Origin of the sequence: Nocardioides hankookensis (assembly GCF_042658885.1) — a bacterium.
GTDB classification, from domain to species: domain Bacteria; phylum Actinomycetota; class Actinomycetes; order Propionibacteriales; family Nocardioidaceae; genus Nocardioides; species Nocardioides hankookensis.
In genome coordinates this window covers 397,257-452,723 of record NZ_JBHSRJ010000001.1, presented here as the reverse complement: position 1 = coordinate 452,723, position 55,467 = coordinate 397,257, and the positions used below count along the sequence as shown (strand labels likewise).

General features: G+C 72.1%; 55 protein-coding genes and 3 tRNA genes (2 of these 58 running past the window's edge). 29 read left to right on the top strand and 29 right to left on the bottom strand.

Annotation, left to right across the window (positions count from 1 at the left end):
• On the bottom strand, positions 1-502 hold the 5' portion of the coding sequence (locus ACFPYL_RS02075) for a hypothetical protein (protein ID WP_379149835.1). The gene continues 80 nt to the left of window position 1, outside the view; 502 of the gene's 582 nt are visible here — the first part of the coding sequence; the start codon lies at positions 500-502; its stop codon lies off the left edge, out of view.
• 152 nt (positions 503-654) lie between these two features.
• Between ACFPYL_RS02075 and ACFPYL_RS02070 the strand changes: the two genes are divergently transcribed.
• The 4 genes from ACFPYL_RS02070 to aqpZ all read left to right on the top strand — a co-directional run bounded on the left by ACFPYL_RS02070 (position 655) and on the right by aqpZ (position 5,596).
• Positions 655-3,426, top strand: coding sequence for an alpha-amylase family glycosyl hydrolase (locus tag ACFPYL_RS02070; RefSeq protein WP_379149833.1), 2,772 nt, complete (start codon positions 655-657; stop codon positions 3,424-3,426).
• 88 nt (positions 3,427-3,514) lie between these two features.
• Positions 3,515-3,721, top strand: a complete 207-nt coding sequence (locus tag ACFPYL_RS02065) for a hypothetical protein (protein ID WP_379149831.1) — start codon at positions 3,515-3,517, stop codon at positions 3,719-3,721.
• Positions 3,722-3,759: 38 nt separating this feature from the next.
• On the top strand, positions 3,760-4,770 hold the full coding sequence (locus tag ACFPYL_RS02060; protein WP_379149829.1) for a LacI family DNA-binding transcriptional regulator: 1,011 nt from the start codon (positions 3,760-3,762) through the stop codon (positions 4,768-4,770).
• A 79-nt stretch (positions 4,771-4,849) separates the two neighbouring features.
• Positions 4,850-5,596: an aquaporin Z gene (gene aqpZ, locus ACFPYL_RS02055; protein ID WP_379149827.1), complete on the top strand. Its 747-nt coding sequence runs from the start codon at positions 4,850-4,852 to the stop codon at positions 5,594-5,596.
• A gap of 6 nt (positions 5,597-5,602) precedes the next feature.
• Here the strand turns inward: aqpZ and ACFPYL_RS02050 are convergent, their stop codons facing one another.
• The gene (locus tag ACFPYL_RS02050) at positions 5,603-5,749 is read right to left on the bottom strand and encodes a hypothetical protein (RefSeq protein WP_379149825.1); all 147 of its coding nucleotides are present in this window, start codon (positions 5,747-5,749) and stop codon (positions 5,603-5,605) included.
• On the bottom strand, positions 5,746-6,318 hold the full coding sequence (locus ACFPYL_RS02045) for a TetR/AcrR family transcriptional regulator (protein ID WP_379149823.1): 573 nt from the start codon (positions 6,316-6,318) through the stop codon (positions 5,746-5,748). The genes ACFPYL_RS02050 and ACFPYL_RS02045 overlap by 4 nt, the downstream gene beginning before the upstream one ends.
• A 91-nt stretch (positions 6,319-6,409) precedes the next feature.
• Here ACFPYL_RS02045 and ACFPYL_RS02040 point away from each other — a divergent pair, with 91 nt between their 5' ends.
• Together ACFPYL_RS02040 and ACFPYL_RS02035 are read left to right on the top strand one after the other, a co-directional pair.
• The gene (locus tag ACFPYL_RS02040; RefSeq protein WP_379149821.1) at positions 6,410-7,204 is read left to right on the top strand and encodes a phosphatase PAP2 family protein; all 795 of its coding nucleotides are present in this window, start codon (positions 6,410-6,412) and stop codon (positions 7,202-7,204) included.
• Entirely contained in the window at positions 7,135-7,524 is a 390-nt protein-coding gene (locus tag ACFPYL_RS02035) for a DUF4267 domain-containing protein (RefSeq protein WP_379149819.1), read from the top strand. The genes ACFPYL_RS02040 and ACFPYL_RS02035 overlap by 70 nt, the downstream gene beginning before the upstream one ends.
• Before the next feature lie 77 nt (positions 7,525-7,601).
• Here the strand turns inward: ACFPYL_RS02035 and ACFPYL_RS02030 are convergent, their stop codons facing one another.
• Positions 7,602-9,434 carry a phosphoenolpyruvate carboxykinase (GTP) gene (locus ACFPYL_RS02030; protein ID WP_379149817.1) on the bottom strand — a complete coding sequence of 611 codons (1,833 nt, stop codon included), beginning with the start codon at positions 9,432-9,434 and terminating at the stop codon, positions 7,602-7,604.
• Positions 9,435-9,581: 147 nt separating this feature from the next.
• Complete coding sequence (locus ACFPYL_RS02025) at positions 9,582-14,990, bottom strand: beta strand repeat-containing protein (RefSeq protein ID WP_379149815.1); 5,409 nt, start codon at positions 14,988-14,990, stop codon at positions 9,582-9,584.
• A 130-nt stretch (positions 14,991-15,120) separates the two neighbouring features.
• Between ACFPYL_RS02025 and ACFPYL_RS02020 the strand changes: the two genes are divergently transcribed.
• Genes ACFPYL_RS02020 through dhaL form a run of 3 tightly spaced genes read left to right on the top strand, consistent with a single transcriptional unit; the run spans position 15,121 to position 19,766 of the window.
• Positions 15,121-18,087 carry a TIGR03032 family protein gene (locus ACFPYL_RS02020; protein ID WP_379149813.1) on the top strand — a complete coding sequence of 989 codons (2,967 nt, stop codon included), beginning with the start codon at positions 15,121-15,123 and terminating at the stop codon, positions 18,085-18,087.
• A gap of 46 nt (positions 18,088-18,133) precedes the next feature.
• Positions 18,134-19,141 carry a dihydroxyacetone kinase subunit DhaK gene (locus ACFPYL_RS02015; protein ID WP_379149811.1) on the top strand — a complete coding sequence of 336 codons (1,008 nt, stop codon included), beginning with the start codon at positions 18,134-18,136 and terminating at the stop codon, positions 19,139-19,141.
• A 7-nt stretch (positions 19,142-19,148) separates the two neighbouring features.
• On the top strand, positions 19,149-19,766 hold the full coding sequence (gene dhaL, locus ACFPYL_RS02010; RefSeq protein ID WP_379149809.1) for a dihydroxyacetone kinase subunit DhaL: 618 nt from the start codon (positions 19,149-19,151) through the stop codon (positions 19,764-19,766).
• 3 nt (positions 19,767-19,769) lie between these two features.
• Here dhaL and ACFPYL_RS02005 read toward each other — a convergent pair whose 3' ends face one another.
• On the bottom strand, positions 19,770-20,738 hold the full coding sequence (locus ACFPYL_RS02005; protein ID WP_379149807.1) for an endonuclease/exonuclease/phosphatase family protein: 969 nt from the start codon (positions 20,736-20,738) through the stop codon (positions 19,770-19,772).
• Between the two features lie 104 nt (positions 20,739-20,842).
• A tRNA-Arg gene (locus ACFPYL_RS02000) sits at positions 20,843-20,915 on the bottom strand.
• Between the two features lie 100 nt (positions 20,916-21,015).
• Between ACFPYL_RS02000 and ACFPYL_RS01995 the strand changes: the two genes are divergently transcribed.
• The 3 genes from ACFPYL_RS01995 to ACFPYL_RS01985 all read left to right on the top strand — a co-directional run bounded on the left by ACFPYL_RS01995 (position 21,016) and on the right by ACFPYL_RS01985 (position 24,671).
• Entirely contained in the window at positions 21,016-21,447 is a 432-nt protein-coding gene (locus tag ACFPYL_RS01995) for a hypothetical protein (protein ID WP_379149805.1), read from the top strand.
• Between the two features lie 253 nt (positions 21,448-21,700).
• On the top strand, positions 21,701-23,518 hold the full coding sequence (locus tag ACFPYL_RS01990; RefSeq protein WP_379149803.1) for a phosphoenolpyruvate carboxykinase (GTP): 1,818 nt from the start codon (positions 21,701-21,703) through the stop codon (positions 23,516-23,518).
• 133 nt (positions 23,519-23,651) lie between these two features.
• On the top strand, positions 23,652-24,671 hold the full coding sequence (locus ACFPYL_RS01985) for a LuxR family transcriptional regulator (RefSeq protein WP_379149801.1): 1,020 nt from the start codon (positions 23,652-23,654) through the stop codon (positions 24,669-24,671).
• Positions 24,672-25,122: 451 nt separating this feature from the next.
• On the opposite strand, the gene ACFPYL_RS01980 is transcribed toward ACFPYL_RS01985, so the two are convergent.
• Positions 25,123-25,216: transfer RNA gene (locus tag ACFPYL_RS01980), tRNA-Ser, on the bottom strand.
• A gap of 66 nt (positions 25,217-25,282) precedes the next feature.
• Complete coding sequence (locus tag ACFPYL_RS01975) at positions 25,283-25,753, bottom strand: hypothetical protein (RefSeq protein ID WP_379149799.1); 471 nt, start codon at positions 25,751-25,753, stop codon at positions 25,283-25,285.
• Positions 25,754-25,863: 110 nt separating this feature from the next.
• Between ACFPYL_RS01975 and ACFPYL_RS01970 the strand changes: the two genes are divergently transcribed.
• Both ACFPYL_RS01970 and ACFPYL_RS01965 read left to right on the top strand, forming a co-directional pair.
• The gene (locus ACFPYL_RS01970) at positions 25,864-26,247 is read left to right on the top strand and encodes a hypothetical protein (protein WP_379149797.1); all 384 of its coding nucleotides are present in this window, start codon (positions 25,864-25,866) and stop codon (positions 26,245-26,247) included.
• A gap of 53 nt (positions 26,248-26,300) precedes the next feature.
• A tRNA-Ser gene (locus tag ACFPYL_RS01965) sits at positions 26,301-26,385 on the top strand.
• Between the two features lie 123 nt (positions 26,386-26,508).
• Here the strand turns inward: ACFPYL_RS01965 and ACFPYL_RS01960 are convergent.
• A complete protein-coding gene (locus ACFPYL_RS01960; RefSeq protein WP_379149795.1) occupies positions 26,509-26,742 on the bottom strand; it encodes a biotin/lipoyl-binding carrier protein in 234 nt (77 codons plus the stop codon).
• 68 nt (positions 26,743-26,810) lie between these two features.
• On the opposite strand from ACFPYL_RS01960, the gene ACFPYL_RS01955 reads away from it, so the two are divergent.
• Entirely contained in the window at positions 26,811-27,452 is a 642-nt protein-coding gene (locus tag ACFPYL_RS01955; RefSeq protein ID WP_379149794.1) for a hypothetical protein, read from the top strand.
• Here ACFPYL_RS01955 and ACFPYL_RS01950 read toward each other — a convergent pair.
• Positions 27,364-28,560 carry a hypothetical protein gene (locus tag ACFPYL_RS01950; RefSeq protein ID WP_379149792.1) on the bottom strand — a complete coding sequence of 399 codons (1,197 nt, stop codon included), beginning with the start codon at positions 28,558-28,560 and terminating at the stop codon, positions 27,364-27,366. The genes ACFPYL_RS01955 and ACFPYL_RS01950 overlap by 89 nt on opposite strands.
• Positions 28,561-28,571: 11 nt before the next feature.
• Complete coding sequence (locus ACFPYL_RS01945; RefSeq protein WP_379149790.1) at positions 28,572-29,336, bottom strand: carbon-nitrogen hydrolase family protein; 765 nt, start codon at positions 29,334-29,336, stop codon at positions 28,572-28,574.
• Between the two features lie 18 nt (positions 29,337-29,354).
• On the opposite strand from ACFPYL_RS01945, the gene mobA reads away from it, so the two are divergent.
• The 4 genes from mobA to ACFPYL_RS01925 are packed head-to-tail and all read left to right on the top strand — an operon-like array spanning position 29,355 to position 31,882.
• Positions 29,355-29,915 (top strand): molybdenum cofactor guanylyltransferase, encoded by a 561-nt coding sequence (gene mobA, locus ACFPYL_RS01940; RefSeq protein WP_379149788.1) that lies wholly within the window; start codon positions 29,355-29,357, stop codon positions 29,913-29,915.
• 19 nt (positions 29,916-29,934) lie between these two features.
• Positions 29,935-30,288, top strand: coding sequence for a DUF6457 domain-containing protein (locus tag ACFPYL_RS01935; RefSeq protein ID WP_379149786.1), 354 nt, complete (start codon positions 29,935-29,937; stop codon positions 30,286-30,288).
• Between the two features lie 24 nt (positions 30,289-30,312).
• Positions 30,313-31,287: an NAD(P)H-quinone oxidoreductase gene (locus ACFPYL_RS01930; RefSeq protein WP_379149784.1), complete on the top strand. Its 975-nt coding sequence runs from the start codon at positions 30,313-30,315 to the stop codon at positions 31,285-31,287.
• 22 nt (positions 31,288-31,309) lie between these two features.
• Positions 31,310-31,882, top strand: coding sequence for a bacterial proteasome activator family protein (locus ACFPYL_RS01925; protein ID WP_379149782.1), 573 nt, complete (start codon positions 31,310-31,312; stop codon positions 31,880-31,882).
• Between the two features lie 18 nt (positions 31,883-31,900).
• Here the strand turns inward: ACFPYL_RS01925 and ACFPYL_RS01920 are convergent, their stop codons facing one another.
• Genes ACFPYL_RS01920 through serS form a run of 5 tightly spaced genes read right to left on the bottom strand, consistent with a single transcriptional unit; the run spans position 31,901 to position 35,851 of the window.
• Positions 31,901-32,476: a hypothetical protein gene (locus ACFPYL_RS01920; RefSeq protein ID WP_379149780.1), complete on the bottom strand. Its 576-nt coding sequence runs from the start codon at positions 32,474-32,476 to the stop codon at positions 31,901-31,903.
• A gap of 4 nt (positions 32,477-32,480) precedes the next feature.
• Complete coding sequence (locus ACFPYL_RS01915) at positions 32,481-33,287, bottom strand: HAD family hydrolase (protein ID WP_379149778.1); 807 nt, start codon at positions 33,285-33,287, stop codon at positions 32,481-32,483.
• A complete protein-coding gene (locus ACFPYL_RS01910) occupies positions 33,284-33,769 on the bottom strand; it encodes a GNAT family N-acetyltransferase (RefSeq protein WP_379149776.1) in 486 nt (161 codons plus the stop codon). Before ACFPYL_RS01910 ends, ACFPYL_RS01915 begins: the two co-directional genes overlap by 4 nt.
• Complete coding sequence (locus tag ACFPYL_RS01905; RefSeq protein WP_379149773.1) at positions 33,766-34,593, bottom strand: HAD family hydrolase; 828 nt, start codon at positions 34,591-34,593, stop codon at positions 33,766-33,768. Before ACFPYL_RS01905 ends, ACFPYL_RS01910 begins: the two co-directional genes overlap by 4 nt.
• On the bottom strand, positions 34,586-35,851 hold the full coding sequence (gene serS / locus ACFPYL_RS01900; RefSeq protein WP_379149771.1) for a serine--tRNA ligase: 1,266 nt from the start codon (positions 35,849-35,851) through the stop codon (positions 34,586-34,588). Before serS ends, ACFPYL_RS01905 begins: the two co-directional genes overlap by 8 nt.
• Before the next feature lie 74 nt (positions 35,852-35,925).
• Between serS and ACFPYL_RS01895 the strand changes: the two genes are divergently transcribed.
• A complete protein-coding gene (locus ACFPYL_RS01895; RefSeq protein WP_379149769.1) occupies positions 35,926-37,497 on the top strand; it encodes a diacylglycerol kinase family protein in 1,572 nt (523 codons plus the stop codon).
• A 96-nt stretch (positions 37,498-37,593) separates the two neighbouring features.
• Here ACFPYL_RS01895 and ACFPYL_RS01890 read toward each other — a convergent pair whose 3' ends face one another.
• Positions 37,594-38,061, bottom strand: coding sequence for a nitroreductase family deazaflavin-dependent oxidoreductase (locus tag ACFPYL_RS01890; protein ID WP_379149767.1), 468 nt, complete (start codon positions 38,059-38,061; stop codon positions 37,594-37,596).
• 21 nt (positions 38,062-38,082) lie between these two features.
• Entirely contained in the window at positions 38,083-39,666 is a 1,584-nt protein-coding gene (locus tag ACFPYL_RS01885; protein WP_379149765.1) for an MFS transporter, read from the bottom strand.
• Positions 39,667-39,772: 106 nt separating this feature from the next.
• Between ACFPYL_RS01885 and ACFPYL_RS01880 the strand changes: the two genes are divergently transcribed.
• On the top strand, positions 39,773-40,666 hold the full coding sequence (locus ACFPYL_RS01880) for a MarR family winged helix-turn-helix transcriptional regulator (protein ID WP_379149763.1): 894 nt from the start codon (positions 39,773-39,775) through the stop codon (positions 40,664-40,666).
• A gap of 11 nt (positions 40,667-40,677) precedes the next feature.
• On the opposite strand, the gene ACFPYL_RS01875 is transcribed toward ACFPYL_RS01880, so the two are convergent.
• Entirely contained in the window at positions 40,678-41,064 is a 387-nt protein-coding gene (locus ACFPYL_RS01875; protein ID WP_379149761.1) for a DUF4446 family protein, read from the bottom strand.
• Between the two features lie 65 nt (positions 41,065-41,129).
• On the opposite strand from ACFPYL_RS01875, the gene ACFPYL_RS01870 reads away from it, so the two are divergent.
• Positions 41,130-41,975: a prephenate dehydratase gene (locus ACFPYL_RS01870; protein WP_379149759.1), complete on the top strand. Its 846-nt coding sequence runs from the start codon at positions 41,130-41,132 to the stop codon at positions 41,973-41,975.
• Here the strand turns inward: ACFPYL_RS01870 and ACFPYL_RS01865 are convergent.
• Positions 41,972-42,754: a VOC family protein gene (locus ACFPYL_RS01865; protein WP_379149757.1), complete on the bottom strand. Its 783-nt coding sequence runs from the start codon at positions 42,752-42,754 to the stop codon at positions 41,972-41,974. The two genes, ACFPYL_RS01870 and ACFPYL_RS01865, sit on opposite strands and share 4 nt — an antisense overlap.
• Positions 42,755-42,855: 101 nt before the next feature.
• Between ACFPYL_RS01865 and larB the strand changes: the two genes are divergently transcribed.
• Genes larB through ACFPYL_RS01845 form a run of 4 tightly spaced genes read left to right on the top strand, consistent with a single transcriptional unit; the run spans position 42,856 to position 46,506 of the window.
• Complete coding sequence (larB, locus tag ACFPYL_RS01860; protein ID WP_379149755.1) at positions 42,856-43,542, top strand: nickel pincer cofactor biosynthesis protein LarB; 687 nt, start codon at positions 42,856-42,858, stop codon at positions 43,540-43,542.
• The gene (gene larC / locus ACFPYL_RS01855; protein ID WP_379149753.1) at positions 43,539-44,699 is read left to right on the top strand and encodes a nickel pincer cofactor biosynthesis protein LarC; all 1,161 of its coding nucleotides are present in this window, start codon (positions 43,539-43,541) and stop codon (positions 44,697-44,699) included. The genes larB and larC overlap by 4 nt, the downstream gene beginning before the upstream one ends.
• On the top strand, positions 44,700-45,290 hold the full coding sequence (locus tag ACFPYL_RS01850; RefSeq protein ID WP_379149751.1) for a TMEM165/GDT1 family protein: 591 nt from the start codon (positions 44,700-44,702) through the stop codon (positions 45,288-45,290).
• A gap of 10 nt (positions 45,291-45,300) precedes the next feature.
• Positions 45,301-46,506 (top strand): arginine deiminase, encoded by a 1,206-nt coding sequence (locus ACFPYL_RS01845; RefSeq protein WP_379149749.1) that lies wholly within the window; start codon positions 45,301-45,303, stop codon positions 46,504-46,506.
• A gap of 177 nt (positions 46,507-46,683) precedes the next feature.
• Here the strand turns inward: ACFPYL_RS01845 and ACFPYL_RS01840 are convergent, their stop codons facing one another.
• From ACFPYL_RS01840 to abc-f, 3 genes are read right to left on the bottom strand one after another with little or no spacing between them, the layout of a single operon-like run.
• A complete protein-coding gene (locus ACFPYL_RS01840; RefSeq protein ID WP_379149748.1) occupies positions 46,684-47,628 on the bottom strand; it encodes a DUF5926 family protein in 945 nt (314 codons plus the stop codon).
• Between the two features lie 10 nt (positions 47,629-47,638).
• Positions 47,639-48,445, bottom strand: a complete 807-nt coding sequence (locus ACFPYL_RS01835; RefSeq protein WP_379149746.1) for a glycerophosphodiester phosphodiesterase family protein — start codon at positions 48,443-48,445, stop codon at positions 47,639-47,641.
• A gap of 4 nt (positions 48,446-48,449) precedes the next feature.
• Positions 48,450-50,087: a ribosomal protection-like ABC-F family protein gene (abc-f, locus tag ACFPYL_RS01830; protein WP_379149745.1), complete on the bottom strand. Its 1,638-nt coding sequence runs from the start codon at positions 50,085-50,087 to the stop codon at positions 48,450-48,452.
• A gap of 37 nt (positions 50,088-50,124) precedes the next feature.
• Between abc-f and ACFPYL_RS01825 the strand changes: the two genes are divergently transcribed.
• On the top strand, positions 50,125-50,427 hold the full coding sequence (locus ACFPYL_RS01825; RefSeq protein WP_379149743.1) for a dihydrofolate reductase family protein: 303 nt from the start codon (positions 50,125-50,127) through the stop codon (positions 50,425-50,427).
• On the opposite strand, the gene ACFPYL_RS01820 is transcribed toward ACFPYL_RS01825, so the two are convergent.
• A complete protein-coding gene (locus ACFPYL_RS01820; RefSeq protein ID WP_379149741.1) occupies positions 50,384-51,586 on the bottom strand; it encodes an ATP-binding protein in 1,203 nt (400 codons plus the stop codon). The two genes, ACFPYL_RS01825 and ACFPYL_RS01820, sit on opposite strands and share 44 nt — an antisense overlap.
• A gap of 56 nt (positions 51,587-51,642) precedes the next feature.
• A complete protein-coding gene (locus ACFPYL_RS01815; protein WP_379149740.1) occupies positions 51,643-51,897 on the bottom strand; it encodes a hypothetical protein in 255 nt (84 codons plus the stop codon).
• Positions 51,898-51,955: 58 nt separating this feature from the next.
• Here ACFPYL_RS01815 and ACFPYL_RS01810 point away from each other — a divergent pair, with 58 nt between their 5' ends.
• The gene (locus tag ACFPYL_RS01810) at positions 51,956-52,822 is read left to right on the top strand and encodes an Fpg/Nei family DNA glycosylase (RefSeq protein WP_379149738.1); all 867 of its coding nucleotides are present in this window, start codon (positions 51,956-51,958) and stop codon (positions 52,820-52,822) included.
• Between the two features lie 4 nt (positions 52,823-52,826).
• On the opposite strand, the gene ACFPYL_RS01805 is transcribed toward ACFPYL_RS01810, so the two are convergent.
• Complete coding sequence (locus ACFPYL_RS01805; RefSeq protein ID WP_379149736.1) at positions 52,827-54,065, bottom strand: hypothetical protein; 1,239 nt, start codon at positions 54,063-54,065, stop codon at positions 52,827-52,829.
• Positions 54,066-54,143: 78 nt separating this feature from the next.
• Here ACFPYL_RS01805 and ACFPYL_RS01800 point away from each other — a divergent pair, with 78 nt between their 5' ends.
• Positions 54,144-54,479: a rhodanese-like domain-containing protein gene (locus ACFPYL_RS01800; protein ID WP_379149734.1), complete on the top strand. Its 336-nt coding sequence runs from the start codon at positions 54,144-54,146 to the stop codon at positions 54,477-54,479.
• On the opposite strand, the gene ACFPYL_RS01795 is transcribed toward ACFPYL_RS01800, so the two are convergent.
• Positions 54,476-54,946 (bottom strand): hypothetical protein, encoded by a 471-nt coding sequence (locus ACFPYL_RS01795; RefSeq protein WP_379149732.1) that lies wholly within the window; start codon positions 54,944-54,946, stop codon positions 54,476-54,478. The genes ACFPYL_RS01800 and ACFPYL_RS01795 overlap by 4 nt on opposite strands.
• A gap of 36 nt (positions 54,947-54,982) precedes the next feature.
• Positions 54,983-55,467 carry the 3' portion of a leucyl/phenylalanyl-tRNA--protein transferase gene (aat, locus tag ACFPYL_RS01790; RefSeq protein WP_379149730.1) on the bottom strand. 199 nt of this gene lie beyond the right edge of the window, so only the last 485 of its 684 coding nucleotides appear in the window; its start codon lies beyond the right edge, outside the window — the gene reads right to left on this strand; its stop codon occupies positions 54,983-54,985.

Here is a 55,467-nt window from a genome sequence, read left to right as displayed (position 1 = left end):
CGCCCGCGGCGGTGAGCACGAGCCGGCCGTGCGAGTCGCCGCCGCCGCGACGCGCGTGCTGCCGGTCGTGGCCGGCGAAGCGCAGGATCGCGGCCCGGTCGCCCCCGGAGAGCACGGCCGTCACGAGGCCCCTCTCGGAGCTCATCCGCAGCTGGGTCCAGGTCACGTCGGGCCCGGCGCCGGTGAACGCCACGCCGCCGGCGAGTGCCCACACGCCCGAGCCGTCCGTACGCCGTGCGTCACCACGCACCGGGAAGCTGAGCACGATGCTGCCGTGGGACGCCCACGCGTCGGCCTTGCCGGTCGCCACGACGTGGTTGGCACCGTCGCGCAGCTCGTCGCTGACCTTCTCGGTCAGCGGGACGGTGACGTCGTACCCGTCGTGGTCACCGTGGTGGTCCCCGTGGTCACCGCCTGCGGAGGCGGGGCCGGTACCGAGCGCACCGACGGCCAGGACCGAGACTGCGGCGACGGCGAGCGGACGAACGACGGACTTCAACATGGGGTACTCCTCAACATCGGAAGTGCCCCCTCCCACAGGTCGCCTGCCCGCTCCGTCGGGGCCCAAACGCGGCACAGGTTGTCGCCGTCGGTGGCGGCGTCTAGGTTGCTGGTCTCGTCACGTTGGTGACCTGGATCACTCGGGAGCTCCAGATGCGTCTGCTTCGTGCCCTGCCCGTCCTGCTCGTCGGCCTGCTCGTGCCGCTCGCCCCGGCCTCCGCCGGGGCAGCCGAGGGCAACCGCCCTCAGAAGCCGGATGGCGGCTACGCCCGGCACGCCCTCCGTGCGGGGCTGACCGACCAGGACTTCTACTTCGTGATGGGCGACCGCTTCGCCAACGGGAGCACGGCCAACGACACGGGCGGGCTCGGCACCGACCCGCTGGTGAGCGGGTTCGACCCGACCAGCAAGGGCTTCTACAACGGCGGCGACCTGGCCGGGCTGCGCTCGCGGCTCGACTACATCAAGGGCCTCGGCACCGACGCGATCTGGCTGACGCCGATCTTCAAGAACAAGGCGGTGCAGCTCGAGGACGGCCCGTCCGCCGGCTACCACGGCTACTGGATCACCGACTTCACCCAGGTCGACCCGCACCTCGGCACCAACGCCGAGCTGGGCCGGCTGGTCCGCGCCGCCCACGCCAAGGGGATGAAGGTCTTCTTCGACATCATCACCAACCACACGGCCGACGTGATCGGCTACCAGCAGGGCGACCGGACGGCGTACGTCTCGAAGGACGCCTCGCCCTACCGGACGGCCTCGGGCCAGGCCTTCGACGACCGCGACTACGCCGGCACGTCCGGCTTCCCGAAGCTCGATGCGTCGAGCTCGTTCCCCTACACGCCGGTGCTCGACCCGGCCGAGCAGCACCTCAAGGTCCCGGCCTGGCTCAACGACCCGAGGATGTACCACAACCGCGGCAACACGACCTTCACCGGCGAGGACAGCCAGTACGGCGACTTCTTCGGCCTCGACGACCTCTTCACCGAGCGGCCCGAGGTCGTCGACGGGATGAGCGACATCTACCGCACCTGGATCGGCGACTTCGGCATCGACGGCTTCCGCATCGACACCATGAAGCACGTCAACGACGAGTTCTGGCAGCAGTTCGGGCCCGGGATCCTGAGCTACGCGCACCGGCACGGCAAGCCGGACTTCTTCATGTTCGGCGAGGTCGCCCTCGACGGCAGCGACGCCGCCGCGAAGAGCTTCACCTCCCATTACACGACCCACGACCGGATGCAGGCGATCCTCGACTTCCCCTTCCAGGACGCCGCCCGGGGCTTCGCCTCCAAGCGGCTGCCGACGCAGCGGCTCGCGCGCTTCTTCGAGAACGACGACTGGTACACCGACGCCGACTCGAACGCCTACTCCCTGCCGACCTTCCTGGGCAACCACGACATGGGGCGCTTCGGCTACTTCGTCACGGCGGACAACACGACCGGCGGCGAGACGGCCGACGCCGGCGAGCTGCTCGCCCGTGACCGGCTCGGGCACGAGCTGATGTACCTCTCGCGCGGCAACCCGGTCGTCTACTACGGCGACGAGCAGGGCTTCACCGGCACCGGCGGCGACCAGCTGGCGCGGCAGACGATGTTCGCGAGCCAGGTGCCGGACTACCAGGACGACACCCAGATCGGCACCACCCGCACCGGTGCCGACGACAACTTCGTCACCAGCCACCCGCTCTACCGCACGATCGCCCGCCTCTCCGCCCTCACCCACCGGCACCCCGCGCTGCGCGACGGCGCCCAGCAGGTGCGGTTGTCGTCCGCGTCGACCGGTCTCTTCGCGTTCTCCCGGATCGACCGGCAGCGGCAGCGCGAGTACGTCGTCGTGCTCAACAACAGCGAGCAGCGTGCGTCGGGCGCGGTCCCGACCTACCTGCCCAGGACCGGCTTCAAGCGGCTCTACGGCAGTGGACCGGCGCACCCGAAGGCCGATCGCCGCGGCCGGCTCTCCGTCGCACTGCCCGGGCTCTCGAGCGCGGTCTACGTCGGGCAGGCGCGGATCCCCCGGTCGCAGCGGGCGCCCGGCATCCACCTGCGGGCGCCGAGGCCGAGCGCCGTGTCGCGCGGGCGGATGCACGTCTCGGCGCGGGTGGGGGGCTCGTCGTTCTACGAGGTGACCTTCCAGCGTCAGGTCGGCGACCGCGGCTGGCGGACGATCGGCACGGACGACTCCGCGCCCTACCAGGTCTTCGACGACGTCAGCTCGATGCGACCCGGCACGAAGGTCAGTTACCGAGCCGCGGTCCTCGACAACGCCGGCCACCGGCGGGGCACCCCGGCGCGGACGGCCCGGGTCCCGTCGCCCACGGTGCGGATCGCCTCGCCCGCCGGCTCGACGGTCACCGCGATCGACCCGGTCCAGCTGGAGGCGGCCGTCGACCCCGAGCGCTCCACCCAGTCGGTGACCTTCCAGCGGCGCGTCGGCACCGGCGCCTGGACGACGCTCGGCACCGACACGTCGTCCCCGGCGTACACGTTCACCGACGACGTCTCCGCCCTGGCCGTCGGGACCTCGGTGACCTACCGCGCCGTGCTGCGCGAGGGCTCGCTGCCGACCGTGACCAGCGCCCCGGTCACCGTGACGACCGCGGCACCGACGCCGGCCCGCGACAGCGTCACCGTCGCCGGGAGCCTCCAGTCCGAGCTCGGGTGCCCCGGTGACTGGCAGCCCGACTGCGCGGCCACCCACCTCGCCTTCGACACCTCCGACGGTCTCTGGCACGCGACGTTCGCGCTGCCCGCGGGCAGCTACGAGTGGAAGGTGGCCGTCGACGACTCGTGGGACGAGAACTACGGCGCCGGTGGCGCGGCCGGTGGCGGCAACCTGGCGCTGACGGTCCCGGACGGCGGCGGCAGCTACGTCTTCACGTGGGACCAGGCGAGCCACGTGCCGAGCGTGGCGCCCGTCGGCTGAGCATCGATCTTTACCGGTCACTTGACCGGTAAAGCATGAGGCGTTACTGTACCGGTACAGCGTCATTCATCGAGCCCGAGGAGGAGCCATGACGTTCGACCCCATCGCCGCCGACCTGGCCGTCCGGGCCGCCCGCGCCACCGCCGGCAGTGCCCGCCCCCACGCCCCGGTCGTCCCCGACCGCCCGGACCGCACGCCCCGCACCACCGCCGCCCGGAGCCGGATGGCCGCCCGGCTGCACGGGCTGGCCCGCTGGGTCGAGCCGGCGCCGCGCCGGACGACGCAGCCCGGGTGACCCCCGTCGCTGGGGAGACCCGCGATACTGGGTCTCCCATGGCGAAAGTGACCCTCCAGTCGATCGCGGACCGCGTCGGCGTCAGCCGGATGACGGTGTCCAACGCGTTCTCGCGCCCCGACCAGCTCTCCGCCGACCTGCGCTCGCGGATCCTGGCCGCGGCGGACGAGCTCGGGTACGTCGGCCCCGACCCGGCGGCCCGCGCCCTCGCCCGCGGCCGCACCGGCTCGGTGGGCCTGCTCATCAACGGCAGCCTGAGCGAGGCGTTCGAGGACGCCGTCTCGGCCGAGTTCCTCGCGTCGGTCGCGGACGCGCTGGCCGGCCAGGGCATGGCCCTGACCCTGCTGCCCTCGTCGCACGACCAGGGCTTCGTGCCCGCGCGCGACGTCGCGGTCGACGGCGCGCTCGTCTACATCTGCGACCCGACCTCGCCGGACATCGCCTGGCTCGAGCGCCGCAACATCCCCGTGGTCGTCGTCGACCACAACGTCCGCGACGGCATCGCCTCGGTCAACGTCGACGACCGCGGCGGGGCCAGGCTGGCCGCGCAGCACCTGGTCGACCTCGGCCACCGCCGGATCGGCATCGTGACCCTCGAGGTCCCCACCGAGCAGCCCAACTACCCCGCGCGCGAGCGGACGCTCGGCTGGCACGACGCGCTCGACCCCGTCGGCATCGAGCCGACGGTCGTCACCACGCCGTACTCCCCGCCGGACGCGGCGTACGACGCCGCCCGTCGCCTCCTCGACGGTCCCGACCGCCCGACCGGCGTCGCCTGCTTCTCGGACGCGTTCGCCGTCGCCACGATCCGGGCGGCCGAGTCGCTCGGCCTGCGGGTGCCCGAGGACGTGTCCGTCGTCGGGTTCGACGACAGCGTGCTCGCCCGGGCCAGCCGGCCGCCGCTGACCACGGTCCACCAGGAGGTCGCGGCGAAGGGCCGGGCGGCCGTCGCCGCGATCGCCGAGGTGATGGGCGGGCGGACCCCCCACCCGGTCGAGCTGCCGACGACCCTGGTCGTCCGCGCGAGCACCGCGGCGCCCCAGGACTGACGTCCCACACCTGGAGCTCACGCCTCGCCATACTCGTGTGAGGTCGGTCACTCGGGACCGCTGACTCCAGGAGGTTGGCATGCCTGCAACGCCTAGCACCGGCAAGAAGCTCACCGCCGAGTTCCTCGGCACCTTCGTCCTCGTCTTCGGCGGTTGCGGGACCGCCGTCCTCGCGACCAGCAGCACCCCCGGCTCCGGTGTCGGGTGGCTCGGTGTCGCGCTCGCCTTCGGCCTGACGGTCGTGGTGATGGCGTACGCCGTCGGCCACATCTCCGGCGGCCACTTCAACCCCGCCGTGACCATCGGGGCGGCCGCCGGAGGGCGGATCGCCTGGAAGGACACGCCGGGCTACATCGTCACGCAGGTCGTCGCCGGGATCTGCGCAGGAGCCGTGCTGCTCCTGATCGCGAGCGGCCTCGACGGCTTCTCGGCCAAGGACAGCGGCTTCGCGTCGAACGGGTACGGCGACCGCTCACCGATGGGCTACAGCCTGCTCGCCTGCCTGGTGATCGAGGTGCTGCTCACCGCGATCTTCCTGTGGGTGATCCTCGGCGCGACCGACAGCCGCGCACCCAAGGGCATGGCGCCGCTGGCGATCGGCCTGTCGCTGACGCTGATCCACCTGATCAGCATCCCGGTCACCAACACCTCGGTGAACCCGGCACGGTCGATCGGCGTCGGGCTCTTCGCCGGCGGCGACGCGATCTCCCAGCTCTGGCTCTTCATCGTCGCCCCGATCGCCGGCGGCCTGATCGCCGGCTTCACCTACGCGATGCTGCTCGGCGACGAGGGTGCGGTCAGCCTGCCCGAGGCGATGGAGACCTGAGCCGGCTCAGGTGGCGATGAAGAGGATCTCGTCGCGGCCGTACTCCATCCCGGGGTGGGCCGCGGCGAGGTGCTGCTGGGTGAGCTCGACGAGCTCGTCCTCGTCCTGGGCCTTGATCACTTCGCCGCACGGGCAGGTGAGTCGGGTCTTCATGGCTCCAGCGTAGAACCTGTTCCAGCACCGAGCACCCGCGACGACACGTCGACCAGGCTCGCCGCCAGGTCGGCGGCGCTCGGCCGCTCGGGGGCATCGGGCTGCAGCAGCCAGGCGCGAACCACGCCGAGGAACCCGGCCGCGGCGTAGCGCACCTCGATCGGGCTCGCGGTCGGCTTGCTCTCCGCGAGCCGGTCCGCGAACCAGCCCTCCACCGCGTCGCGGGTCGCGACCAGCGCGGTCCGCCCGCCGAGCGTCCGCTGCCAGGCGCCGCGCTCGGCCTCGAGCTCGGAGAGGAACGCGACGAGCAGCCGGTACGGCGTGTCCGGGCCGTCGGGCAGCTCCGCGCGCAGCCGGACGAAGCGGCGCTCGACGCTGGCGACCGCGACCTCGTCGATGGTGGCGAAGTGCTGGTAGAAGGTCGGCCTGCTGACGCCCGCCGCCGCGCACAGGGCGGAGACCGAGATCGCCCCCGCGTCCTGGCAGCGCAGGAGGTCGCCGAGGGCGTCGGTCAGCTGCGTGCGGCTGCGGGTCGCGCGCGGGTCCGTGGTATCTGCGATGACGTTCACCCCTCCTCCGAGTCATACCCCCCCTGGGCGGCTCGTTGTCGCCCTGCACTATCTTACAGTTGTAAGAGATCGGGAAAGGACGGTCCGGACGATGGCGGTGAGCACGGTCGCGCCCGCAGCGTCGCGTCGTACCCTCCGCCCGGCCGCGCTCGTCGAGCTGGCGCAGATCCTCGGCGCCTTCCTCGTCTACAACCTCGGCCGGATGCTCGCGACCCAGGAGCTCGGCCGGGCCGACGCGCACGCGCACGACGTGGTCGACGTCGAGCGCTGGCTCCGGCTGCCGGCCGAGGCGACCCTCCAGACCTGGGCGCTGAGCCACGACTGGCTCGTCGAGGTGGCGAACCGCTACTACGTGTCGGTCCACTTCCCGCTCACGATCGCGGTGCTGGTCTGGCTCTACCGCTACCGGCGCCCGGCGTACCACTGGGCGAAGCGGGCGCTGCTGGGCGCGACCGCCGTCGCCCTGGTCTTCACGGTGCTGCTGCCGGTGACGCCGCCGCGGCTGCTGACGTCGCTCGGCATGGTCGACACCGGCCACGCCGGCGGGATCTCGATCTACCAGGCACCGGTGCTCGGCAGCATGTCGAACGAGTACGCCGCGATGCCGAGCCTGCACGTCGGCTGGGCACTCCTGATCGCGGTCGTACTGATCGCCGCGTGCCGGACCCGGTGGCGTTGGCTGTGGCTGCTGCACCCGGTGGCAACGGTCTTCGTCGTCGTCAGCACGGCCAACCACTACTGGCTCGACGGCATCGCCGGCGCCGTCCTGGTGCTCGGGGCGTTGTGGCTGACCCGCCCGGCCACTAGCGTCCGGGCATGCCGAACGTCGACCGAGCCGCCCTCCTCGCCGGCTCCATCCGCCTCGCCTCGGGCGTCTCGTTCCTGATCTCACCGGTCAAGGCCAACCGCTTCTGGGGTGACCGGGAGGACCCGGTCCCGACGACGCGCCTGCTGCTGCGCTCGATGGGCTACCGCGACGCCCTCATCGGCGGCGCGCTCGTCGTGACCGCGCTGCGCGGTCGCGACACCCGACGCTGGTTCCTCGCCTCGGGTGGTGCGGACGCCTCCGACCTGCTCGGCGGGCTGGCCGTCCACGACCAGATGTCGACATCCCAGAAGGCGGTCGGCCTCGGTGGTGCCGTCGTCGGCATCGGGGTCGGTCTCTGGGGCGCGGCGCGGCCTCGCGGGTCTCGATACGCTCGCTAGCGCTCGCTACTCGACCACCGATCCGCGTTCGGTGGTCGAGTAGACGCCGTGAGGAACGAGCGGCGTCGTATCGAGACTCAGGCCTCGGCGTCGAGGGCGGCGGAGACCCGGCGGTGCGCCTCCCAGATCTCCTCGGGGACCCGTTCGAAGCCCTTGAGGTGCGCCTCGCGGAAACCCATCTCCTGGCGCCACCGCTCGTTGTCGATCGACAGGATGATCTCGAGGTCCTCGGGGGTGATCTCGACGCCGTCGAGCTCCAGCTCCTCGACGGTCGGGAGCACGCCGACGGGCGTCTGCCGGCCGGTGACCTCACCGTCCTTGAACCGGGCCAGCCAGAGCAGCGCACGCAGGTTGTCGCGGTAGCCGGGCCAGCGGAAGTGGCCGTCGTCGCCGCGCTGGAACCAGTTGACGTGCGCGAAGATCGGCTGGTCGGTGGCCGAGCCGATGATCTTCAGCCAGTGCGCGGCGTAGTCACCCTCGCCGTACGCCATGAAGGGCCGCATCGACATCGGGTCGTAGCGCAGCTGGCCGTCGACGCCCTCGGCGGCGAAGGTCGCCTCGGCGCCGAGCGTCAGGCCGTCGTACACGCCCTCGGCCAGGTCGGTGATCGCGCGGACCAACGGCTCGCGGTCGCTGGTGCGGCCGCCGAAGATGATCGCGTCGATCGGGACGCCGGCGGGCGCCTCGAAGTCACCGGCGACGTTGGGCACGTTGGCCAGGGTCGTGGTGAAGCGGCTGTTCGGGTGCGCCCACGGCGACGTGTCGTCGGCCGCGCGCTCCGAGATCAGCTCGCCCTTCCAGTCCTGCCAGCCGGTGACGTCCTCGGGCGGGTTCTTCGTCATGCCCTCCCACCAGACCTCCTGGGTGCGCTCGTTGTAGGCGACGTTGGTGAAGATGACGCCCGTGCCCTCGGCGATCGAGTCCAGCGCGGTGGGGTTGGTCTTCTCGTTGGTGTCCTTGGCGACGCCGAAGACGCCGAACTCCGGGTTCATCCCGTAGACCCGGCCGTCGTCGCCCACCCACAGCCACGCGATGTCGTCGCCGTAGAACTCCACGTGGTAGCGGTCGCCCATCGCGTCCGGCGCCAGCGTCATCGCCAGGTTGGTCTTGCCCGACGCACTCGGGAAGCCGCCGCAGATGTGCCAGCGCTTGCCGGTCTCCTTGTCGGTGATGCCGAGCAGCATGAACTGCTCCGCCAGGAAGACGCCCGACGCGCGACCGTCGTAGCAGGCCTGCCGCAGGCCGTGGGCGATCTTGCCGAGCAGCGCGTTGCCGCCGTACGACGAGCCGTAGTGCAGGATCGTCCGCTCGTCGGCGACGGTCGCGAAGTAGCGCTGGTCCTCCGGGGTGCCCTGGCCGAGGTTCTCCAGGTCGCCGGTGACGTGCACGGCGCGCACGAAGCTGTCGGGGTCCTCGAGCTCGTTGACGTACGACGCGGCGACGCGCGACATCCGGATCATGTGCAGCACGACCGGGCGGCTGTCGGTGAGCTCGACGCCCGCGGCGTACGCCTCGAGTGGAGATCCCGGAGGCGCCATCAGGTAGGGGATGACGTACATCGTCTTGCCGGCCGAGGCACCGCGCATCCGCTCGGTGAGCAGCTCGGTCATCTCGGCGGCGGGCTTCCAGTTGTTGTAGACGCCCCGGTCGTCCTCCTTGCTGGTCGCGACGACGGTGCGCTCCTCGGAGCGAGCGGTGTCCTTGTGGTAGCTGCGGGAGTAGTAGCGGCCCTCGCCGGCCGGCAGCAGCTCACCCGCGTCGACGGCCTCCTGCAGCAGTCGCGCGTCGTCGGCGGCGCTGACGACCTCGACCCGGTCGGGCTGGGTGATCGCTGCCCAGTGGGCCACGTACTCCCGCACCCGCGGGTTGGTGAGCCCAGCCTCGTCCAGCGCACTGTTCACGTCGACCATGTCGCTCGCTTGCCTCTCGTCCGTCCGGTGCTGGGCACGGTACCCAACAAAGTGACGGCTACGGCCATCGGTACGGCGTTTAGTGGCTCACATCCCAGTACACACTGGGCTTTCGTCTTCGGAGGTCCTAAGTCGAGGGGCTCGCGGCTACTTGATCTTGACCATCGTCGCGACCTTCACGGGGGGCATCCCGGGCTTGGTGACCGTGACCGTGACGGTCACCGTCCCGCCCTTCCAGGTCTTGCCGAGCGTGAGCGACGCCGCCTTGCCGACGACCTTCGCCTTGGGCTTCTTCGCGCCCTTCTTCTTCGGCGTGTAGGTCCAGGCGTAGGTGAGCTTCGCGCCCTTCGCGGCAGCCGGGAGCACGACCGAGGCCGTGATCTTCTTGCCGGCCTTGGCGGCTCCCTTGATCTTGGGCTTGCCGATCGGCGGGAGCTTCGGTGCCACCGGCTTGACGGTGACGACGCCGGACGGGTCGCCGGTGCCGACCGCATTGGTCGCGACCACCCGGAGCGAGTACGTCGTACCGTTGGTGAGGCCGGAGACCACCGCGGACAGCACCGTGCCGGCGACGGTGGGACCGGTCGTCCACGCACTCGCCCCGGAGGCCTGGTACTGGACCGTGTAGCCCGTGACGGCCGAGCCACCGTCGATGGCGGGCGCACTCCACGTCAGGGTCGCGGCACCGTTGCCGGGCGTGGCCGTCCCGATGGTCGGCGCTCCCGGAGCGGTCGCTGCCGGCGTCGACGGCGCCACCGGGGTGACCGTGAGGACGGACGACGGCAGGCTGTCGCCGACGGCGTTCGTCGCGATGACCCGCACCGTGTAGGACGTCCCGTTGGTCAGCCCGGCCAGCACGGCGCTGGTGACGGACGACGCGGCGGACACCCCGGTGCTCCACGCCCCTGCCCCGGAGCTCGCCGGCTTCACCTGGACCTGGTAGCCGGTGATCGGCGAGCCGCCGGTCGACGTGGGCGCGGACCACGTCACCGTCGCCTGCGCGTTGCCGGGGATGGCGCTGACGATGGTCGGTGCGCTCGGGGTGTTCAGGCCGGACACCGGGGTCGCGTTGACGCTCCCCGACGGCGTGCTGTCGCCGACCGCGTTGGTCGCGATCACCCGCAGCGAGTACGCCGTACCGTTGTTCAGCCCGGTGACGACGGTGCTCGTGGCGGGCGCGGTCACCGTCTTCGCGGTCGTCCACGCCCCCGAGCCCGCGCTCGCCAGCTTCACCTGGACCTGGTAGCCGGTGATGTCCGAGCCGCCGTTCGAGGCCGGTGCCGTCCAGCTGAGCGTGACCTGGCCGCTTCCCGCGGTCGCGGTGCCGATGGTCGGCGCGCCGGGCACCGTGGCGACGGCGACGCCGCTCTGGACCTCGACGGAGCCCATGTCGGAGGCGTCGGCGGCGTTCGGCACGCCGGCGACGTCGACCGGTCGATGCTGGCCGCGCTGGTCGACCGTGGTCCCGAAGGCCTTGCCGGCGTCGATGACCGGACTGGTCCCGGCCGGGGCCATCGTCCTCGTCGGGCCACCGTTGTCGGCCAGGGCACCCAGCTGCGGGTCGGTGCCGAGGATGTTGGAGCCGAGGGTGACGTGCGTGACCGGCGTCGAGCCGGCGCTCTCCACCAGGCTGAAGTCCAGGCTGAACGGGTCGCTCGAGCCGTCCAGCCCGAGGTCCCCGTTGGTGTTGTCGGCGACGATCGAGCTCTGCAGCAGCTTGGTCCCCGAGCCTGCCGCCAGACCGCCCGTCGACGGTGCCGTGTTGTGCGCGATCGTCGTGCTCGTGAAGGTCTGCTCCGCGTCGGTGCTGCTCTGGTTGCCCACGTAGACACCGCCACCCTTGGTGCCCGCGTCGTTGTCGGCGATCGTCGTGTTCTCGACCACGGTCTCGAAGCGCACGGTCGTGCCGCCGTACAGACCGTCGAAGATGCCCAGGCCACCGGCGACACCGTCGGTGGAGTTGCCGGAGATCTGCGAGTCGGTGATCGTCGCGCCGGCCGGGTCGTCGTCGTAGTAGGACTGGTTGAGGTAGCCGAGCCGGAGCCCGCCGCCACCGTCGTCGGCCGTGTTGCCGCTGATCGTCGACTCGTCCATCAGGAACGAGTCGGCGCGGCTGATGTCGACGCCGCCGCCGAGCCAACCGGACTCGTTCCCGGAGATCGTGGACCCGGTGATGGTGACGTCGTCGCCGTTGGTCACCGAGACCGCGCCGCCGCCCGAGGTCGCGTGGTTGCCGGTGAGCTCGGAGTCGGTGACCGCGAGGTCGCCGGCCCGGACGACGACGGCCCCGCCGCGCGACCCGTGGCTGTCGGTGATGACCGTCTCCGACAGGGTCAACGACCTCGACCGGTCCAGGACGGCGCCGCCCACGGCCTCGGTGGTGTGGGTCTCCCCGTCGTACAGGAACGTCCGGGATGCGTGGCCGTCGGTCAGGGTGAGCCCCGAGACCACGACGGTGCCCGCCGTGCCGGAGTAGTAGCCGCCGAACTCGAAGACCCGGCTGTCGCCGCCGGCATCGATCGTGAGCTCGTCGGCACCGGGGCCCTGGATCGTGAGCCGCCCCTTGTCGAGCGTGCTGATCGCACCCGACGTCAGGTGGATGGTGCCGGTCACGCTGGGCGCGAAGGTCACCGTGTCGGGACCGGGCAGCTCCGCGGCGAGGGCCACGGCGGCACGCAGGCTGCCGTCGCCCGCGTCGTTGGTGTTGGTCACCACGGGGGTCGGGTCGGACTCCGGCGGCGGCTGGGGAGTCGGGTTCGCCGCGGGCGACTCAGCGGCCTTCAGCTCGACCGCACCCATGTCCGCGCCGTCGCCCGGCGTCGCACCGGCGACCCGGTCGAACGGGCGCGCCTGACCGCGCTGGTCGGTGGCCAGCCCGAACGACTTGCCCTGGTCGACGACCGGGCTGCCGGCCGTCGGCGCCACGGTCTTCGTCGCGCCTCCGTTGTTCGCGAGCGCGCCCAGCTGCGGGTCCGTGCCGACCAGGTTGGAGCCCGCGGTCACGTTCGTGAGCGGGGTCGTCCCGGCGTTCTCGACGAGGCTGAAGTCCAGGCTGAACGGGTCGTCCGAGGAGATCAGGCGTACGTCGCGCTTCGTGTTGTCGGCGACGATCGAGTTCCGCAGCACCTTCGAGCCCGAGCCGGCGGCCAGGCCGCCCAGCGTCGGCGACGTGTTGTCCGCGATCGTCGTGCTCGTGAACGTCTGGGCGGTGTGGGAGCCGGTCTGGTCCGCGACGAAGACGCCGCCGCCTCGTCCGTCGGCGTGGTTCTCCGCGATCGTCGTGTTCTCGACCGACGTCGAGAACGAGATGGGCGAGCTGCTGTAGAAGCTCCGGACGAGGGCCAGGCCGCCACCGTCGCCCTCGGTCGAGTTGCCGGTGATCTGCGAGTCGGTGATGTGCGCGGCGGCAGGGCTGTCGGCGTAGTAGGACGAGCTCAGGCGCCCGAGGCGGACGCCCCCGGCACCGTCGTCGGACGTGTTGCCGGTGACCGACGACTCGTCCATCGTGAACGTGCTCGCGCTGCTGACGTCGATGCCGCCGCCGTAGCGTCCAGCGTCGTTGTCGGCGAGCGTCGAGCCCGTGACCGTGACGGCGCGGCCGCTGGCCGACACGCCCCCGCCGACGAAGGTGGCGTGGTTGCCCGTGATCTCGGAGTCGGTGACCGTCACGTCGCCGCGGCGTACCGCGACCCCACCGCCGGTCGATCCCTCGTTGTCGGTGATGACCATGTCGGACAGCGTCAGCGAGGACGCACGGACCGACAGCGCTCCACCGGGCGCGTTGTAAGTGTGTGCCTCACCGTCGTAGAAGCGGGTCCGGGTGGCGTGGCCGCCCGTCAGCGTCAGGCCCGAGACCACCACGGTGCCGGCCGTGTTGGAGTAGTAGCCGCCGAACTCGAAGATCCCGCTGGTCCCGTCGGCATCGATGGTGAGCTCGTCGGCGCCCGGCCCCTGGATGGTGACCTTGCCGGTGTCGAGGCTGGCGATGGGGCCACTGGTGAGGTGGATCGTGCCGGTCACGCTGGGGGCGAACGTCACGGTGTCCGGTCCCGGCAGGTCCGCAGCCGTCGCGACGGCCGCGCGCAGGCTGCCCTCTCCCGCGTCGTCGGTGTTCGTCACGAGCGGGGCGGGATCCGGCACCGGCGCAGGCGCCGGGGTCGGGTTGGCCGCGGGCGACTCGCCGGCCTTCAGCTCCACCGCTCCCATGTCGGCACCGTCACCCGGCGTCGTCCCGGCGACGCGGTCGAACGGGCGCGCCTGACCGCGCTGGTCGGTGGCCAGCCCGAACGACTTGCCCTGGTCCACCACGGGGCTGCCAGCGGTCGGCGCCACCGTCATCGTCGGACCACCGTTGTCGGCCAACGCGCCCAGCTGCGGGTCGGTGCCCACGATGTTGGAGCCCGCCGTCACGTTCGTGATCGGGGTCGACCCGGCGTTCTCCACCAGGCTGAAGTCCAGGCTGAACGGGTCACCCGACGACACCAGCCGCAGGTCGCGCTTCGTGTTGTCGGCCACGATCGAGTTCCGCAGCAGCTTCGTGCCCGAGCCAGCCGCCAGGCCGCCGAGCGTCGGCGAGGTGTTCTCCACGATGGTCGTGCTCGTGAACGTCTGGGACACCGGACCGGACTGGTCGTCGACGAAGACGCCGCCGCCCACACCGTCGGCGTGGTTGCCGACGATCGTCGTGTTGGTCACCGACGTCGGGAAGCGGACGTCGTAGTACGCACCGCCGATGGCCAGACCGCCACCGTCACCCTCGGTCGAGTTGCCGGAGATCAGCGAGCCGGTGACCTCGACGCTGTCGCTCGAGTACATGCCGTAGAAGAGGACGCCGCCACCCGCCGCGTGGGCCTGGTTGCCGGACACGATCGAGTCCGAGACGCTGACGCTCTCCGAGCGCGACACGACGAGTCCGCCGCCGCCGTTGTCGGTCGATTCGTTGCCCGTGAACGACGAGTCGCTGATGATGACGTCACCCGCGCGCCGGATGAAGACGCCGCCGCCAGCGCGGCTGGTGCTGCTGTCGGTGACCACGAGGTCGTCGAGCGCGACGTCGGCACGGTTGATGTAGACGGCTCCACCGCGGCGCGAGCTGTAGTACGCCGTCGAGGCCTTGCCGTTGCCGCCGGTGAGCGTCAGGCCGGAGATCATCACGGACCCGTCGCTGCCCGTGTAGGCGGTGAAGTCGAAGACCCGGCTGTGGCCGCCGGCGTCGATCGTGAGCTCGGACGATCCCGGGCCCTGGATCGTGACGTCGGGCTCCGCCTCGAGCTGGCCGGAGGTGAGCCCGATGGTGCCGGTCACGCTCGGCGAGAAGGTGATGAGGTCGTGACCGGACGTCGTGTCCGCCTGGGCGAGCGCGGCCCGGAGGCTGCCGGACCCGGTGTCGTTGGTGTTCGTCACCTGGATCGTCGCGGCCTCGGCCGGGGGGACGTAGATGACGGTGGCGCCGATGGCGACCGCCCCGACGGCAAGGCTGCGCGAACGCACCTGACGGCGACGCTCCTCCTTGGCCGCCTTGCGCTCGTTGGCCCGCTTCATGGCCCTGCTGGTCACGCGTACCTCCCCCGTACGTGTCTCTCAGGTCGGATGCACTCTGGCAGGGCTTCTACGGCTGTGGAGGAAAATGCCGGAGAAATTCACAAAGCGGTCCGGACGGTTCGGATCGGCTGATTTGCTTCCTCCCGTGAAGCTGGACACCGAGTTCATCCGCCTGCCCCTCGACTTCGACGTCGAGCGCCTCCGCCAGGAGGTGCTCGCCGTGCCGGAGTCGAGCTGGCGCCCGCACCCCCAGGGCCACCCGGGCAACTCGGCGCTCCCGCTGATCGCCGCCGGCGGCGACCCGATGAACGACACGACGCGGGGCCCGATGGCGCCGACCCCGAACCTGGAGGGCTGTGAGTACCTCCAGCAGGTGCTGGCCAGCTTCGGCACCGTCATCGGCCGCGCCCGGCTGATGAGGCTCGACGGCAACTCCGAGGCGACCCTCCACGTCGACACCAACTACTACTGGGCCGAGCGCGTCCGGATCCACGTCCCGATCGTGACCAGCGACTCGATCACGTTCCAGTGCGGCGAGCAGTCGGTGCACATGCCGCCCGGACAGTCCTGGATCTTCGACGCCTGGCGGCGGCACAACGTCCTGAACCCGACCGGCGACCGGCGCATCCACCTCGTCGCCGACACCGTCGGCTCGGCCCAGTTCTGGGACCTCGTGTCCCGGGGCACGCGACCGTTCGCACCGGACCCGACGGCGGCCCCGTTCACCCCGCAGCTCGTGCCGCACCGACCGGGCGAGGTGGCGCGGGTCGAGATCGAGCAGCACAACTTCCCGCCGGTCATGACTCCGTGGGAGCTGGAGACCCTGGTCCGGGAGGTCGTGTACGACGGGCTGGCTCCCCGCCCGGGTGGCACGGATGCCGACGTGCGGCACTTCCGTGGCTCGACCGACGCGATGGTCCGGCAGTGGCGGGCGGTCTGGGCGAGGTACGGCGGCGGCCCCGAGGGGTTGTCGACCTGGCGCTCCCTGCTCGCGGCGTACGAGCGCGGCATCGAGGCCGTGCGCGGCCGGCTCGTGCTGCCCAACGGCACCGACCCGGTCGGCATCGCGCACCAGCTGATCATCGAGTCCGCGCTCGACGAGCAGCTCCTCGCGCGCGAGGCCGTGAGGCCGCAGGCCGCCCCGGCGACGACCCGGCCACGCCTCGAGCCGGCGGCTGCTCCGAGGCCGGCGCGACACACGTCGCGCTTCGACCGGCCGATCTTCATCGTCGCGCCACCGCGGTCGGGGACGACCCTGCTCTTCGAGACGCTCTCGCGCTCGCCCAGCGTCTGGACGATCGGGGACGAGAGCCACCGGGCCATCGAGAGCATCGCCCCGCTCCACCCCGGGGCACGCGGCTGGGACAGCAACCGACTGGGCGCCAGCGATGCCCGACCCGACGTGCTCGAGGCCCTGGAGGGCAACTTCCTCGCCGGCCTGCGCGACCGCGACGGCCACCGTCCGGCCGACGACGCGCACGGACTGCGGCTGCTCGAGAAGACGCCGAAGAACTCGCTGCGCGTGCCCTTCCTCGACGCGGCCTACCCCGACGCCCGGTTCGTCTACGTCCAGCGGGACCCTCGGGAGAGCCTCAGCAGCATGATCGCCGCCTGGGAGTCGGGGCGGTTCGTCACCTACCCGGGCCTGCCCGGCTGGACCGGCCGCCCCTGGTCGATGCTCCTCACGCCCGAGTGGCGCAAGCTGGCGGACCGGGAGCTCGCCGAGGTCGTCGCCGAGCAGTGGCGGATGACGTCGGAGATCCTGATCGCGGACCTCGAGCGCCTGAGCCCCGAGCGATGGGGCGTCGTGGGCTACCACGACCTGGTGGCGGACCCGCAGGGCCAGGTCGAGCGCCTGTGCGGCTTCCTCGACATCGAGTGGGACGAGGCGCTCGACCAGGAGCTGCCGCTGTCCCGCTACACGCTCACCGCGCCGAAGCCGGAGAAGTGGCGCCAGCACGCGGACCAGCTGGAGCGGGTGCTGCCGGCGACGGCGGGCGTCGCCCGTCGCGGTCGGGAGCTGCTGGCCCGTCCGGTCACGCTGCGCTCGCGGATCGAGGACGGCGCGCCGGACCCGACCTCGCCGTACCGCAGCGTCAGTGCGGGCAACCTGCCCGAGATCCTGACCGGGCTCGGGGCGACGCTGCTGGCCAGCACCTACCAGACCGGCAAGCTGGTGGCGGTCCGCGCGCTCGGCAACGGGCTGAACACCCACTTCCGACCGCACGAGAGCCCGATGGGCATCGCCTACCAGGACGGTCGCCTCGCCGTCGGCACCCACTCGCAGATGTGGGAGTACCAGAACCTGCCGCAGCTCACCTCCCAGCTGACGCCGCCGGACCGCCACGACGCGTGCTTCGTGCCGAGGTCGGTCAGCTACACCGGAGACATCCGGGTCCACGACGTCGCGTGGGCCGGGGACGAGCTCTGGATGGTCGCCACCCGGTTCTCCTGCCTGGCCACGCTCGACGGGCAGCACAGCTTCGTCCCGCGGTGGAAGCCGCCGTTCGTCAGTGCGATCGCGGCCGAGGACAGGTGCCACCTCAACGGGATGGCCGTGGTCGACGACCGGGTGCGGTACGTCACCGCGCTCGGGGTCTCCGACGAGCCCCAGGGCTGGCGCGACCACAAGGCCGACGGCGGCGTCATCATCGACGTCGACAGCGGAGAGGTCGTGGTGTCGGGCCTGTCGATGCCGCACTCGCCGAGGTGGCACCGCGACCAGCTGTGGGTGCTCGAGTCCGGCCAGGGATCCCTCGCCAGGGTCGACCTGGAGGCGGGGACCGTCGAGACCGTCGCTGAGCTGCCCGGCTTCACCCGCGGCCTCGCGTTCGCGGGTCCGCTCGCCTTCGTCGGCCTGTCCGAGGTCCGGGAGGCCACGACCTTCGGCGGCCTGCCGCTGACAGCGCGGCTCGAGGACCGCCAGTGCGGCATCTGGGTGGTCAACATCGAGACGGGCGAGACGGTGGCCTACCTGCGCTTCGAGGACGTCGTCGAGGAGATCTTCGACGTCACGCTGCTGCCGGGGATGCGCTTCCCGGAGCTGGCCGAGCACGGGTCCGACCTGGTCAACGGCGCGTTCGTCGTACCTCCGGAGGCCCTGGTCGGCTGACGCGCGGGTGCTCGCGGCCACGTCGGCCGCGCGCCACAATGCCCTCATGCGACGAAGCCTCGTGAACGACCCCGACGACCTGGTCGTCGAGGCCCTGGAGGGCCTCGCGCTCGCACATCCGACCCTGGTCCGGTACGACGCGGAGCACGGCTTCGTCGCCCGGGCGACCCCGGCACGCGACAAGGTCGGGCTGGTCTCGGGCGGCGGTTCGGGCCACGAGCCGCTGCACGCGGGGTTCGTGGGGCACGGCATGCTCGACGTCGCGGTCCCGGGCGCGGTCTTCGCGAGCCCGACGGCGCTCCAGCTGTACGACGCGACGCGTGCGGCCGACGCCGGACGCGGGGTCCTGCACATCGTCAAGAACTACACCGGCGACGTCATCAACTTCACCGTCGCGCGCGAGCTGGCCGACGAGGACGACGACATCGCGACCGAGGTGGTCCTCGTCGACGACGACCTCGCGACCGAGGCCGACGACGACGATCCCGACGCTCCCGGTCGGCGGGGTACGGCGGCGGTGGTCGCCGTCGAGAAGATCTGCGGCGCGGCCGCCGAGGAGGGCGCCGACCTCGGCACCCTCGCCGAGCTCGGCCGGCGGGTCGCCGGCCGGGCCCGCAGCATGGCGTTCGCGATCGAGGCGGGCACCCACCCCGGGGACAGCCGGCCGGCCTTCGACCTCGAGGCCGACGAGGTCGAGCTCGGCGTCGGGATCCACGGCGAGCGCGGACGCTCGCGGGTGCCGTTCGGGCCCGCCGACGAGCTCGTCGCCCGGCTGGTCGACCCGCTGCTGGAGGCACTGCGACCGGCCCGCGGCAGCGGCGTCATCGCGATCGTGAACGGCCTGGGCTCGACCTACCCCCTCGAGCTGCGCGCGGCTGCCCGGGCGGTGCACCGCGGCGTGACCGGTCGGGGCGTGGGCGTCGACCGGTTCCTGGTCGGCAGCTACGTCACCTCGCTCGACATGCACGGCGTCTCCGTCACCCTCCTGCCCTCCGACGACGAGCTGCTGCGGCTGTGGGACGCACCCGTCCGCACTCCCGCCCTGACCTGGTGAGGCCCCGATGAACGCACGCGACACCGCACTCGACCCCGGCTTCGGCGAGCGCTGGACCAGGGCCATGATCACCGCCTTCGTCGCGGAGGCCGACCGCCTCGGCGAGCTCGACCGGCTGGCTGGCGACGGCGACTTCGGCCGCAACCTCACCTCGGCGTTCGGCCGGGTCTCGCAGGAGGTCGCCGCCGCCGACCCCACGACGTACGCCGCCTGGCTGACGTGCGTGTCCCGCGGCTTCCTCGGCACGGGAGGCACCAGCGGCCCGCTGTTCGGGATGTTCTTCCGCGAGCTGGCCCGGTGCGCGGACGGCGACGAACCCACCGTCGCCGAGCTCGGCCAGGGGCTGGCCGCCGGCCTGGCGACCGTGCAGCGCTACGGGAAGGCCGAGGTCGGCCACAAGACGATGGTCGACGCCCTCGCTCCGGCGGTCGATGCGCTGACGTCCTCCGGCGGCAGCCTGCGCGACGCCGCGGAGGCGGCCGACGAGGGTGCCCGGTCGACGGCCGAGATCATCGCCCGGCGGGGTCGGGCCAGCTACGTCGGCGAGGCCTCGCGCGGCGTGCTCGACCCCGGGGCCGTCGCGATGGCGATGGTCCTCGCGCTCGCCGCGGACGCAGCGGGATGACCCTCAGCCGGTCAGCGCGAACTCGACCCAGAGCGGGTAGTGGTCGCTGACCCGCCACGACAGCGCCGTCTTGGGCGTGCTCGGGTAGACGTGCGGCACGAAGTCGAAGTTGCCGGCCCGGCCGGTGAACTCGAGCCCGTGCAGCAGGCTGGTGACGGTCCCGGCGTCGTCGACCGTGGAGAACCACGCGATCTGGTCGTAGTGGTGCGGCTTCGTAGGACTGTCGAAGATCGTGCGGGGCAGCGTCGACAGCTGGCCCGGCGGGAAGAGGCCGGTGGAGACGAACGCCCGGTACATCGGTGTGCCGGGGCCCTCGAGGTTGAAGTCGCCCAGGACCAGCAGGTTCGAGCTCCAGTCGCGCGGCCGGTCCGCCCAGTCGCGCATCCAGTTCGCGAACGCGGTGACCTCCGGGATCCGCCGGGCGGGTGCGCCGTCCCAGACGACGTGCACGGTCGTGAGGATGACCTCCACGCCGTTGCGCATGAACGACGCGGCGTACGGCGTCCGTGCGAACTGCCGGACGGCCCGCCCCGCCTTCGGCGGGAGCACCACCTCCCCGACCAGCCCGGACGAGGCGACCCGGTTGGTGTCGAAGAGGAAGGTGAGCCGCTCGCCGTTCCCGCCGTCGCCCTCCGTCACGTCACTGCAGATGAACTCCCAGTCGGAGCCGAGCTCGGCGAGCACGGCGCGCAGGCCGCTGGTGTCGCGACGCACCTCCTGGACCGCGACGACGTCGAACCTCGAGATGACGGCCGCGATCAGCGCGGCCGCTCGCCGGTCCCGCTTCGGCGACGCGGTGTCCGGGGCGTCCCAGGAGTCGGTCAGCCCGGCGAGGGCGCGGATGTTCCACGACCCGACGAGCAGGTTGTCCGGCGTACGTCGTGGCACGACCTTGCTCGCCGCGGTCCGCAGGCGCTTGACCTCGGCGCGCACGGCCGCAGGCTTCTTCGCCGGCGAGGCGGTGTCGGGCACCTGACCACCAGAGCACCGGCAGCCGACGCGCGCCATAGGTCGTCTGGGCGGCGAAAATCGACGAAGCCGCCGGTCAGATGCCTGACCGGCGGCTCCATGTCCTGCGCGCCTGTAGGGATTCGAACCCCAAACCTTCTGATCCGTAGTCAGATGCTCTATCCGTTGAGCTACAGGCGCCCGTCACCACTCGTGCGAGCGACTGGACGAGGATAGCCGAATGCACCGAGGTACCCGAAATCAGGGGCGAGCGCTGCTGACCACACTCGCAGCGCTGACGATGCTGACGCTCGTCGGCTGCCAGGGCGACCAGGCGCCGCAGACGCCGTCGCCCAGTGTCGAGGCGTTCCCCGACCCACCGCAGGTGGCCGGGCCGCTGCGCGTGGAGCTCCGGCCGGCGCTGCGCGAGATGAGGGACGCGGAGAGCTACCGACCCTTGGGGGCGCCACGGGCGGCCGTCGTCGACGAGGTGGGCACCGCGCCGTCCGCCGACCACACCTCGTGGCAGACGACGGTCCGGTTCACGACGGGCTCCCGCGTCGTCATGCGGCAGGTGCGCGAGGAGGCAGCGGGTCTCGGCGGGGTCGTGCTGGTGACGGTCGGCGACACCGTCGTCATGGTCGCGACGCCGCCGGAGATCAGCCCCGGGCGGATCGTCCGCTTAGGTCTCGAAAAGGCCGAAGCGTGGTCCCTCGTGGACGCATTCGAATGACTCAGACCCGCTCAAAACAAGGGATGTGACGCTTCCCACGGAGCATTGATCGATCCAATGTGTGCGCGCCAGACTGCCCGGTACTGTCGCCCCATCTTGGAGCCGGAGAGGTCCCCGGCCCCGGGATGCACCGCCACTCGCCGACAACGACGCCGAGCGATCCACCACTACTCCACGACACACCGTCGATGCGCTCGACGGCCGGCGCCGCCACCTCCACCGGGCGGTCCGCGAATCGCGAGAGGGACGCAGCATGACCGCCACCCAGGCTCCTATCACCCACCCCACCACCCACCAGGGCATCGTCGACTTCGTCAACGAGGTCGCCGAGCTGACCCGGCCCGACCGGATCCAGTGGTGCACCGGCTCCGACGAGGAGTGGACCGAGCTCACCCAGACGCTGATGGCGACCGGGACGTTCACCCAGCTGAACCCGGCCATCAAGCCCAACTCGTTCTACGCCGCGTCCGACCCGATCGACGTCGCCCGCGTGGAGGACCGCACCTACATCTGCTCGGTCGACCCGCACGACGCCGGCCCCACGAACAACTGGATGGCGCCGGACGAGATGAAGGACCTCATGCGCGGGCTGTACGCCGGCTGCATGCGCGGCCGCACCATGTACGTCATCCCGTTCGTGATGGGCCACCTCGACGCCGAGAAGCCGATGTTCGGCATCGAGCTCACGGACTCGGCGTACGTCACCGCCTCGATGCGCGTGATGGCGCGGATGGGCAGCCACGTCCTCGAGCGGATGACCGAGCTGGACGCCGAGTTCGTCCCCGCCATCCACTCGGTCGGGCACCCGCTCGAGCCCGGCGAGGCCGACGTCGCGTGGCCCTGCAACGACACGAAGTACATCGTGCAGTTCCCCGAGGAGCGCGCGATCTGGTCCTTCGGCTCCGGGTACGGCGGCAACGCGCTGCTCGGCAAGAAGTGCTACGCGCTGCGCATCGCGTCGGTGATGGCCCGCGACGAGGGCTGGCTCGCCGAGCACATGCTGATCCTCAAGCTCACCTCGCCGCAGGGCGTCGTGAAGTACGTCGCCGCGGCCTTCCCGAGCGCCTGCGGCAAGACCAACCTGGCGATGCTCAAGCCGACCATCCCGGGCTGGAAGGTCGAGTCGATCGGCGACGACATCGCGTGGATGCGGATCGGCGCGGACGGCCGCCTGTGGGCGGTGAACCCGGAGTACGGCTTCTTCGGCGTCGCCCCCGGCACCAACGAGCACACCAACCCGCACGCGATGGCCACCATCAACAAGGGCAACTCCGTCTTCACGAACGTCGCGCTCACCGAGGACGGCGACATCTGGTGGGAGGGTCTCGAGAACCCGCCCGCCAAGGCGACGTCCTGGAAGGGCGAGGAGTGGACCCCGGAGTCGGACTTCGACTCCAGCCACCCCAACAGCCGCTACTGCACCCCGATCAAGCAGTGCGACATCCTGGCGCCCGAGTTCGACGACCCGCGGGGCGTGCCGATCGACGCGATCCTCTTCGGTGGTCGCCGCAAGACCACGGTCCCGCTGGTCTTCGAGGCTCGCGACTGGACGCACGGCACCTTCCTCGGTGCCACGCTCTCCTCCGAGACCACCGCCGCCGCGGTCGGCGCGGTGGGCGTCGTACGCCGCGACCCGATGGCGATGCTGCCGTTCATCGGCTACAACGCCGGCGACTACTTCAGCCACTGGATCAACGTCGGCAAGGACAACGACGCCGCCAAGCTGCCGAAGATCTTCTACGTCAACTGGTTCCGCCGCGACGACGAGGGCGGGTTCCTGTGGCCCGGCTTCGGCGAGAACAGCCGCGTGCTCAAGTGGGTCGTCGAGCGCATCGAGGGTCAGGCCGCCGCGGTCGAGACGCCGATCGGGCACGTGCCGACCCCGGACTCGCTCGACACCGAGGGCCTCGACATGTCGCGCGCCGCCCTCGAGGCCGCGCTGGCCGTCGACCCCGAGGAGTGGGCCGCCGAGATCCCGCAGATCCAGGAGTGGTTCGAGAAGTTCGGTGACGACCTGCCCGCCGTGCTCTGGACCGAGCTCGACGGTCTCCGCGCCCGCCTGGGCGGCTGACTGCGCGGCTGACCCGCCGCTCCGCCGTACCACCCTCACGAGGGCCCCGTCCGTCTGGACGGGGCCCTCGTGCTTGGTCGGCTGTGGGATCATCGGGCCACGGGGACGGCAAGGGGGACGACCAGGAGGGGATGTGGGGACACCCGACGCTGAAGGGCGCGCGCTCTTCGAGGCTGCGGGCACGCAGCTCTACGAAGAGATCCTCGCGTCCGGTGGCATCGTCGCCGGCGATCCGCGGATCGTCGCCGGGGGTGAGCTCCACGCAGCCTTCGAGCAGCTCGTCGACCTGGGCCTGGTCCGCCTCGACGCCGACCAGGAGTCCTGGGTCGCCGAGGACCCGGGGTTGGTCAACACCCGGGTCGTGGCACCGCTGAGCCAGCAGGGCGCGCATCTCCTGCAGGAGTCGCTGCGCTGGAGCGAGGCGCTCAGCGTGGTGAACCAGGCGTGGCGCAGGGCACCCGAGGCCTCGGAGAAGGGCCCGTTCCGCTACCTGCGCGGCGGAGACATCGGATCGTTCATCCAGTCCGTGGCGCCCGAGGCCGAGGAAGAGATCCTCACCGCGCAACCACAGAGCGGCCGCGGGGCCGGGGTGGACGAGGACGTCGTGGGGACCGAGCGGAGCCTCCTCGAGCGGGGCGTCCGCATCCTCACGCTCTACCAGCACAGCGCCCGCCGCAGCACGCCGACGCGAGAGTACGTCGCCGCGGTGACGCCGCTGGGCGCCGAGGTCCGGACCCAGGACGAGTTCTTCAACCGGATGATCGTGGTCGACCGCCGGATCGCGATCATCCCCTCTCCGGACGAGCTGTCCGTCGCGCTGGCGATCAGCGAGCCCACGGTCGTCGCCTACCTGGTCGACGTGTTCATGCGCTCCTGGGAACGGGCTAGACCGTTCACGAGCCAGGAGGCGTCGGTCGTCAAGCACATCGCCGACGAGCAGCGGGCGATGACCATGCGGATGCTGGTCGAGGGCCACTCCGACCCGGTCTCGGCCAAGCGGCTCGGCGTGAGCCCGCGGACCTACGCCGGCTACGTCGCCGACCTCAAGGACGAGTTCGACGCGGAGACCCGCTTCCAGCTCGGCTACTCGCTCGGACGGCTGGACGTCGCGTCCGGTGGCGCCGCCAGCAGGGACCCCGACCGCGACGCCTGAGACCGAAATTGATTGAGGGCAGTTGGTCGAGACCAACTGCCCTCAATCATGTGAGGCGGCTCTGGGGGAGAGCCACGGAGCCCGATCGGTGGGGGGGTTTGATCGGCTCCCGCCTCGACCCTCAGGCCGCTCAGCGGCGGACCGAGAAGTTCCAGCTGATGTCGGCGTTCGCCGGAGCGGAGATGCCGACCAGACCAATGCTGAGAGTCGCGGTGGCGACCACGACTGCGACCTTGCGCGCAAGCTTCATTTCGTTCACCTCTGACTTTGTCGGACCCCACGGTTGGCCCGGTGACACAAGTGTGGGCGATGGACGAGGGCTCTCTCACCCAAACCGTGCCTCAGAAATCTGCATTGCAACATCCTGCAATCTGCAGGGAAATGCACTGAACCATACGCCTGAAATCGGCTCCGGCCCCCGACACGCGCAGCGTGCAGGGGGCCGGATCACTGGCGGAGGCGGAGGGATTTGAACCCTCGATGGGGTTGTAGCCCCAAACCCGCTTAGCAGGCGGGCGCCATAGACCGGACTAGGCGACGCCTCCCGACAGCCAGGACAGGCTACAAGCACGCGGTCGCGGCTGCCGAATCAGGGCCCACCACGGGCAGGGTCAGGTGAGCGGCCGCAGACCCTGGCCCTTGCGGAGGTGTGCCTGGAGGTCGCGCGCGAACTGCTCGCGGTCCACGTCGAGCAGGGTGACCGGGATGGTGCTCGTGCGGCCGTCCGTCAGTCGGATGACGACGACCGGCAGCCCCTGGGGCGTCGCGGTGACCGCCTCCTGGACCTCGGGCCAGGAGGCCTCGTGCGCCCCCGCGCCGCGGACCATCCGGACCCGGTAGCCCGTGGCGTCCATCCGCACCACCGGGATCCGCCGGGTCACCAGGTGTCCGGCGACGAAGACCGCGGCGACCCCGACCACGGCGGCGACCAGCAGCACCAGGACGGACAGGCCCGCCAGCGCGACGACCAGGGTCAGCACGGCCAGCAGCACGGCGAGCACGACCAGCAGCCCGCCGACGATCCGGGCGGCGACCGCCGGCGCGAACCGGTACTGCGAGACCTCGGCGGACACATCGGGCATGCACTGATTGAACAAGACACCGGATTGGTGGCCCACAGCGGGTTGTCGTGAGCCGGATGCCGGGGCGACACTCGAAGTCCCTCACTCCTCCGGGCCACCGGGAGGCTGCCATGACCGTCACCGACACCGGGCTGCCGGCCGCGATGCAGAGCCTGAGCCTGGCCGTGGACGCCTACGGCGCCCCGGGGGTCTCCGTCGGCCAGTGGCGCTGGCGGGTCCGCCAGCAGATGGCCACCGTCCGCGACGCACTGGTCGCCGAGGCCGGCAACGGGGCCGACGGGTGGACCGTGGCCCGCCAGGGCGGGATGCTGCGCGAGCGCAACGCCCTCCTCGCCCGGGTGGGATCGCTCGGCTCCCGGGTCCTCGAGCACCCGGACCCCGACGCGGTGCACCTCGACGTCCAGCGCCTGCTCGTCGACGTCGGCCACCACGCGCAGCGGCTCCACGACCTCGCCTACGACGAGGTCGAGCTGGAGCTCGGCGGCTCCGAGTAGTCGCCGCCCCGCCTCTACACTGCTGCCGTGCGCGGGCTCCGGCCCGTGCGCGAGGAGGGGTGCCGGAGCGGCCGATCGGAACCGCCTTGAAAGCGGTCGTAGGGAGACCTACCGCGGGTTCGAATCCCGCCCCCTCTGCGCTGAGCTGCCCCAGCCTGAGCCTGCGAAGGCTGGGAAACAGCAGCCAGGTCGAGGAGCCGCGCGCCCGAGGAACGAGGGCGCGACCGGCGTACCGAGACCCGGTGAGCTGACGAGGAACAGTCAGCCCGCGACGACCTCGACGAGCACGTCGCCCTCCTGGACGACGTCGCCCGGCGCGACCTTGATGGCGCGCACGGTGCCCGGCGCCTCGACCAGGACCGGGATCTCCATCTTCATCGACTCGAGCAGCACCACGGTGTCGCCGGCGACCACCGGGTCGCCGGGCGAGACCGCGACCGTCAGCACGTTGGCCACCATCTCCGCGACGATCTCGGTCACCTGTTCACGCGCCATGCTGCGAACCTAGCCGTTACCGATCCGTACGCCGGTATCAGGGCGTACGCGCCCGGCTCCTCGGGAGCATGACCACCCTCCGCATCCGCATCGCGATCGCCACCCTCGGCGACGCGGACCTCCCGCAGCCCTACGTGTGCGAGGACCTCGACGCCGTGGTGCGCCTCGACGCCGACGTGTACGTCGGGTGCGGCGTCACCACCGGACGCCACCAGCAGGCGTGGTGGCGCAAGATGCGCGAGGCCGGGCTGGAGACCTACCACCGCCACGACGACGCGCCCGTCTCGACCCGGCTGCCGGTCCTGCACCCCTGGACCGCCGGGATCCGGCTCGGGCTCACGCCGGCGACCCAGGTGCTCGGACCGCGCTTCTCCGGCCGCCGTCTCGAGCGGTGCCGCAGCCGCGGGGTCACCAGCATCGTCGCCGGAGAGATCGGCGAACGGGCGCCGGCGTACCACCCCGACCAGGTCGTGGTCGCCCACGTCGGCGCCGTCGGCATCGTGGTCGTCCCCGCGCCCGACGTCGAGGTGACCCTGAGCGGCGAGCTCGGGGTGCCCATCACGGACCTGCACGGCGAGGTGCCGGTCTTCGCGGCCGACCTCGACCTGCGGCAGGGTCCGCTCAGAGGAGCGCGCGGGTACGCCGCGGCTCCGGACGCAGCGCCGTGGCCTCCTCGGCCCGTCGACCGCGACGTCCGCGTGGCCCGGTGAAGGCCAGGTCGAGCCGGATCACCACGAACCCGATGACCAGCCCGACGACTGCGCCGTAGGTCACCGCCAGGACGCTCTCGGTGAGCGTGACCGCCGGGTTGACCAGGGCGTTGGCGACCGGCGTGGTCGCGGCGACGCCGAACGCGCACACCCACCAGGCCTGCCGGCGACGGGCACGCATGTGCACGCCCCAGGCGAGCGCAGGGATGCCGAGGACGGTCTCCAGGGGTCGGGGGAAGGCGCCCAGGTGGTCGCGCGACCAGACGACGACGTCGAGCAGGCTGCTGACCAGGCCGGGGGTGCCGTAGCGCCGCAGCAGCTCGGCGTACGCGAGCGTCAGTGCGAGGACCCCGGTGCCGATGAGGACGATGACGATGCCGCGCCGGCCCAGGCCGTGCAGGCCCGCACCGAGGCGGTAGACCAGCGCGAAGACGCCGAGCAGGGCCAGGCCGAGCGTGACGTACTCGAAGCGGGCGACCTGGACGACGGGCTCGAACCCGACCACCGCGAGGGCGCCGACGGACGCCAGGACCAGGGCGACGACGACCTCGCGCACCGCCGAGACGAAGCGGACGGCCGGGACGGTCGCCATCACGGCGAAGACCGCCGACACCACGCAGGTGAGCACCGCGGCGCCGGTGCGCAGCGCGTCGTCGTCGCTCAGGACGGCGACCAGGCCGAGCACGAGGGCGAGCCCGCCGACGACGAGCGGGCGGCCACCGGTGCGGACCGCGAGCGCCCAGGAGTACGCCGTGGCCACCGTGACCGCGCCCGCCCCGCAGGCCCAGCCGGGGCCGACCTCGAGCAGGCAGCCGATCAGCGCCACCAGCCCGGCCAGGACGACCACGCACCAGAGGACGAACGGCCACCGCGACCGGGCGAACCGCTCCCGGCCGCTGAGCAGGCGCTCGGCGCCCTCGGTGGGCGGTGCGGCGGGTACGACGGCCGGCGACTCGGGCGGGGTCTCGACCGGGGTCGCGGGCGGTGTCGGCGCGACCTTGCGCGGCTTCGCCGCCTTCGGTGCCTTGGGGGGCTTCGGCGGCTTGGCGGCCCGGCGCTGCCGCCGCGGCGCCGGCTCGGCGCGACGACGGGGGGCGGACCTGGACACGGGGAGGAAGGTTACAGACGCCGGTTGGCCAGGGAGGGGTTGGTCCTGCGGGCCCGCTCCAGGACCGTGTGCTCCAGCACAGCGGTGAGGACCTCGGGTCCGTCGCCGCCCTCGGCGAGCACCTCGCCGAGCGGGTCGACGACGAGCGAGTGTCCGGTGTAGCGCGGGCCGGGCTGGCCGACGGCCACCACGAACGCGGTGTTCTCGATCGCCCGGGCACGCACCAGGGTGCGCCAGTGGTCGACCTTGTGCGGGCCCGCGACCCAGGCCGCCGGGATGACCAGCACCTCGGCGCCGGCGTCCACCAGGGCCCGCGCCAGCTCGGGGAAGCGCAGGTCGTAGCAGGTCATCAGGCCGACGCCGAAGCCCCCGAGGTCGAACACGACGGGCGCCAGCGGCCCCGCCGAGAGCCGGTCGGACTCGCGGTAGCCGAAGGAGTCGTAGAGGTGGATCTTGCGGTACGACGCCTCCACGGCGCCGCGCGCCACCAGCGTGTTGAAGGGGCGGTCCGGCTCCTCGCCCGGCTCGAACATCCCCGCGACGACGGTGGCGCCGCGCTCGTCCGCCACCCGGGCGACCTCGGTCGCGAACGGTCCGTCCAGCGGCTCGGCGTACGCGCTCACGTCGGAGCCGGCCTCGCCGAAGTCGCGGGCGAAGGCCTCGGGGAAGACGACCAGGTCGGCGTCCTGCGGCGCGAGGTCGTCGAGCAGGCCCCGGTTGGCCTCCGGCTCGAGACCGGAGGCGTGCTGGACGAGGGCGACGCGGAGCTGGGCCACGGTGCGAGACTGCCACACATGCCCTTCGCCGTGATCGTGCTGGCCGGAGGTCGTGCCTCGCGGCTCGGTGGCTCGGACAAGGCCTCGATCGAGCTCGACGGCCGGACCCTGCTCGAGCACGCGCTCGACGCACTGACCGACGCGGACGAGGTGGTCGTCGTCGGGGACCCGGTGCCGACCACGCGGCCGGTGACGTTCGTCCGCGAGAGCCCGCGGTACGGCGGCCCGGTCGCCGCGCTGCTCACGGGGCGCGACGCCCTGCTCCGCACCCCCACGACCCTCGGCCTCCTCGCCGTCGACATGCCCCGGGTCAGCGCCTGGACCTTCCGCCGGCTGCGCGACGCCGCGGTCGGCCACGACGGCGCGTTCCTCACCGACGGCGACGGCCGTCGTCAGCTCGCCGGCGTCGTCGCGCTCGACCGCCTGGACGGCGTACGACCCGACCACGAGGCGCAGCACGGCATGGCCCTGCGAGTACTGCTGGCCGACCTCGACCTCGCCCTGGTGCCGTCCGACGGGGACGAGGGTCGCGACGTCGACAGCTGGGCGGACCTGCGGGGGTTGCGAGAGGCGCCGTGATCGGGCGAATGTGGACCCCGTGAACCTGCACGACTGGATCGACGAGCTGTGCGACGTCCTCGACCTCGACACGGAGGTCGACGAAGGCCTGGTGCTGGACCTCGCGCGCGTGGCCGCGCACAACGTGGCACGGCCGGCGGCCCCGATCACGACGTACCTCCTCGGGTACGCCGCGGGTGTCCAGGACGCCGACCCCGACGAGGTCGAGGCGTTGGCCGCCCGGGCGCAGCGGCTCGCGGAGAGCTGGGACCGCCCGGCGGGCGCGCCCGACCCGGACGACATCAACGACGAGATCCCCGACGACCGCGCCGTCGACCACACCGGCGACGTGGCGGTTGACGACGAGGACGACGGGGACGACGAGGACGAGTGAGGCCCGGTCCCTAGGCTGGGCGGCATGCGCGCCGTCATCGCCACCGAGCCCGGTGGCCCCGAGGTCCTGACCGTCACCGAGATCGCCGACCCCGAGATCGGACCCGGCGAGGTGCTGCTCGACGTGGCGGCCGCCGGGCTGAACCGCGCCGACCTGCTCCAGCGGCAGGGCTTCTACCCACCGCCGCCGGGCGCGTCCGACGTCATCGGGATGGAGTGCAGCGGCACCGTCGCGGCGGTCGGGCCCGACGTCACCGGCTGGTCCGTGGGCGACCAGGCGTGCGCGCTGCTGGCCGGGGGCGGGTACGCCGAGCGCGTCGCCGTACCGGCCGGGCAGCTGATGCCGGTCCCCGACGGCGTCGACCTGGTCACCGCGGCCGCGATCCCGGAGGTCGCGGCGACGGTGTGGTCCAACGTGTTCATGGTCGCCGGGCTGCAGCCCCAGGAGACGCTGCTCGTGCACGGCGGCGCCGGCGGGATCGGGTCGTTCGCGATCCAGCTCGCGCACCAGCTCGGCTCGCGGGTGGTGACCACCGCGGGGAGCGCCGACAAGCTCGCGGCGTGCACGGCGCTGGGGGCGGACGTCGCGATCAACTACCGCGACCAGGACTTCGTCGAGGTCGTGGCCGAGCAGACCGACGGCGGCGTCGACGTCATCCTCGACAACATGGGCGCGAAGTACCTCGACCGCAACATCGACGCGCTGCGCACCCAGGGCCGGCTCGTGATCATCGGCATGCAGGGCGGCACCAAGGCCGAGCTCGACATCAACAAGCTGCTGCGCAAGCGCGGCGCGGTGATCGCGACCAACCTGCGCGGGCGTCCCGTCGAGGAGAAGTCGGCCATCTGCGCCTCCGTCGTCCAGCACGTCTGGCCGCTGGTCGCCGAGGGGCTCGTGCAGCCGATCGTCGGGCGGTCCTTCCCGCTCGCCGAGGCGGGCGCCGCGCACGCCTACATGGAGTCCGGCGACCACAGCGGGAAGATCCTGCTCACCGTCTGAGGGCCCCGGATACGGTGGACCCATGAGCGAGTCCGAGCAGGAGCAGCCCGAGCAGCAGGTCGTCGTCATCGGCCCGGACGGCCAGCCCGTCGCCGTACCCGCCTCCGCGGTGTCGGTCGTGCCCGAGCCCGACGACGCCGACTCGGACGGGATCACCGACCTGGTCGAGCAGCCGGCCAAGGTGATGCGGATCGGCGGGATGATCCGCCAGCTGCTCGAGGAGGTGCGCTCCGCGCCGCTCGACGAGGCCAGCCGGATCCGGCTCAAGGAGATCCACGCCGCCTCGATCAAGGAGCTCGAGACCGGGCTCGCGCCCGAGCTCGTCGAGGAGCTGGAGCGGTTGTCGCTGCCGTTCACCGACGACGCCGTTCCCACCGACGCGGAGCTGCGGATCGCCCAGGCCCAGCTCGTCGGCTGGCTCGAGGGCCTCTTCCACGGCATCCAGACCGCGATCTACGCCCAGCAGATGGCGGCGCGCGCGCAGTTCGAGCAGATGCGCCGCGGCCTGCCCCCCGGTGCCGGCAGCCAGCCCGGCCCCGGGGCGCCCGAGGGCGGCACCGCCGCCCCGGGTGACTCGGGCGGCATGTACCTCTGAGGGACGGCGGGTCGGGGGCTACGCCCGACGGCGGCCGCGCCAGGCCACGAACACGAGGCCGAGCACGCCGATGATGACCAGGGCGGCGCCGGGGGCGGCCAGCCGCTGCATGTCAGCGGGCGCGTCGGCGACCGTCGTGAACGTCGCGGTGGCCGGTTCCGGGGCCACGGCAGGGCGGCCGTCGCCGAGCAGCTTCTCGACGCGGCCGATGTAGACGTCGCTGGCGGGCGCGGTGCCGCCACCCTGGGCGATCGTGAGCGCGCCGTCGGCGCCGCCGGTGGCGAAGAAGACGTACGGGTCGCCGACGACGAGGTCCGGCAGGCCACAGGCGCGGGTGCGGATGTCGGTCGTGACCGCGGCCTGCGCGTCCGTGATCGCCTCGCCCTTGTAGATCCGGTCGACGTCGACGGTGAAGGTGGCGGTGTTGCCCGCGACCGACTTGTCGGAGATGACGCCGGTGAAGACGTCGTCGGCGCCCATGGTGCGCTGCTCGAGCGTGAGCGGCGCGCTCGCCGGGCACGCCTGCGACGGCGCGGCCAGCGCCACCACGCCCGCGGGGGCGAGCAGCAGGACGGCGAGGAGGCGTCGGATCACTGCGCTATTCAACAGACCCGAGGTCGAAGACACCAGCCAGCACCTGGGCCACGCCGTCCTCGTCGTGCCCGGGAGCCAGGTGGTCGGCGGCGGCCACGACGCTCGGGTGCGCGTCCGCCATCGCGTACGACGTGCCCGCCCAGGTCAGCATCGGGAGGTCGTTGGGCATGTCGCCGAAGGCGATCACGTCGGCCGCGTCCACGCCGAGGCCGGCGGCGACCTGAGCCAGCGTCGACGCCTTCGTCACCTCGGGCGCGCTGATCTCCAGCAGCGCGGTCGACGACGACCAGGTGATCACCAGCCGGCCCTGCACGACGTCCTCCGCCAGGGCCCAGAACTCCTCCGGGTCGAGCTCCTCGTGCCGCGCCAGCAGCTTCAGGGCCGGCCGGTCGAACAGCTCGGCGACCGGAGCCCGCCGTACGCCGGCCGGCAGCTTCGCCCGCTCCATGAACCCGGGCTCCAGGTCGATGCCGTCGAGCGACTCGACTGCGAACGCCGTGCCGGGCACCGCGGCCCGGAGCTCCTCCGAGACCGCGACCGCGGTCGCGGCGTCCATGGTCCGGACCGTGCGCGGCTCGTGCCGGGCGACGTCCCAGACCAGCGCGCCGTTCGAGACGATCGCGAGGCCGTGGGAGCCGACGTGCTCGAAGACCACCTCGGTCCACCGGAGCGGACGGCCGGTCACGAAGACGACGGGGACGCCCAGGTCCTCGACCGCGGCGAGCACCCCGGCGGTGTACGGCGAGATGGAGCCGTCCGAGCGGACCAGGGTGCCGTCGAGGTCGGTGGCGACCAGCCTCGGCGTCGTCACACCGGCAGAGGGCGGGCCATCACGAGCTCGCCGTCCTCGTTGGCGCCGCGGAGGTCGGTGAAGCCGCACTTGGCGAGCACCCGGATGCTGGCCTTGTTGCTCGGCTCGACGCTGGCCCGCACGCGTACGCCGGCGGCGTCCGTCTCGGCGAGGAGCGCCTTCAGCGCCTCGGTCGCGAAGCCGTAGCCGTGCGCCTCGTCGACGAGCCCGTAGCCCACCTCGACCTCGGGCACGCCGTCGGGCGCGTCCTCGGGCGGGCCGAAGAACCCGATCGAGCCGAGCGCCGTCGTACCCCGGACGATGTGGCGCGGCGCCCAGGGGTCGTCGGGCTGGTACATGGTCGCCGCGTCGCGGTCGTCCTGGCGCGGGTAGTCGCGGTGCCACCCGTCCCGACCACGACCGGCGCGGATGTCCGCGGCCTCGTCGGGGGTCCACACCGGCAGGGTGAGCCGCTCGCTGGTGACGACCTGGGGCAGCGTCACCGGAACCACCGGTCGAGCTCGGTGGCCAGGCCGTCCTCGTAGACGCTGCCGGTGACGTCGTCGGCCGCGTCGATGACCTCTTGGATGGCCTGGCCCATGGCGACCGAACGACCGGCCCACTCGAACATCTCGAGGTCGTTGCGGCCGTCGCCGACAGCGAGGGCGTCGGCGGCGTCGATGCCGAGCGCCCGGGCGACGTGGTCGAGCCCGGACGCCTTGGAGACACCGACGGGCGCGAGGTCGAGCCAGGCCGTCCAGCCGACGACGTAGTTGGTGCCGTGCAGGCCCAGCTCGTCGGCGAGCGCGACGAACTCGTCGGCCGTCGCCTCGGGGTCACGGATGATCACGCGGCTCACCTCGGCGGCGAGCAGGTCCTCGATCTCGGTGACGATCATGTCGCCGGAGAGCTCCCCCTCGGGAAACGCCCGGCTCACCCGGTAGCCCACCCCGCGCTCCTCCACGGCGACGATGGCCGTGGGCTGCCGGGCCAGGATCGCCTCGACCGCAGGGCGGGCGTCGAACTTCTCCTCGTGCACGACCTCGATCGGCGGGTAGCGGAAGACCACAGCACCGTTGGACGCCACGATCCACAGCCGCTCGGCGCCCTCGTCGTGCAGGTCGAGCAGGTCGGCGACCCGAGTCATGCCGTGCGGCGACCGGCCGCTGGCCAGGACCACGTGCGCACCGGCGTCGAGCGCGCGGCGTACGGCGGCCTTGACCGCCGGGGCGACCTCCTCGTGGGTCATGCCGGCGCCCTCGACCCACTTGAGGATCGTGCCGTCGATGTCGAGGGCGACCAGGGCGGGCCGCCAGGACTCAGCCACCGATGGGCTCCAGGACCTCGCGCCCGAGCCACTTCTGCAGCGCCTTCGGCACCCGCACCGACCCGTCCGCCTGCTGGTGCGTCTCGAGGATCGCGACGATCGTGCGCGTCGAGGCGCAGAGCGTGCCGTTGAGGGTCGCGACCGGCTCGATGCCCCCGTCGAAGCGGCCCCGGATGTCCAGGCGCCGGGCCTGGAAGTCGAGGCAGTTGGAGGTCGAGGTGAGCTCGCGGTACTTGCCCTGGGTGGGGATCCACGCCTCGCAGTCGAACTTCCGGGTCGCCGAGAGTCCGAGGTCGCCGGCCGCGGTGTCGATGACCTGGTAGGCGAGCTCGAGCTTGTCCAGGAACGCCTTCTCGATGGCGAGCAGCCGCTGGTGCTCGGCGTACGACTCCTCGAGCGTCGTGTAGACGAACATCTCGACCTTGTCGAACCAGTGCACCCGGATGATGCCCTTGGTGTCCTTGCCGTGCGAGCCGGCCTCCTTGCGGAAGCAGGGGCTGAACGCGGCGTACCGGAGTGGCAGCGCACCGCCGTCGAGGATCTCGTCGGAGTGGTAGGCCGCCATCGGGACCTCCGAGGTCCCGACGAGGTACATGTCCTGACCCTCGATCCGGTAGACGTCGTCGGCGGCCTGGCCGAGGAAGCCGGTGCCCTCCATCGCCCGCGGCTTGACCATCGACGGCGCGATCACCTGGGTGAAGCCGTGCTCGCGGGCCGTCTCGTTGGCGAGGTTGACCAGCGCGAACTCGAGCTCCGCGCCGACGCCGGTGAGGAAGTAGAAACGCGAGCCCGACACCTTCGCGCCGCGCTCGATGTCGATGGCGCCGAGGATCTTGCCGAGCTCGATGTGGTCGCGCGGCTCGAAGTCGAACTCGACCGGCGTCCCGACCCGCTCGATCAGCCTGAAGTCGTCCTCGCCGCCCGCGGGCGCCTCGTCGGCCGCCAGCGCCGGGATCGCCATCACCGCCGACTGCCACGCCTCCTCGGCGGCGTTCTGCGCTGCCTCCGCGGCCTTCACCTCGGCGGCCAGCGTCTTGGTCTGGGCGAGCAGCGCCTGCTTCTCGTCGCCCTGCGCCTGCGGGATCAGCTTGCCGAGCTGCTTCTGCTCGCCCCGCTTGGCCTCGAACTCGACGATCGCCTGCCGCCGCGCGGTGTCGGCGGCCAGCGCGCGGTCCACGACCTCGTCGGAGAGACCACGCTTGGCCTGGGCGGCACGGACGCGGTCGGGGTCGTCTCGGAGGATGCGCGGGTCGATCATGTCGTCAGGCTATCCGGCGGGTGCCCGGGGGCGCGCGGGAGATCTCCTGGGCTGGGGACGGCATACTTCGGGGCGTGCTCGACCGCCCCCGCGCCATCGTCCTGAGCTGGGCAGCGCTCTGCTTCGTGCTGCTCGGGCTGCTGACGCTCGCGGTCGTCGACGAGGCCGAGTGGCTGGTCGACATCGACAACCGAGGCCAGTCGTCGCGGGATTGGGCGACCGACGTCTCCTGGCTGCACGACGTGCTCCGGGTCGTCGAGATCGCGTTCGGCACGGTCGCGATGACGGTCTACACCGTGGTGCTCGTCGCGCTGCTGCTGCGCCGCTACCACCGCGCGGCCTTCTTCACCGCGGGCGTGATGATCGTGACGCCACTGCTGACCACGCTGCTCAAGCTCGTCGTCGACCGGGACCGGCCGTCGTGGCAGAACGCCGACGCACTGCTCAGCAGCAACGCCTTCCCGTCCGGGCACGCGTCCGCGGCGACCGCTCTCGGCGGCATCATCGTCGTCCTGGTCTCGATGCTGGTGCGACGCAAGAGCGTGCGCCGGCTCGCGTACGCCGGCGTGGTCGTGATGGTCGTCGTGGTCTGCCTGGACCGGGTCCTTCTCGGGCGCCACTACCCCTCCGACGTCGTCGGCGGCGTCCTGCTCGGCCTGGGTGTCCTGCTGCTCGGGATCGCCGTCTACAACCCGCTCCCGCGCAGCCACTCCGCCAGCGTGGAGCCGCTGCCCGAGGTGTTCGTCTCCGAGCGGCAGCTGGCCGTGGTGCTCAACCCGATCAAGGTCGAGGACGTCGACCAGTTCAAGGCGGTCGTGAGCGCGATGGCGGCCGAGACCGGCTGGTCGACCCCGTCGTGGCACTACACGACCGTCGAGGACCCGGGCACCGGGATGGCGGCCGCCGCCTCGGTGGCCGGCGCCGACCTGGTGCTGGTCTGCGGTGGCGACGGCACGGTCCGCGAGGTCTGCGCCGAGCTCGCCGGCACCGGCATCCCGGTCGGGATCATCCCGGCCGGCACCGGCAACCTGCTGGCCCGCAACCTCGACATCCCGCTCTACCTGCGCGCGGCGATCGACGTCGCCCTCACCGGCCAGGACCGGGCGATCGACCTGGTCGAGGTCTCCGGTGACGGCTTCGAGGACACGCACTTCATGGTGATGGCCGGCATGGGCTTCGACGCCGCGATCATGGAGGGCGTCAACGAGGACATCAAGAAGCGGGTCGGCTGGCTGGCCTACGTGCTGTCCGCCCTGAAGTCACTGATGTTCCCGGCCGTGCGGGTCGAGGTCTCCGTCGACGGCGGCGAGTTCACCAAGCACCGGGCCCGCACGATCGTGGTCGGCAACGTCGGCTTCCTCCAGGCCGGCATGCCGCTGCTGCCCGACGCCGCCATCGACGACGGCGTGCTCGACGTCGTGATGCTGCACCCGCGCAAGTTCCTGTCCTGGATCCCGCTCGCCTACCGGGTGCTCGCCCGCCGGCCCCGCACCGACGAGCTGGTCAACCGGACCACCGGCCGCACCGTCGTGATCCGGGCCGCCTCCGACACCCCGCGCCAGCTCGACGGCGACTCCATCGGCCCCGGCCGCGAGCTGCACCTCACCTGCGTGCACGGGCGGCTGCTGGTGCGGGTGCCTCGCTGAGGGAGTTTTGTCGGCCGGCCGACGTTTCTCCCGCCTGGACGACGAAGTTTTGTCGTCCCAGCATGAGTTTCGTCGGCCGGCCGACGAAACTCACCGCTAGCGGGGCGTGAGCCAGAAGAGCGGCAGCTCGCGCTCGGTGCGCTCGGCGTACCGGGCGTAGTTGGGCCAGCCGGCGACGGCGACCGCCCACTTCTCGTCGCGCTCCGGGCCGGAGAGCTCGCGGGCGTCGACGGCCATGGTGCGCCCCTTGTAGGTCACCAGCGGCTCCTCGGCAGCGCGCAGGTTGCTCGCCCAGGCGGGCGGGTCCTGCGCGCCCCAGTTGGAGCCGACGATCAACCACCCCTCGCCGTGCGGGACGGTGAGCAGCGGCGTCGAGCGCAGGATCCCGGTCTTGCGGCCGGGCACCTGGAGCACCAGCTCGTGGAGGCCGGTCGCCATCATGATCGTGACCCGCCCCCACGAGATCCGCTGGAGGAACTTGTCGGTGCCGACGATGAGGCGCGAGTAGCGCGGCAGCCAGGGCTGGGCGCCGAGCTTGACCGCCATCGACCGCATCGGGTTCATGGCCGGACGATAGCGGTCCACTCAGGCCGAGGTGGGCACTTCCTGCGGCTCCTCGGCCACCGGGGCCGGGGCACCGTGCACGTGGAAGTCCCGCTGCCGGATCAGCACCAGGCAGAGCGCACCCACGGCGAACGCCGTCACCGCGGCGATCAGGCCGATGTGGTTGAGCGCATCCACGAAGCTGGACGTCGCCGCGTCGACCAGGGTCGGACGTACGGCGGGGGGTGCGGCCTCGATGACCCGCGCGACCTGCCCGCCGGTGACCGCGTCGGCGATCTGGTCGGACTGACCCGCGACCGGCGTGCCGGCCAGCTTGTCCTGGAGGCCGGCCGCGACCTGGTGGCTGAAGATCGAGCCGAGCGCGGCGATGCCGGTCGCGATGCCGACCTGGCGGAAGGTCGAGTTCACGCCGGACGCCATGCCCGCCCGGGCCGGGGCGACCACGCCGACGGCCGTGGAGACCAGCGGCGGGTTGATCATGCCGACGCCGACGCCGGAGACGATCAGGCCGGGGACGAGGTGCGTCCAGCTCGAGCCGGGGTCGATGCCGATGACGAGCAGCAGGCCGACGCCGAGCACCAGGAAGCCCGGCCCGATCAGCCACTTCGTCGGCACGTGGTCCATGAACCGGCCGGTGACCGCCGAGGCGACAAAGGTCGCCGCGGAGAGGAAGAGCAGCCGGACGCCGGTCTCGACGGCCGAGTAGCCGAGGACGTTCTGGAGGTAGATGACGATGTAGGTGAGCAGCGAGAAGATCGACGCCGAGACGCCGAACGCCGCCAGGAGACCCGCGGTGAAGGTCGGCTTCTTCAGCAGCGTCAGGTCGAACATCGGGTCCTTCTGCAGCAGCTGGCTGACCACGAAGGCGGCCAGCAGCACGCCGGAGACGACCAGGCTGGTCACGACCGTGGTGTCACCCCAGCCGTCCTTGCCCGCCTCGATGAGCCCGAAGACGAGCAGGCCGAGCGCCGAGCTGAAGGTCGCGAACCCGACCCAGTCCGGGCGGCCGGCGTACGGGTTCCGCGACTCCTGGACCCGGGTCATCGAGATGAACATCGCCACCAGGCAGATCGGCAGGTTCACGAAGAAGATCCAGCGCCACGACAGGCCGCTGGTCAGGATCCCGCCGAGCACCGGGCCGATCGCCACGGCCACACCGGTCGTCGCGCCGAAGGCGCCGAACGCCACGCCGCGGTCCTTGCCCGTGTACGTCGTGCCGAGGATCGCCAGCGAGGTCGCGAACATCGCGGCCCCGCCGATGCCCTGGCCGGCGCGCGCGATCGCCAGGAACTCGATGCTCGGGGCGATGCCGCACAGCAACGAGCCGATCGTGAAGAGCGCCGTGCCGATCACGAACACCTTGCGGCGCCCGTAGATGTCGGCGAGCGAGCCGGCGGTGAGCAGCAGGGCCGCCAGGCTGAGCGCGTACGCGTCGATGACCCACTGGAGGCCCGACAGCGAGGCGTCGAACTGGCTCTGGATGTCGGGGAGCGCGACGTTCACGATCGTCACGTCGAGGAGCAGCATGAACACGCCGGTGCACACCGCGACCAGCGTCCACCAGCGGCCCTTGTCGGGTTCGGTCTCTGTCACGTGCTGGGTCATGTCCTCACCTGCTGATTCGTTCGGGGGCAAATCATCATCTGCTTAACGATTACTCTCAGTACGATACGCTTGTTCGTGAGATCGTCAAGTGCCTAACGATCAGGAGATGGATCACATGGGGATGCCCGACGCCTCCGGCAGTCGCGAGCTGCTCCCGGCCCTGGCCGAGCACCCCGGCCATCTCTTCTGGCGCGCCGCCGCCCGGGTCAACGTCGCGCTCAGCGAGGCGCTCCCGCCGACCGTCGACGTGCACGCGTACGCCGCCCTGCTCGCCCTCGCAGGTGGCGCGGAGCGGAGCCAGCAGGCGATCGCGGAGTCGATCAGCATCAGCCGCACCACGATGGTCAAGGTCGCCGCCAGCCTGTCCGACCAGGGGCTGGTGACGCGGGTGCGCAACCCGAACGACCGGCGCTCCTACGCCCTCGCCCGCACGCCGGAGGGCGCGGCGGCGGCGCGGCGCTGGCGCCGACACATCGAGGACCTCGAGGACGCGATCACCGCCGGCTTCACGCTCGAGGAGCGCGAGGACCTGAGTCGGATGCTGGTGCGGGTCGCCGGGCCCGAGCTCGCCCCCGACACCCCGGCACCCCTGCTCGACAGCCTCGGGTTCCTCATCACCCGCGTCCACTTCCGGCTGCACCGCGAGTTCGCCGAGATCCTGGAGCCGATCGGCATCGAGCCCCGCCACGTCGGCTGCCTCACGGCACTCGACGCCTCCGGACCGATCCCGCAGGCCCAGCTCGCCCGCATCCTCGGCGTCAGCGGGGCGAGCGTCGTGCAGATGGTCGACGACCTCGAGCGCCGCGGCCTGGTGGAGCGCAGGCGCCTCGCCACCGACCGGCGCACCCAGGTGCTGCACCTGCTGCCCGCGGCGACGGACGTCGCCGGCGAGGCGCGCCGGCTCAGCGGCACCGTGCTCGACGACCGGCTCGGGCCGCTCAGCGCGGCGGAACGCAAGCGCCTCACCGGCTACCTGGTCCGGTTCGTCACCGCACCCTGACGCCCCTGCCCTCAGGGACGGGCGTGGTCGACCGCCTCGAGCTCCTCGGGCGAGAGCTGCTGCTCGCAGCGCCAGGCACTGATGCTCTTCGCGTAGGTGCGCGCGTCGCTGCGGCCGTGGATCGAGGTGAGCACCACCCCGTCGCCGCCGTCGTCGAGCAGCGCGACCGACCAGGAGAGGTGGCCGCCCATGTCACCGAAGGCGTCGTAGCGCACGACCGCCAGGTGCCGCAGCGCGTCGCTGCCCTCGCGGCGCAGCGCCGCAACCTCCTGCCGCAGGCCGTGCACGTCCTCGGGAACGGCGTCCAGCCCGTCGCCGGGCCGCCGGGCGCCTCGGCGTACGGCGACCAGCGCGACCAGCAGGGCGACGACGGCGACGACGAGCGCGACGATCTCCACGCCCCCGAGCCTAGGTTCCGGACGGTGGCCGATCGGGTCGCCCCGCCCGTGGGACCATGACCGACGTGACCCGACGCATCGCCTACCAGGGCGAACCCGGCGCCAACTCCCACCAGGTGTGCATGCAGCACTACCCCGACTGGGAGGCGGTGCCGTGCGCCTCGTTCGAGGACGTCTTCGCCGCGGTCGAGGCGAACGAGGCCGACCTCGCGATGATCCCGATCGACAACTCCATCGCCGGCCGGGTGGCCGACATCCACCACTTCCTGCCCGACTCCGGGCTGCACATCATCGCCGAGCACTTCCTGCGGATCCGCTTCCACCTGATGGCGATCCCGGGCGCGACCATCGACGGGATCACGACGGTGCACAGCCACGTGCACGCCCTGGGTCAGTGCCGCAAGATCATCCGCGAGCACGGCCTCACCGCCGTGATCTCCGGCGACACCGCCGGCGCGGCCCGCGAGGTCGCCGAGCTCGGCGACCCGACCATGGCCGCGATCTCCCCGCCGCTCGCGGCCGGGATCTACGGGCTGGAGATCCTGGCGAAGGACGTCGAGGACGAGGACCACAACACGACCCGCTTCGTGGTGCTCTCGCGCGACCTGGTGGAGGCCGCGCCCGACAACGGCCCGGTCGTCACCAGCTTCATCTTCAACGTCCGCAACCTGCCGGCCGCCCTCTACAAGGCGCTCGGCGGCTTCGCGACCAACGGCGTCAACATGACCAAGCTGGAGAGCTACATGGTCGGCGGCGAGTTCACGGCCACGCAGTTCCTCGCCGAGGTCGACGGGCACCCCGAGGAGACGCCGCTGCGCAACGCCCTCGAGGAGCTGGCGTTCTTCACGACCGACGTGAAGATCCTCGGGGTCTACCCCGCCGACCCGTTCCGCGCCGACGGCTACCGCTAGTCGGAGTCCGCCGAGGCCCCCATCAGGTTGAACATCGCGCCCTGCGGGTCGGCCAGGATCGCCATCCGGCCGACGCCCGGCACGTCGAACGCCGGCGCCACGACCGAGCCACCCAGCTCGACCGCCCGGGCGACGGTGTCGTCGACCGACTCGGCGTTGAAGTAGACGTTCCAGTGCGGGCGGACGCCGTCCATCATCGGCGGCATCGCCCCGGCGACCGGTCGGCCCTCGACGACGAGGGTCGTGTACGGCGTGCCGCCGTCCATCGGCGACTCCTCCCACCCGACGCCGAGCACCTCGGTGTAGAACGCCGTCGCGGCGGCGAGGTCGGGCGAGATGAGCTCGTTCCAGATCGGGGTGCCGGGCTCGTTGGCGCGGACCGTGCCGATGGTCGCGCCGGCCTGCCAGAGGCTGACGAAGGCGCCGGACGGGTCCTTGACGACCGACATCCGGCCGAGGTCCATCACGTCGAACGGCTGCCCCTCGACCGTGCCACCCGCCGCCTCGACCTTCGCCGTGGCCGCGTCCACGTCATCGACGGAGAGGTAGACGCCCCAGTAGGCGGGGTGGTCCTCCATCCCGGGCATCGGCCCGCTGATCCCGGCGACGGAGTCGCCCTCCTTGCCCACGGCGACGTAGTAGCCGGCGTCGCCCATCGGCACGTCCTCCAGCTCCCAGCCGAACAGCGGCCCGTAGAACTCCTTGGCCGCGGCCTGGTCGGGCGTCGTCAGCTCGACGTAGCTGGGCGTCCCCTGTGCGTAGGTCTCGAACTTCGGCATCTCGATGCTCCCTCGTGTGTGCTCGACCGACCCCACCCGCCAGACAACACCCGACCACCGACGGTGACAACGTCTCGCGGGTGAACGAGTAGGTTCACCCCGTGGACCAGCAGGACCCTCGCATCGCCGACCTCGGCTTCGCCCGCGTCGACGTCGACCGCGCGGCACGCACCGGAGACCCCGAGGTCGTGTACGGCGCCGGCAAGACCCCCGACCAGGTCGTCGCGATCCTGCGGGCGCTGCACGACAAGCACCCGGAGCGCGCGGTGCTCGCCACCCGGCTCACCCCGGAGGCGCTGGCCACGATCGGTGAAGCGCTCCCCGAGGCGACGCTGGACCCCGTCGCCCGCGCGGTGACTCTCGGCCCGCTCCCGACCGCGCGAGGCACGGTCGCGGTCGTCGCCGCCGGCACGTCCGACGCCCCCGTCGCCGCCGAGGCCGCGCTCACGGTCGCCGTCCACGGCGCCGGGGTGGAGCGCATCGACGACGTCGGCGTGGCCGGCCTGCACCGGCTCCTCGGCGTCCGGGACCGGCTCGCCCAGGCCGACTGCCTCATCGTGGTGGCCGGCATGGAGGGCGCGCTGCCGTCCGTGGTCGGCGGCCTGACCGGCGTCCCGATGGTCGCCGTCCCCACCAGCGTCGGCTACGGCGCCTCGCTCGGCGGCGTCGCCGCGCTGCTCGCCATGCTGAACTCCTGCGCCCCGGGCGTCACGGTCGTCAACATCGACAACGGGTACGGCGCGGGCGTGCACGCGGCGCGCGTCGCCCGCCAGAGCGCGCCGCGATGACCCAGGCCTGGGTCGACGCCTCGTCGGGGGCCAGCGGCGACATGCTGCTCGGCGCCCTGGTCGGCGCCGGCGTCCCCGTCGAGGTGATGCAGGAGGCGATCGACGCGGTCGCGCCCGAGCCGATCACGCTCCGCGTCGAGGAGGTACGCCGCGGCGCGCTGGCCGCCACCCGGGTGCACGTCGACGTCGCGGAGTCCCACCACCACCGCACCTGGCGCGACGTCCGCGCGATGCTGGCCGGGGCCGACCTCCCGCTGGCGGTCTTCGAGCGGCTCGCGGTCGCCGAGGGGGCCGTGCACGGGATGCCGGCCGACGACGTCCACTTCCACGAGGTCGGGGCCCTCGACGCGATCGCCGACGTCGTCGGGGTCTGCGCAGGCTTCGCGCACCTCGGCGCCACCGGCGTCACGGTCTCCCCCGTCGCGGTCGGCTCGGGCACCGTCCAGACCGCGCACGGCACCCTCCCCGTGCCGCCCCCGGCCGTCGCGGAGCTGCTGCGCGGCGTCCCGACGTACGCAGGCCCGGCGCCCATGGAGCTCTGCACCCCGACCGGGGCGGCGCTGCTGACCACGCTGGCCACGGCGTACGGCCCGCAGCCGGCGATGACCGTCGACACCATCGGCGTCGGCGCGGGCGGACGCGACCCGGAGGGGCACGCCAACGTGCTGCGGCTCTTCGTCGGTGGTTTCGAGGCTCACTCCGTTCGCACCTCAACCACCGAGGGGCCCCTGCTGCTGGAGTGCAACGTCGACGACCTCGACCCCCGGGTCTGGCCGGCGGTGATCGCGGCGCTGCTCGAGGTGGGCGCCTCGGACGCGTGGCTGACGCCGATCCTGATGAAGAAGGGGCGTCCGGCGCACACCCTCAGCGTGCTGGTCGACGCCGCGCGCGCCGACGACGTGCGCACCACGATCTTCCGCCAGACCAGCACGATCGGCCTGCGCGAGCAGCCGCTGACCAAGCACGCGCTGGACCGTGAGATGGTGGCGGTGGAGGTCGGCGGTCACCCGGTGGCCGTCAAGCTGGCCCGGCACCACGGCGTCGTCGTGAACGCCCAGCCGGAGTACGACGACGTCGCCCGCGCCGCCTCCGCCCTCCAGCGCCCGGTGGCCGACGTGCTCGCCGAGGCGACCTCCCTCGCCAGGAAGTTCGTCTAAGTGGATCCCGTCGTCATCGGCCTGACCTTCCTCGCGATCTTCGTCGTCGAGCTGCCGGACAAGACGTTCCTCGCGACCCTGGTGCTCGCGACGAAGTACCGGCCGATCCTGGTCTGGATCGGTGTCAGCCTCGCCTTCCTCGTGCAGACCCTGGTCGCCGTGCTGCTCGGCCACGCGGTGTCCTTCCTGCCCGAGGAGATCGTGCAGGCGGCCGCGGGCCTGATGTTCCTGGTCGGCGCCGTGATCCTCGTCCGCGAGGGCCGCAGCCACCAGGAGGCGGCCGCCAACGACGAGGAGGTCGAGACCAAGGAGGCGACCGGCTACAAGGCCGTGCTCGCCAGCTTCCTGGTGCTCTTCGCCGCCGAGTGGGGCGACCTCTCCCAGCTGCTGACGATCTCGCTGGTCGCGAAGTACGAGGAGCCGGTCGCGGTCTTCATCGGCGCGCTCAGCGCGCTGCTCCTGGTCAGCGGCCTCGCCGTCATCGCCGGCCGCCAGCTCCAGCGCTTCGTCAAGCTGCACGTGCTGCACTACGTCGGCGCCGGGGTGTGCCTGGTGCTCGCCGCCATCACGGCGTACGAGCTCCTCTCCTAGGCTGTCGGCCATGGCAACCCACGGAGCCGACAGCGAGGTCGGCCGTCTCCAGACGGTCCTGCTCCACCGACCCGGCAACGAGCTCAAGCGGCTGACGCCGCGCAACAACGACCGGCTGCTCTTCGACGGGATCCCCTGGGTGGCCCGCGCGCAGGAGGAGCACGACGGGTTCGCGGAGGCGCTGCGCGGGCGCGGCGTCGAGGTGCTCTACCTGACCGACCTGCTGGCCGAGACGCTCGCGAGCGACGACGCCCGCAACCACGCGATCACCACCGCGCTGGCGGGGCTGCACCTGGGTGACACGCTGCGCACCTACCTCGCGCACTTCCTCGCCGACGCGTCGCCCGCGGAGCTGACGGACTACCTGACCGCCGGGATCCGCAACGACGAGGTCCGCGGCGGGTTCGGCATCGTCACGTCGCTGCTCTCCCACGACGACTTCCTCATCGACCCGCTCCCCAACCTGCTCTTCACCCGGGACTCGTCGGTGTGGGTGCGCGACCGGGTCGCGGTCACCTCGCTCGCGATGCCGGCCCGCGCGCGGGAGACACAGCTGACCGAGCTGATCTACACCCAGCACCCGCGCTTCGTCGGCACCCGCACGGTGCACGGCTGGCACCACGAGCACGTCGAGGGCGGTGACGTGCTGCTGCTGGCGCCCGGCGTCATCGCGGTCGGTGTCGGGGAGCGGACGACGCCGGCGGGTGTGGAGCGGTTCGCGCGCCAGTCGTTCGACGCTGGGCTCGCGCACACCGTGCTCGCCGTACCGATCACGCAGGAACGCGCCACCATGCACCTCGACACCGTGTGCACGATGGTCGACGTCGACAAGATCGTGATGTACCCCAACGTCGCCGACTCCCTCACGGCGTACGCCGTCACGCCGACCGGCGACGGCACGCTCACCGTGGCGGACGCCGAGCCCTTCCTGGTGGCGGCGGCCAAGGCGATGGAGATCGACACGCTGCACCAGATCGACACCGGCCTCGACCCGGTCACCGCAGAGCGCGAGCAGTGGGACGACGGCAACAACACGCTGGCGGTCGCGCCGCGGGTGGCGGTGGCCTACGAGCGCAACGTCGAGACCAACGCGCGCCTGGAGGAGGCGGGCATCGAGGTGGTCCGGATCGCCGGCTCCGAGCTCGGCTCCGGTCGGGGCGGCCCGCGGTGCATGAGCTGCCCGGTCACCCGGGAGCCGCTGCCCGTCGAGTCGTGATGCCCACGGTGCGCCCCGGCGCTCGCTGAGCATCACGACCCCCGGCAGACACGAAAGGACCCGGTCGTTGTCGACGGGGGAGGCGACAACGACCGGGCTCGCAGACAGTACGTCGAGGACGGGGACGGCGCCAAGTTCCACGCCGTCGACGCGACAGGATTCACACGCCCGTCACATTCAGCGCAGCGTGACCTGACGGTTGGCGAGCCCCGACCGGGCCGCGCGCTCCTCGGAGGAGAGGTCGGAGTCGTCGGCCAGCGCCGCGGCGAGGTCGGCCGCGAACCGCTCGGCCGGCTCCTCCAGGGCCTCCGGGCCGGTCCCGACGGGGAGGTCCCAGACCGGGGCCAGCAGGCCGTGGGCGCGGAACATGCCCACGAAGCGGGAATCCTCCACCAGGACGTCCTTGCCCGCGGCGTGCAGCCGCGCGAGGGCGTCGAGCAGCCGGTCCTCGGGCTCCGGCATCACCCAGCGCAGGTGCTCCTTGGGGCCGACGTTGGTCCAGTACGCGCTCTCGACGGTCGTCAGCCGGGCGGTCGGGTTGGCGGCGGAGTTGGCCTGCTCCAGCGCGGCCTCGGCGGCGGCCCGGTCGGACTCCGGCACGTCGGCGACCCAGAAGCCGAACCCGTCGTGGACGGTCACGTCCAGGGCGTCGTCGGTGATCAGGTCCTGGAGGCGCGGACCCTCTCCGGGCTGGTCGGTCAGGCCGACCACGCCGGGCTCGGCGGCCAGCGCGAGCTCGAGGACGGCGCCGAGGTCGCGGGCCGGGTCGCCGAAGTTGTGCTGCACCTGGAGGCCGAGCCAGATCTCGCCGTTGTCGCGCACCATCGCGGGCGCCGCCATCGGCAGCAGCGAGCAGAGCCGGACGACCCGGTCGGCGTCGCTCTTCAGGGTCAGCGGGGCGGTCGCGGCCGGCACCAGCTCGCGCAGGGCGACGACGTCGCACTCCGACGGCATCCCGTCGAACGGGCGGCCGACGTACACCGAGGCCGCGCCGCCGGGCGCGCCGTGGCAGGCTTTGTAGCGCTTGCCCGAGCCGCACGGGCAGGGCTGGCGGGGGCCGACCTCGCCCTCGGCGAGCTCACGGGTCTGCGGGCGGGACTTGGTGCGGGACTTCTTGGCCATGCAGAGGAACTTATCCGGCGGTGGCGTCCTTGCCGTCCAGCAGGTCGAGGACGTACGCCGGGCGGTCGGTGATGACCGCCTTCACGCCGAGCTCGAGGCAGAGGTCCAGCTGGGCCTCGGTGTTCACCGTCCAGACGTGCAGGTCGTGACCGGCCCGGGTGATCCGGCGCCCCAGCCTCGGGTGCTCGGTCAGCTCCTTGATGCCGGGCCCGACGATCCAGTCGCGCCCGATCATCCGGCGCAGCATCGACCAGTTGCGGGAGTGCTCGATCAGCATCACGAGCGGGACGTCGGGGGCGAGCCGCTCGACGCGCTGGAGCGCGGTCCACGAGAAGCTCATCACCCGGGCCGGCGACCCGGGCCGGTCCCAGCCGACGTGGCGTAGCTGGTCGACGAGCCGGCGCTCGACGAGCCCGCCGTACCGGGTCGGGTGCTTGGTCTCGATCGCCACCTCGACCCGGCGGTCGTAGTCGGCGACCGTCTCCAGGAGCGTGCGCAGGGTCAGGACCTTGTCGAGCCGGTCGTCCGGGTCGGGCGCCTCGTCGTCGAGGTCGGCCCAGGGGTTCTTCCACGAGTGGAAGTCGAGCTGGTCGAGCTCGGCGAGCTCGGTGTTGGAGATGGCCGCGCGCGAGCTCGCCGTACGCCGCAGGTCGCGGTCGTGGACGCAGACCAGGTGGCCGTCGGCGGTGAGCCGGACGTCGCACTCGAGCCCCTCGGCGCCGGCGTCGAGGGCGGCGACGTACGCGCGCAGGGTGTGTTCGGCGTTGTCGTGGCTGGCGCCCCGGTGCGCGACGACCTGGGGTCTCACGGATCCCATCGTCCTACTCCTCGGTGACCGTGCCGGCCTCGACGCGCCAGCGCCGGTCGACGGACACGTTGTCGAGCAGCCGGCGGTCGTGCGAGACGAGCAGCAGCGCTCCGTCGTACGACGCCAGCGCCTCCTCGAGCTGCTCGATCGCGGGCAGGTCGAGGTGGTTGGTCGGCTCGTCGAGCACCAGCAGGTTGACCCCGCGGCCCTGGAGCAGGGCCAGCGCGGCCCGGGTCCGTTCCCCCGGCGAGAGCCGGCCCACGAGGCTGGCGACCTGGTCGGCCTTGAGCCCGAACTTCGCCAGCAGGGTGCGTACGTCGGCGGGCGACGTGTCGGGCAGCGCGGCCTCCATCGCGGCGCCCAGCGTCGCGTCCTCCGCCAGCCCGGTGCGGGCCTGGTCGATCTCGCCGATCGCGACGCTCGCCCCGAGGCTCGCGCTGCCGCCGTCGGGTGCGGTGCGACCGAGCAGCAGGTTGAGGAGCGTGGTCTTGCCGGCGCCGTTGGGGCCGGTGATCCCGATCCGGTCCCGTGCGTCGACCTGGAGGCTCGCGGGGCCGAAGGTGAAGTCGCCCCGGCGGAGCGTCGCCTGGTTGAGGGTCGCGACGACCGCGCTCGATCGGGGTGCGGCGCCGATGCTGAACTGGAGCACCCACTCCTTGCGCGGCTCCTCGACCTCCTCGAGCCGCGCGATCCGCGACTCCATCTGGCGCACCTTCTGGGCCTGCTTCTCCGACGACTCGCTCTGCGCCCGGCGGCGGATCTTGTCGTTGTCGGGGCTCTTCCGCATCGCGTTGCGCACGCCCTGCGAGCTCCACTCGCGCTGGGTGCGGGCCCGCGCCACCAGGTCGGCCTTCTTGTCGGCGAACTCCTCGTAGGCCTCGCGGGCGTGCCGGCGCGCGACCGCGCGCTCCTCGAGGAACGAGTCGTAGCCGCCGTCGTACACCGTGACCTGGTGCTGGGCGAGGTCGAGCTCGACGATCCGGGTCACGCAGCGGGCCAGGAACTCCCGGTCGTGGGAGACGAGCACGACACCGCCGCGCAGGCCGTGCACGAACGCCTCCAGCCGCTCCAGGCCGGCCAGGTCGAGGTCGTTGGTCGGCTCGTCGAGCAGCACCACGTCGAAGCGGCTGAGCAGCAGCGCGGCGAGCGCGGCCCGGGCCGCCTGCCCTCCGGACAGGCTCGTCATCAGGGCGTCCGCGCCGACGTCGAGCCCGAGGTCGGCGAGCATCGGCGCGATGCGCTCGTCGAGGTCGGCGGCACCGCTGGCCATCCAGCGGTCGAACGCCGCGGCGTACTCGTCGTCCGCACCCGGCCGGTCGGTCCCGAGGGCCTCCGCGGCCGCCTCCATCGCCGTCGTCGCGCCCGTGGCTCCGGTGCGGCGGGCGACGTACGCCGCCACGGTCTCGCCCGGGACCCGCTCGTGCTCCTGCGGGAGCCACCCGACGAAGGCGTCGGAGGGCGCCGTGCTGACGGTGCCGCCGTGCGGCTCCAGGTCTCCGGCGAGGATGCGCAGCAGGGTGGTCTTGCCGGCCCCGTTGGCACCCACGACACCGACGACGTCGCCCGGCGCGACGGTCAGGTCGAGGCCCTCGAAGAGGGTGCGGTGGCCGTGGCCGCCGGCGAGGTCCTTGGCGACGAGGGTGGCACTCACGGCGCACATTCTTCCCGGTCCGTCCTACCGTCGGTGCATGCGCACGGTGAGACTGATGCCACGACGGCGTACCTCTTCGGGCGCCGCACCTCCGAGAAGAGGCGACGGCGCGATCGCCGTGCTGGGCAGCGGGGTGCTCGCGCGGTCGCTGCTGGCGGCCGACCTCGTCGACGAGCTCCAGCTGTTCGTGCACCCGTTGCTGCTCGGGTCCGGCAAACGCCTCTTCGGGGACCTGCCGCTGCCCCGGGAGCTGCGCCTGGACGCCGTCAGCCGCACCGACCTCGGGACGGTGCAGCTCACGTACGCGATCGAAGGAACTTCCCGAAGTGAGGCACCGTGAACGCGACACTCCCTCGCTCGCCGGAGTAGACGAGCCCCTTCTTGATGAGCCCGTCGCGCGCGGGCGAGAGCGACTGCGGCTTGCGGGCCAGGTGGGCCGCCACGTCGGCGGTCGGGATCGGGCCGTCGACGGTGCCGTCGCCCCGGTCGACCCCGAGGTCGGCCATCGCGGTCATGTAGTCGCGCTCGGCCCGGGTGGCGCGGTCGTAGCGCGCGCCGAAGAAGCCCACGGCCAGCTCGGCCTCGGCCTCCGGCGCGGCGGCCCGTACGTCGGCGGCGCGGATCGGCGACCCGACCGCGGCGTCCCACGTGACCTTGCCGTAGGCCTGCACGAAGTAGGGGTAGCCGTCGGTGAGCCGGTAGAGCTCGTCGAGGGCGTCGTCCTCGAAGTCCACGTCCTCCTCCGCCGCGGGGAGCCGCCACGCGCGGTCGGCCATCTCGCGCGGGAGCCGGTCGACGGACGCGTAGCGGAAGAGTCGCTCGGCGTACGACTTGGACGCGGCGAGCGCGACCGGGAGGTGCGGCAGGCCGGCGCCGACGACGATCAGCGGTGCGCCCTGCTGGCTGATCTCGTGGCAGGCGCCGCAGAGCGCGGCGAGCTCCGGGGTGGAGACGTCCTGCATCTCGTCGACGAAGAGGCCGACACCGACGCCGAGGTCGCCGGCGAGCGTCGCGACGTCGGTGAACAGCTCGACCAGGTCGAGCTCGAGGTCGCCGGAGTCGGCGCGGCCCTTGGCGGCGACGACGTCGGTCGGGGGCGTCCAGCGGAACCCCTTGCGGCCGTCGACGTCGGTGCGCAGCGCGAAGCTCTTGAGCACGCCGGCGACCTCGTCGACCCGGTCGGGGTCGCGGTGCCGGTGGGCGACCTCGCGGACCGCGGCGTGCACCGCCTGCGCCACCGGGATCCGGATGCTCTGGTCGGGACGGGCCTCGATCTTGCCGGTCCCCCAGGCCCGGCGTACGGCCTGGCCGCGCAGCGCGTTGAGCAGCACGGTCTTGCCGACCCCGCGCAGCCCCGAGAGCACCATGCTGCGCTCGGGCCGACCCGCAGCCACCCGCTCGAGGGTCACCTCGAACTGCTGGAGCTCGCGGTCGCGACCGGCCAGCTCGGGGGGTCGCTGGCCGGCGCCGGGCGCGTACGGGTTCCGGATCGGGTCCACGTCAGGACGGTATCCGCGTGTCTAGCGGATTCCGTAGAGAACGCGCCGCCGGAGCCTCAGGCGGACTCGACGATCCCGAGCCGGTCGCGCGCGTCCTCGTAGGAGCGCACCAGGCCGGAGCGCAGCATCTCGATCAGCGCGGGGACCTCGTCGATGGCGAGCCGGAAGGAGCCGGCGCAGACGTTCTCGCGCCACAGCGACAGCACCACCAGCCCGGACTCCTCGTGCCACGAGACCCGCAGCGCGCGGTCGCCACCGCGGGCATCGAGGAAGATCGACCCCGTCTCCGGCAGCGGGCGTACGGCGGGCACCCCTCCATCATGCGCCTGACCAGCAAGGACTGTCACCGCTTCTGCCTAGAATCGACGCGTGCCCGAGCTGCCGGAGGTCGAAGCGCTGGCCCTCGATCTGGGGAGCCGGCTGGACGGTCACGCGATCGCCAAGATCCACGTGGCGGCGTTCAGCGCCCTGAAGACCTTCGACCCGCCGCTGTCCGCGCTCGAGGGCACGATGGTCGACGGCGTCACCCGGCACGGCAAGTTCCTCGACATCGAGGCCTCCGGCCTGCACCTGATCCTCCACCTCGCCCGCGCGGGCTGGGTGCGGTGGCGCGACGAGGTGCCGACGATCCCGCCCAAGCCGAGCACGAAGTCGACGCTCGCCGTCCGCGTGGTCCTCGACGACCAGTCCGGGCTCGACATCACCGAGGCCGGCACCCGCAAGAGCCTGGCGATGTACGTCGTCCGCCAACCGCTCGACGTCCCCGGCATCGCCAGCCTGGGGCCCGACCCGCTCACCGACGACTTCACCATCGACCGGCTCGCGGAGATCCTCGAGCGCGAGGGTCGCAAGCAGCTCAAGGGCGTGCTGCGCCACCAGGGCACCATCGCCGGCATCGGCAACGCCTACTCCGACGAGATCCTGCACGCCGCGAAGATGTCGCCCTTCAAGCCGGCGAGCGGGCTGACCGACGGCGAGCTCGCGACGCTCTACGACGCGATCCGCACGACCCTCGGCGACGCCGTCGACCGCTCGCGCGGCCTGCACGCCAGCGAGCTGAAGGGCGAGAAGAAGACCAACCTCGCCGTCCATGGCAAGGCGGGCCAGAAGTGCCCGGTCTGCGGCGACACCGTGCTCTCGGTGTCCTTCGCCGACTCCAGCCTCCAGTACTGCCCCACCTGCCAGACCGGCGGCAAACCGCTCGCCGACCGGCGGATGAGCAAGCTGCTCAAGTAGGGCGTCAGCCCACCGCCGCGACCAGCTCCCGCGCCCGCGCCCCGAGGTCGTCGACCGACAGCCCGTAGCGCCGTTCCAGCACCTGCTCCGTCCGTCGGGGGTGGCGATAGGCGTTGACGCGGTGCAGGACCGCCACGAGCCTCGCCGGCTCCGACGTCCCGAAGTGCTCGCCGAGGTAGGTCATCGCGGCCCACGCGACGGCGTAGTTGCCGGCCCGCTCCTCCCAGGTGTCGGCGAAGAAGGTGTCCGTCGGGAGACCCACGCCGTCCGTGACGATCCCGGGTGGGACGAGGTCCGTGATCGGCGCGACCGGCCCGCCGGCCCGCCCGGACGAGTAGTACTCCGCCACCCCTTCGGTCGCCCAGGTCGGCGCCCGCTGATGACGGGCCAGCAGCACGTGGACGAACTCGTGCCGCAGCATCGTGTGCAGGTAGGTGCTGGAGTCGTCGCGCAGGGTGGACGGCGCGACCAGCACCCGGAAGTCGATCTCGTCGGTCCCCGTGCGCACCGGCACCTCGATCCCGCCGGTCAGGTCCAGGCTCCGGTAGTAGAAGCCGTTCACGTTCATCGCCCGGTTCGTCGTGAAGGCCAGGACCACGACACCACGGTCGTCCGGGCGGTGGTTCTCCGTCGCGAGCAGCCGCCGCTCGGCCTGCCAGGCGTCGACGGCGGCGTCGAGGATCCGGTCGCGGGCGGAGCCGTCCTGCTCATCGGTGACCAGGAGCACGCCCTCGCGGTGCTCGAGGATCGCTCCGGGGGCCTCCCAGGGGGCCTCGGTGACCTGGATGTCCTCGGTCTCGTCCGCGTCCACGGACCAGCAGCCGTCGTGCTCACCGAAGGTGACCCGGTGCACGACGCCGAGCGGCTTCTCGTCGATGCCCTTCAGCTGCACCGCCTGGTTGACGTACGACGTCAGCTCGCCGGGCGCGGCGTGCTGGGTGACGCTCAGGGTCAGGTCGAAGCTGTGCGGCGGGAGCTGCTGGATCCGGTCGAACCGCGCCTCCTGCTCCTCGAGCGCCCCGGCGTCGGCATCGCGCGACGAGGTCGCCAGGAACCCGTCGCGGTCGCCTGCGCGGACGGCCGCGGCCCGCTGGTCGAGAAGCGTCTGGGCGGCCGTGCGTGCGTCGTCACCTCGCACGCACGGGGCACGCCGGGCACCTGAGCCGGACGGGTCCCCGGTGCAGCCGGCCTGCGACAGCAGGAGCAGGACGGCGAGCAGGGCGACGAGGGTGCGAGCGCGCAATCGGACCTCTGGTTGGTCGAGTCGGACTGCGGAGCCTAGTGTCGGACGTCCGGCACGTGCAGCGACTCAGGAGAACCGATGAGCCAGATCCCGACCGTCTCGATGGACGGCGTGCCCGACCCGCTGCCGGAGGGCCTCGCGGTCCTCGACGTGCGCGAGCCCTTCGAGTGGGAGCACGGGCACATCGACGGCGCCCTGCACATCCCGATGAACGAGCTCCCCGGACGGCTCGACGAGGTCGGGGACGGCCAGACCCTGGTGGTCTGCAAGGTCGGCGGCCGGTCCGGTCAGGTCGTGGCGTGGCTCCAGCAGCAGGGCTACGACGCCGTCAACCTCGACGGCGGCATGCTCGACTGGGCGGCGGCCGGCCGGCCCATGGTCAGCGAGACCGGCCGGCCGCCCCAGGTCGTCTAGGACGCGTCGTCCGACGGCGCGCTCGGGACCGACGGGCTCGGGCAGTTCTTCGTGGTCCAGCTGCCGAACGCCTCGGCGGACTTGTTGTCCTCGGCCGAGACGTCGTCCCCGAGGTTCTGGAGGTCCTCGGCGGTGGCGTCGTCGTCGATTCCCTCGAAGGTCGAGATCACGACGTCGAACCCGTCGCGCTCGTCGTCGCTCAACTCGCTCGGCGTCCCGTAGTCCTCCATCTCGGCCGCCCAGTCCTTGACGCCCTTGATGGCAGTGGTCGGGTCGTCCGAGCTGGCCCCGGCCAGGTTGTCGTAGAGCTCGTTGAACTTCTCGCAGAAACCGTCCTTCGTGACGCTCTTCGACGCGTCGTTCCCGGAGTCGCCCCCGTCGCTGTCGCTGCCGCCGCAGCCGGTCAGGCCGGCCCCCACGGCGCTCAGCACGAAGGCGATCCCGGCGATCTTCACTGCAGTCTTCATGGGGTCGTCTCCCTCGTCGTGGCTGCTGGGTCCGGCTCACCCTTCCCCGATGAGGTCCGGTTCACGCACGTGAAGAGCACGGGTGAGCCGCCGCAGATACTCGGCGCGCGACACCTCGACCACACCGAGCGACGCCAGGTGCGGCGTCATCCACTGCACGTCGAGCAGCCGCTCGCCGGCGTACGTCGCCCGCAGCCGCTCGACGAGGGCGACCAGGGCGACCTTCGAGGCGTCCCGCTCCCGGTGGAACATCGACTCCCCCGCGAACAGCCCGCCGATGCCCACGCCGTACAGCCCGCCGACCAGACGCCCGCCCTGCCAGGTCTCGACGGAGTGCGCCCAGCCCAGCTCGTGCAGCCGCAGGTACGCCGCCCGGATGTCGCGGTCGATCCAGCCCTGCGGGCGGGCCGGGTCGGCGCACGCCTCGACCACCTCGGCGAACGCCGTGTCGACCCGGACCTCGAACTCGCGGCACGAGCGGCGCAGCGATTTCGAGACCACCAGGCCGTCGAGCGGCAGCA

Coding starts and splice junctions, on each gene's coding strand:
- ACFPYL_RS01970 (WP_379149797.1), top strand. CDS start 25,864: ATGACCGTCACCGACACCGGGCTGCCGGCCGCGATGCAGAGCCTGAGC.
- dhaL (WP_379149809.1), top strand. CDS start 19,149: ATGAACGCACGCGACACCGCACTCGACCCCGGCTTCGGCGAGCGCTGG.
- ACFPYL_RS01800 (WP_379149734.1), top strand. CDS start 54,144: ATGAGCCAGATCCCGACCGTCTCGATGGACGGCGTGCCCGACCCGCTG.
- ACFPYL_RS01960 (WP_379149795.1), bottom strand. CDS start 26,742: ATGGCGCGTGAACAGGTGACCGAGATCGTCGCGGAGATGGTGGCCAAC.
- ACFPYL_RS02060 (WP_379149829.1), top strand. CDS start 3,760: ATGGCGAAAGTGACCCTCCAGTCGATCGCGGACCGCGTCGGCGTCAGC.
- ACFPYL_RS01825 (WP_379149743.1), top strand. CDS start 50,125: ATGCGCACGGTGAGACTGATGCCACGACGGCGTACCTCTTCGGGCGCC.
- mobA (WP_379149788.1), top strand. CDS start 29,355: ATGCCCTTCGCCGTGATCGTGCTGGCCGGAGGTCGTGCCTCGCGGCTC.
- ACFPYL_RS02050 (WP_379149825.1), bottom strand. CDS start 5,749: ATGAAGACCCGACTCACCTGCCCGTGCGGCGAAGTGATCAAGGCCCAG.
- ACFPYL_RS01930 (WP_379149784.1), top strand. CDS start 30,313: ATGCGCGCCGTCATCGCCACCGAGCCCGGTGGCCCCGAGGTCCTGACC.
- ACFPYL_RS02070 (WP_379149833.1), top strand. CDS start 655: ATGCGTCTGCTTCGTGCCCTGCCCGTCCTGCTCGTCGGCCTGCTCGTG.
- ACFPYL_RS01865 (WP_379149757.1), bottom strand. CDS start 42,754: ATGCCGAAGTTCGAGACCTACGCACAGGGGACGCCCAGCTACGTCGAG.
- ACFPYL_RS01880 (WP_379149763.1), top strand. CDS start 39,773: ATGGATCACATGGGGATGCCCGACGCCTCCGGCAGTCGCGAGCTGCTC.
- ACFPYL_RS01840 (WP_379149748.1), bottom strand. CDS start 47,628: ATGGCCAAGAAGTCCCGCACCAAGTCCCGCCCGCAGACCCGTGAGCTC.
- ACFPYL_RS02035 (WP_379149819.1), top strand. CDS start 7,135: ATGCCGAACGTCGACCGAGCCGCCCTCCTCGCCGGCTCCATCCGCCTC.
- ACFPYL_RS02015 (WP_379149811.1), top strand. CDS start 18,134: ATGCGACGAAGCCTCGTGAACGACCCCGACGACCTGGTCGTCGAGGCC.
- aqpZ (WP_379149827.1), top strand. CDS start 4,850: ATGCCTGCAACGCCTAGCACCGGCAAGAAGCTCACCGCCGAGTTCCTC.
- ACFPYL_RS01955 (WP_379149794.1), top strand. CDS start 26,811: ATGACCACCCTCCGCATCCGCATCGCGATCGCCACCCTCGGCGACGCG.
- ACFPYL_RS01995 (WP_379149805.1), top strand. CDS start 21,016: ATGCTGACGCTCGTCGGCTGCCAGGGCGACCAGGCGCCGCAGACGCCG.
- ACFPYL_RS02065 (WP_379149831.1), top strand. CDS start 3,515: ATGACGTTCGACCCCATCGCCGCCGACCTGGCCGTCCGGGCCGCCCGC.
- ACFPYL_RS01835 (WP_379149746.1), bottom strand. CDS start 48,445: ATGGGATCCGTGAGACCCCAGGTCGTCGCGCACCGGGGCGCCAGCCAC.
- ACFPYL_RS01975 (WP_379149799.1), bottom strand. CDS start 25,753: ATGCCCGATGTGTCCGCCGAGGTCTCGCAGTACCGGTTCGCGCCGGCG.
- ACFPYL_RS01925 (WP_379149782.1), top strand. CDS start 31,310: ATGAGCGAGTCCGAGCAGGAGCAGCCCGAGCAGCAGGTCGTCGTCATC.
- ACFPYL_RS02030 (WP_379149817.1), bottom strand. CDS start 9,434: ATGGTCGACGTGAACAGTGCGCTGGACGAGGCTGGGCTCACCAACCCG.
- ACFPYL_RS01885 (WP_379149765.1), bottom strand. CDS start 39,666: ATGACCCAGCACGTGACAGAGACCGAACCCGACAAGGGCCGCTGGTGG.
- ACFPYL_RS01890 (WP_379149767.1), bottom strand. CDS start 38,061: ATGAACCCGATGCGGTCGATGGCGGTCAAGCTCGGCGCCCAGCCCTGG.
- ACFPYL_RS01795 (WP_379149732.1), bottom strand. CDS start 54,946: ATGAAGACTGCAGTGAAGATCGCCGGGATCGCCTTCGTGCTGAGCGCC.
- ACFPYL_RS02040 (WP_379149821.1), top strand. CDS start 6,410: ATGGCGGTGAGCACGGTCGCGCCCGCAGCGTCGCGTCGTACCCTCCGC.
- ACFPYL_RS01845 (WP_379149749.1), top strand. CDS start 45,301: ATGGCAACCCACGGAGCCGACAGCGAGGTCGGCCGTCTCCAGACGGTC.
- serS (WP_379149771.1), bottom strand. CDS start 35,851: ATGATCGACCCGCGCATCCTCCGAGACGACCCCGACCGCGTCCGTGCC.
- larC (WP_379149753.1), top strand. CDS start 43,539: ATGACCCAGGCCTGGGTCGACGCCTCGTCGGGGGCCAGCGGCGACATG.
- ACFPYL_RS01990 (WP_379149803.1), top strand. CDS start 21,701: ATGACCGCCACCCAGGCTCCTATCACCCACCCCACCACCCACCAGGGC.